The sequence below is a fragment of the Flavobacterium sp. FG68 genome, from assembly GCF_057808895.1.
On record NZ_JBMDIY010000013.1, the window covers coordinates 57,672 to 115,342 of the forward strand.

The window sequence follows — 57,671 nt, forward strand, 5'->3', positions numbered from 1 at the left end:
TTTTGAAATTTACAGTTTTATTATCCAAAAGTATATTGTTTTCTTTTGAGATTAATTTTCCTGAAATGTCATAAATAGAATAGGAAACGGGTTCTGAAATAGTAGTATTAAAAATTATTGTTTTGTTATCCGTATTTCTGATAATTAAGTTTTTATTGTAGTCGAATTTTTCTGTTGATAAAACACTTGCATCGTATTTATAAATTGATTGTACGCCAATAGCGTAGCCAATATTATCGATAAAACTAAAATCTGCAATAAAACCGCTAGGAAGAGTATAAGAAACCTCTTTTATTACAGCATTATATATTTTACCTTCGGTATAACCAAAGAATAAATCATTTGAAAATGATGCAGCCGGATTAAAGCGAAGGAAGTTATTCGGTACTTTCTGCCAGACGTCATCTGTTTTTACAAAAGTAGTTCCGTCATATTCATCTGTACCAAAAATATTGTATAAATAGTCACCAACAGCCACACCTCTGTAGTCAATTTTAGTCAATTTATATGCTTTTGGAGTAATCGCCGTTGCTGGCATCGTAAATACCTGAGTCCAGTTTATTCCGTAATCTGCTGTTTCATAAATGAATTTATCATTTACAATAGCGTATCCTTTACCTGTAGCACGGTCAATGCTATAATTGCCAAATACTAACAGATTATTGCTATTGTCAAAAAATTGCTCTAATGACCATGTTGCTCCTCCATCTGTAGTAACCAATATCCCTTTTGAAGTTGTTAATATACCATTGTTTTGGTCTTTGAAGAAAAGCTTTTTTAAAGACCCATTTTGGGTAAAGTTTATCGTTACTTTTGACCATACGCCGCCATTGTTTACGGTTTTGTAGAGATCAGAGCCCTGAATTGCCCATCCGAGGTTTTCGTTAATGAAAAAAAGACTTGTTAATTGAAATTTTACATTGTTCTTTTTAAAGATTTCAGTCCATGTAGTTCCTCCGTTATCAGTATAATAAAGAGAAGCTTTTGCATCATTGCTAAAACCGCCTACAAAGCCTTTTTCTGAAGTTACGAAAAACACTTCGCTTGTTGAAAAATTATCCTGAAAAGTGTATTTAGGTTTCCAGGTATTTTGTGCCAAAACTGCATTTGCAATAAGAAATAAATAGAATAAGTAGATTTGTTTCATAGAATTTATTTAAGTTTTATTTTACAAAATTGTCGTTTCAAAAATAATATTTTTCTTGTAAAATTAAAATTATGTTTTCTATAAATATTAGATTTTTAGATCCTTATGTAATGACCTTTCTAAGATCTCATTTTTGAGAATATTAAAAAACAGTATGGAATAATTAATAAAAATAGGTAATAAAAAAAATCCCGCCTCAATTAAGAAACGGGATATGCTTGTGCTTAAGCTATGTTGTTTAAGAATTAAAACTTAGTTTAAAATTCAGTTTATTTATTTCATCTGTTTTTCCTGACTTAAACTTAATATCTTTAAGTTCTTTAAGTGATGTATCTACAGTAACTTTTGAATCTTTATTAACTACTCTTGTTACTTTAACTATTTTTTTTACACTTTTCATTTCTTCTTTCTTTTAATTAGAAATCCATCAAAGTCTTTTTTATAATCAAATGGTTCATCTATGATTTCATCATTATCTATTATTCTTGCCCCAAATATATCAAAAGTTTCTGATAATTCCTCTAGATTTAACATTATGGCTCGTTTGTACGTCTTTGTTCTTCGGGCATCACTGCCTTTAAAGAATACAGTTATATGTGGATTCACGATTGTAAATTCATAAGCAGTTTTGGCTACAGTTGCTAAAACAATTTTAATATCTCCATTATCATTTGTAACTTGATCATCTATAATGTGTTTTTTTGTTAAAGGATCATATTTTAAATCTCCGAAACCAAGATTATAGATCGAAGGATTTTTTGTAGCTGAGTAAGCTACGACTTTCCTAAAATTGCCTTTATTTCCAACACTTATAAAATTAAATATTGTAGATGATTCATCTTTAGTAATGTCATATTTATTGTAATTCATTCAATTAAATAATTTCTTACAAATATAATATTTTAGAAATGATATTATTTTAAATTAGAATAAAAACTTTATGTAAGAGTTTCGACTTCGCTCAGCCTGACAGACGTTTATAAATCTAAAATATGAACTCTAAAATATGAACTCTAAAATCTACAATAAAAAAATCCCGTCTCAATTAAGAAACGGGACTTCGGTGATATTCTCTTTTTTTTATTTTAAACTGTTGCAGCAACTTCTTGCGGTAACGGAATTTGATTTTTAAGTAAATCTTCGAAAGTTTCGTGTGCACGAATCAAGATTCCTTGTCCGTTCATCCAAAGAACTTCGGCTGGTTTGTATCTTGAATTGTAGTTGGATGACATTGAGAAACAATATGCTCCGGCGTTTCTGAAAGCAAGAATATCGCCTTCGGTAATTTCAGAGATTCTGCGGTTGTTGGCAAAAGTATCAGTTTCGCAAATGTATCCTACAACAGAGTAAAAACGCTCTTTTCCTTTTGGATTAGAGATATTTTCGATATAATGCTGTGAGCCGTAAAACATAGGACGGATTAAGTGGTTGAAACCACTATCGATTCCGGCGAAAACCGTTGATGTTGTTTGTTTTACTACGTTTACTTTTGCTAAGAAGAAACCTGCTTCGCTCACCAGGAATTTTCCTGGTTCGAAAATCAACGTTAAATCTCTGCCATATTCTGCACAGAAAGAATTGAATCTTTTTGATAATTTTTTACCTAATTCTTCGATGTCGGTTTCGATATCGTCTTTTTTGTAAGGCACTTTGAATCCGCTTCCAAAATCTAAGAATTGTAAATCTTTGAAGTGTTTTGCAGTATCGAATAAAATTTCGGCTGCATACAAGAATACTTCGATATCTAAAATATCAGATCCTGTGTGCATGTGAATTCCAACAATGCTCATTTTTGTATTTTCAACAATTCGCAATATATGCGGAATCTGGTGAACAGAAATCCCGAATTTACTATCGATATGTCCTACTGAAATATTAGCATTTCCGCCCGCCATTACGTGTGGATTAATACGAATACATACCGGAATATGAGGATGTTTTGTTCCGAATTGTTCTAAAATAGATAAATTATCGATATTGATTTGTACACCCATTGCGGCAACTTCTTCAATTTCTTCAAGAGAAACTCCGTTTGGTGTAAAGAAAATTCTTTCGGGTTCATAGCCAGCATGAAGTCCTAACTGAACTTCCTGAATTGATACAGTATCTAAACCAGACCCCATGTTCTTTAATAGCTGAAGAATCGCAACGTTTGACAATGCCTTCATGGCGTAATTAACTCTTAAGTTTTCTACCTTAGAGAAAGCTTTAGTTAACCTATTGTACTGAGATTGGATTTTTTCGGCATCATAAACATATAATGGACTTCCAAATTGGTCTGCTAACTGCAGTAAATCTTTTGCTTGCATTTTTTAAATCATTTTGAGCAAAGTTATTACACTTTTAACTAACTGCAAATTATTTGTAGAAAAATAACAAATTGTAACAAATTGTTTGTTTTTAAACAAAAAGTTGCTTGTTTTCCAATTTTGTAACGTAGTAAGAGGTTCAAAGGGGCAGAGATACAAAGATACAAAGGTTTTTTGCCACGAATTACACGAATTTCCACAAATTTTAATTGTAGATTTTTCGCAAAATGCTAGAAACACAGCCCGTGGTTTCAACCACGGGAACGCAATATATAATTACGTCAAATCCGTAACGTTTCCCGTGGTTGAAACCACGGGCTATGTTTGAAATTGAAATCGGCAAGAAAATAAAAATTTGTGGAAATTCGCGTAATTCGTGGCAAACAAAAAATCCTTTTAATCTGTGCAATCTGTGGCTAAAAAAAAACAAAACCCCTGAATATAATTCAAGGGTTTGTTAGTAGTATGTGTTGTTTTTTGTTTAGTTTATAAGCTAGGAAGATCTCCTCTTCCTTTAGTAGGCAGGTTGGTAGAGCCCATTAAGAACAAATCTACCTCTCTTGCTGCTTCGCGACCTTCTGAAATAGCCCACACGATTAATGATTGTCCTCTTCTCATATCACCTGCAGTGAAAATGTGAGGAACGTTTGTTTGATAATTATGCGCTTTGTAATTGCTTCTAAAATCAGTTTCGATTCCTAATTGCTCGCTTAATGTTTTCTCTGGACCTGTAAATCCAAGAGCTAACAAAGCTAAATCGCAAGGCCAGATTTTCTCAGAACCTTCTTTTTCGATTAATTCAGGACGCTGACCAGGAGTCATTTTCCATTGCACTTCAACGGTTTTTAATCCAGTTAATTCGCCTTTATCATTAGAAATGAATTCTTTAGTATTGATTAACCAGTTTCTGTCGCATCCTTCTTCGTGAGATGAAGATGTTTTTAACTGTAATGGCCAGAAAGGCCAAGGAGTTGACTCACTTCTTCCAACAGGAGGTTTTGGTAAAATCTCAAAGTTAGTTACCGATTTTGCTCCGTGTCTGTTTGAAGTTCCAATACAATCAGAACCAGTATCTCCACCACCAATAACGATTACATCTTTACCAGTTGCTTTAATTTGGTCCGGAATTGATTCTCCGTATAAAACTTTAGTTTGTTGTGTAAGGAAATCCATTGCCTGAACAACGCCTTTGCTTTCGATTCCTTTAGTTGGCAAACTTCTTCTTTCTGTTGCTCCTCCGCATAAAACGATAGAATCGAAAGCGTTTAATTCTGCTACGCTAAAGTTTACACCAACGTTTACATCAGTTTTAAAAGTGATTCCTTCAGCTTCAAGAATTGCTACACGTCTGTCGATAATTCCTTTTTCTAATTTAAAATTTGGAATTCCGTAACGTAATAAACCTCCAATAGCATTGTCTCTTTCAAAAACCGTAACTGTGTGTCCGGCTCTGTTTAATTGCTGCGCTGCTGCAAGTCCCGCAGGCCCTGAACCAATAACGGCAACTGTTTTACCTGTTCTCTTTTTTGGTGGCTGAGGTTTGATCCATCCTTCTGCAAAACCAATTTCAACAATGTTTTTCTCAATGTTTTCGATTGATACAGGATCTTTAATGATTCCTAATACACATGCTTTTTCGCATGGAGCAGGGCATAAGCGTCCTGTAAATTCCGGAAAGTTATTAGTCGATTGTAAAATCTCTAATGCACTTTGCCATTCTTCCTGATGCACCATATCGTTGAAATCAGGAATTAAATTTCCTAACGGACAACCACTGTGGCAAAAAGGGATACCACAATCCATACATCTTGAACCTTGTTCTTTTACTTTATCTTTTGCTAACGGAATAGTAAATTCGTTGTAGTTAGAAACACGTTCTGCTACTGCTAAATTACTTTCGTCGGCTCTGTTATATTCTTTAAATCCGCCTATTTTACCCATGACATTTTAAATTAAATTCCAATTTCTTTAAATTCCAAATTCCAATTTTTTATTACTATAGGCATTGATATTGCCATTGGAATTTGGAATTTTATTTTTTGAAATTGATTTTTATCCAGCTATTAATTCTTCTATTTTTTTCTCTTCTGCAATTCTTTGTAATGCTTTTTTGTAATCAGTTGGCATTACTTTTACGAAGTGCTTTTGTTGATTTTCCCAGTCTGCTAAAATTCTTTTTGCTAATGGACTGCTTGTGTACAATGAATGATTTTTGATCAATCGTCTTAGTTTTGTAAGATCTTCTTCTTCCATAGGGTCGAATGCAACCATTTCCATGTTACAAACTGTTGAGTCGAATTTCTTATTTGGATCGTAAACATAAGCTACACCACCGCTCATACCAGCTGCGAAGTTTCTTCCTGTTTTTCCTAAAACTACTACTGTACCACCGGTCATGTACTCGCATCCGTGATCTCCAATCCCTTCAACAACTGCTGTTGCTCCAGAATTTCTAACGCAGAAACGCTCTCCGGCCATTCCATTAATATAAGCCTCTCCGGTAATAGCTCCGTAAAGGGCAACGTTTCCAATAATGATGTTTTCTTCAGGTTTAAAAGTTGCAGTAGGAGGTACTTTTACAATTAGTTTTCCTCCAGAAAGACCTTTTCCTAAATAATCATTACAGTTTCCGTGAATTTTAAATGACAATCCGTTTGTTGCAAAAGCACCAAAACTTTGTCCGGCAGAACCTTCAAAATCAACTAAAATAGTGTCATCAGGTAATCCTTGTGCGCCATAAATTTTTGAGATTTCGTTACTCAAAATCGCACCTACAGAACGGTCTGTATTTTTAATTTTAAATGTTACTCTTGTTTTTTCTTTTCTATAAATAGACGGAATCGCTTCTTTAATGATGTCAAAATCTAATACGTTTTCAAGTTGGTGATCTTGTTGTGTTGTATTGTGATTTGGCTGTGTTTTAGCTTTTTCCGGTTTGTATAGAATTGGTGATAAATCTAAACCATTTGCTTTGTAATGTTTGATCGCTTTGTTCACATTTAACTTTTGTGACTGACCAACCATTTCTTTTAAAGTTCTGAAACCTAACTGCGCCATGATTTCTCTTAACTCTTCAGCAATAAAATACATAAAGTTGATTACGTGCTCTGGCGTTCCTTTGAAATTTTTTCTCAATTCAGGATCCTGAGTTGCAATACCAACTGGGCAGGTATTTAAGTGACAAGCTCTCATCATAATACATCCAGAAGCTACAAGCGGTGCAGTTGCAAAACCAAATTCTTCAGCTCCTAATAAAGCTGCAATAGCAACGTCACGACCTGTTTTCAACTGTCCGTCACACTCTAAAACTACACGGCTTCTTAAATCATTTAAGATCAAAGTCTGCTGTGCTTCAGCTAAACCAAGTTCCCACGGAATACCTGTGTGTTGTAATGATGTTAATGGTGCAGCTCCCGTTCCTCCGTCGTAACCAGAAATTAAGATAACGTCAGCTTTAGCTTTGGCAACACCGGCAGCGATGGTTCCAACTCCAACTTCAGAAACTAATTTTACGTTTACACGCGCTTCACGGTTTGCATTTTTCAAATCGTAAATCAACTGAGATAAATCCTCAATAGAGTAAATATCGTGGTGAGGAGGAGGTGAAATCAAACCTACATAAGGCGTAGAGTTTCTGGTTTCAGCAATCCAAGGCACCACTTTTTCTCCAGGTAACTGTCCACCTTCACCAGGTTTCGCTCCCTGAGCCATTTTAATCTGGATTTCTTTAGCGTTTGTCAAATAGTTGATCGAAACACCAAAACGTCCCGAAGCAACTTGTTTGATTGCAGAGTTTCTAGAATCTCCGTTAATTTCTTTCTGGAAACGTTTTGGATCTTCTCCACCTTCTCCAGAGTTACTTTTTCCGCCAATTCTATTCATTGCAATCGCTAAATTCTCGTGTGCTTCCTGGCTGATAGAACCATAAGACATTGCACCTGTTTTGAATTTTTTTACAATTTCTGTCCAAGGTTCTACTTCATCAATAGAAATTGGATCTAGGTTATTGAATTCAAATAAACCTCTAATAGTCATTAAGTTTGAGCTTTGCTCGTTAACGGCATTTGAGTATTCTTTATAACTTTCCGGGCTGTTTAAACGAACCGCTTGTTGTAATTTAGAAATAGTAGTTGGGTTAAACATGTGTTTTTCACCACCACGTCTCCATCTGTAAATACCTCCAATTTCAAGAGAAAGCAAACTTGCCACTTTTGAATTTGGGAATGCTTTTTGGAAACGTTTTTTCACTTCTTTCTCCACTTCCATTAAACCAATTCCTTCGATTCTTGATGGCGTGTAAGGGAAGTATTTAGAAGTAAATGTTTTGTTTAAACCTAAAATCTCGAAAATCTGGGCAGCTCTGTATGAATGTAATGTAGAGATACCAATTTTGTTCATGATTTTAACGATACCTTTTGCAATTGCTTTGTTGTAGTTTACTACAGCATAATCAGCTTTTACTCCGGTAATGAAACCTTGCGCTACCTGATCGTGAATGATTTCGTTTACCATGTAAGGATTGATCGCACTTGCACCGTATCCGAACAATAATGCAAAATGATGTGGTTCACGAGGTTCTGCAGATTCAATGATGATTCCGAATTTAGAACGAACTTGTAAAATGTTCAATGAGTGGTGAATGTAAGAACAAGCCAATAACATAGGAATTGGAGCTAATTCTTCGCTCACGCCTCTATCAGAAAGAATGATGACATTACATCCTTCATTTACAGCTTTGAAAGTTGCCTGAACACATTTTTCAAGCGCACGCTCTAAACCGTTAACTCCTTTTTCTATTTTATATAAAGTAGAAATTGTAGCCGATTTGAAATCTACGTGATCAATGTTTCTAATTTTATCCAAATCCTCGTTAGAGATAACCGGATTTTGGATTTTTAGTTTTTTACATTGCTTAGATTCAATTTCAAAAATATTGAAATCTCCTCCAACAGCTAAACTAATATCGGTGATGATTTCTTCACGAATACCATCCAAAGGCGGATTAGTAACCTGAGCAAATAATTGTTTGAAATAGTTGTACAACAATTGAGGCTGCTCTGATAATACTGCCAAAGGCGTATCGTTACCCATTGAACTGATTGCTTCAGCTCCTTGTCCTCCCATTGGGTTGATGATTGTTTTTAAATCTTCAATTGTATAACCAAATAAACGCTGTCTTGTTTGGAAATCTAATTTCTCAACCGGAGTTGGATTATTGGTATAAGGAACTTTCGCTAAAGGCAATAAGTTAGCGTCTAACCATTCTTGGTACGGACGTTTTGTAACGATTGCTTTTTTAACTTCTTCATCTTCAATAATACGACCTTCGTTCATATCAACCAAGAACATTTTTCCTGGCTCTAAACGACCGTGCTGAATTACATCTTCCGGATCGATATCTAGTACACCAATTTCTGATGACATGATTACGAAACCGCTATGCGTTAATGTATAACGAGAAGGACGTAAACCGTTTCTGTCTAATAAAGCACCAATTACGTTTCCGTCTGTAAACGGAATAGAAGCCGGACCGTCCCAAGGTTCCATAATACAAGCGTTAAACTCGTAGAATGCTCTTTTTTCAGGAGACATTGTCTGGTGTTTTTCCCAAGCTTCAGGAACAACCATCATCATTGCTTCTGGCAATGAACGACCTGTCATTAATAAAAGTTCAACCACCATATCCATAGAAGCAGAATCTGATTTTCCTTCTAAGATAATTGGGAATAATTTTTTGATATCATCGCCAAAAACTTTGCTTTGCATAAGCTCTTCACGAGCACGCATACGGCTTACGTTTCCACGAAGTGTGTTGATCTCACCATTATGACACATGTATCTAAACGGTTGAGCTAAGTCCCATGATGGGAATGTATTTGTAGAGAAACGCTGGTGTACAAGCGCTAAACGAGTCACCAAGTCCGGATCTTTCAAATCTATATAATAACGGCTGATGTCTTCCGGCATCAATAGACCTTTATATATTATAGTAGTTGTCGATAAACTAGTAAAATAAAACATGTGGCTTTCAGAAGTTTTTGATCCTCTTACGGCATGTTCTGCAATTTTTCTAGCTGCAAAAAGTTTTGCATTAAATTCTTGTTCAGTTAAATCTTGTCCATTTTTAGAAACGAAAACTTGTTTAATTGTTGGTTCTTTTTCTGCGGCGATCTGCCCTAAATTTTCAACGTCAACAGGTACATCTCTCCAACCTAAGATCTTTAAGTTTTGATCTTTAATAGTTGCTTCAAATGCATTGATACAAAAAGATACCTGGTTTTTGCTTTTTGGTAAAAAAACCATTCCTACTGCATACTCACGCGTTTCTGGGATTTCAAAGTCACAAACCTTCTTAAAAAAATCATGAGGGATATCAAATAAGATTCCCGCTCCGTCTCCAGTTCTTCCATCAGAACTAACGGCACCACGATGTTCCAATTTAATTAAGATGTCTAATGCTTTGTGAATAATATCATTTGATTTAATACCATTCAAATTACAAATAAATCCTGCACCACAATTGTCGTGTTCAAATTCAGGCAGATAAAGCCCTTGTTCTTTAACTTTCATTCTTGATATTTTTTCTACAAAAATAAAGATTTCGTTAAACATAATGTAGTGAAATTATACTTTAGCTTACATTTTTGTTGTAATATTAGAAAAAGGCTTCTTAATTGATAATATTATTATATTAACCATTGCGAAATGATAAAATGATAATCCGAATTAAAATATATTAAGAAAAATCGTCTCAAGGCTAATAAATACGGTGAAGTTTTTGTTAAATATCAAACGTTTTAGTGATTTTGAGTTAATATTAACAAATCGTTTCGTTAACTATTTTTTTGCATTGAAAAAGAATAAACGTTTAATACCTATAAGTGTCATTTTTTAATAGAAAAAGATTTTACTATTAAGTTGTATTTTGTTACTTTTGTCCGACTTTTATTCTGAACTAAATTCAGAACCAGACAAATTCTATATTATGAACATACACGAATATCAAGGAAAAGAAATTTTAGCAAGTTACGGAGTACGCACTCAACGCGGAATTGTGGCTAATAATGCGGTTGAAGCTGTAGCTGCTGCAAAACAATTAACTGCCGAAACTGGTACAGGATGGCATGTAATAAAAGCACAAATTCACGCAGGTGGTCGTGGAAAAGGTGGTGGAGTTAAGCTGGCAAAAAACTTACAGCAAGTTGAAGAGTTAGCAGAACAAATCATCGGAATGCAATTGATCACACCTCAGACTCCGCCTGAAGGTAAAAAAGTAAACAAAATTTTAGTTGCTGAAGATGTTTACTATCCTGGTGAAAGTGAAACTTCTGAGTTTTATGTTTCTGTTTTATTGAATAGAGGTACAGGACGCAACATGATCATGTATTCTACTGAAGGTGGAATGGATATCGAAGAAGTTGCTGAGCACACTCCTCACTTAATCTTTACTGAAGAAGTTGATCCTTCTGTTGGATTACAAGGTTTTCAAGCAAGAAGAATTGCCTTTAACTTAGGTCTTTCTGGAAATGCTTTTAAAGAAATGGTGAAATTCATCGACGCATTATACAATGCTTACATTGGTTCTGATGCTTCTATGTTTGAAATCAACCCGGTTTTAAAAACATCTGATAATAAAATCTTAGCTGTGGATGCTAAAGTGAATATCGACGATAACGCTTTATACAGACAAGCTAAATATGCTGAAATGAGAGATATCCGTGAGGAGAATCCAATCGAAGTTGAAGCTAAAGAAGTAGGTTTGAACTATGTAGATCTTGACGGTACTGTAGGATGTATGGTAAACGGAGCTGGTCTTGCAATGGCAACTATGGATTTAATTAAATACGCTGGTTTTGAGCCTGCTAACTTCCTTGACGTAGGAGGAACTGCTGATGCAAAACGTGTTGAAACAGCTTTCAGAATTATCTTGAAAGATCCAAACGTAAAAGCTATCTTAATTAACATCTTCGGAGGAATCGTTCGTTGTGACCGTGTTGCTCAAGGTGTTGTTGATGCTTACAAAAACATGGGTGATGCTATTAAAGTGCCAATCATTGTTCGTTTACAAGGAACAAATGCTGAAATTGCAAAAGAATTAATTGACAATTCTGGTATGCCAATTTTATCAGCTGTTCAATTCCAAGAAGCTGCTGACCAAGTTAAAGCTGCTCTTTCTTAATTAAATAAGAAATCAATTATATAAAAGATCCCTTCGATATTCGAAGGGATTTTTTTTTTGCAATTATGCCAAAAAACATTCCGTTTGAGAATATTTTTTAAGACAAAGTATATCGTAGAGACGCACAGCAGTGCGTCTACGCAAAGTATTTTTCATTATGGATTCACTAGACGTAGACGCACTGTTGTGCGTCTCTACAATAAAATGATATGTAATAAAAAAATCCCTTCGAATATTGAAGGGATTTTATGAAATAATGATATCTCAATATTGATTATTTCTTATTCTTACCGTTTTTGTAAACCACTTTTTCTACAACTGATGATTTTCCATTTCCTTTTGGGAATGATTTCTTCTTAGGTTTTCCAGCTGATGAACCCGACTTAGATGAACTTTGATCACCTCTGTATTTTTCAGAATCTTTTGGAGCAGCTTTAAACTCAGGTCTTTCTTTAGAAGTTTCTTTCTTCGGAATCTCTGCTTTATGTTTTGCTAAAACATCTGTTGGGTTTTTAGGATTTTCTTTAGTTCCTCTTAAATGAATAACCAATCCGTTTAAGAAGTTTCTTAAAACCTGATCGCCGCATTCCATATAATTAGGATGATCTTCAGCTCTGAAAAAAGCACCCAATTCTGATTTTGAAATTCTAAAATCTACTAATTCTAAAATCTCAACTATTTGGTCATCACGGAGCATCAAAGCCACGCGAAGTTTTTTAAGTATATCGTTATTTGTCATCGTTTATTTTTTGCAAAGGTACGGTTTAAAACAATTTGGACGATTTATTTTTTTGCCACGAATTGCACGAATTTTCTTGCCACAGATTAAAAAGATTATCGGGATTTATAAATTGCTTAAAAAAATCATTAAAACCATTTAATCTGTGGCAAAAAGTATGAAAATTAATTCGTGGAAATTAGTGTAATTCGTGGCAAACTTAAATAATATTAAGAATTTAAAACCACAGCAAGTTTATCTAAATCTTCTTTTAGATGATTGGCTGTAATTACAATTCGATTTAGCGGTTCAGCATTTTTAGTGTATTTAAAACTGGCAATAATAATCTTTTCATTTTTTAATTTTTCAACTAATTCTTTTGATAAGAGATAAATCAAAGGGTAATTTTTATCAAACTTAATATTGTTGTTTTTGATTAAAATCGAATCCACATACTTTAAATTCTCCAGTAGTTTGATGTGCTGCCAAGTATAAATTTCTGCAGCATCAGAAAGAGTTTGTACAAAAGCAGGGTTCATTCCCGCCGCACTTGTAAAAGTTTCCATTTCTTTTATTTCATTTATAAATCCAAAATCGCCGGCAATTACTCCTCCGGTTAATCCGAAAGCTTTTCCCAGAGACGAAACCATGATTTTTCTTTTAACTGGATATTGAATTGAGGAATATATTCCAGAACCATTTTTGCCTAAAATCCCAAAAGAATGAGATTCATCCAAAATTAAAGTAACTTCTTTATGAGTTGGAATTTGTTTTAAAAACGATAAATCAGCAGTCTTTGTTTCAAAAGTAGGAACACCATCGGTTAGAATCGTTATTTTCTCCCGTTTTGAATCCAATAAACGGTCATTTAATTTGTCATTAACAAATAACGGAAGACTATTTTCAATGCTGATTGCATTGTGCGTATCATTAAAATGAAAAAAACAATCTGTCTGCTTTTTCATTAGATCTATAACCAGTTTTCCAGCCAGCATTCCTGAAGAAACCGTAACAGTACTATCTGAACCTATGTGAGAAGCCAGAAACTTTTCTCCTTCATCGTAAGCCTTTAATTTGATATTGGCCGTTCTGGAACTTCCGTAAGTAGTTCCCCAATTAAGAATGTTCTTAATTACCAAATCCTGAAAACTTTTGTTTGTTGGCAATCCTAAATAAGCGGTTCCGCCAAAATACAAATACTGTTCTTGGTCAATTTCAATAATTCGGTCGGGAAATTTTTCTACTATCATTTTATAGAAGTGTAACTCCGGTTCCGTTCAGATCAGAATAACTCACAGCGCCATTTTTTATCGTTACTCCGGTTGCAATATCTTGTGCTAAAAGTAATGCGCCATCCATATCGACATAATCAAGCTGAGGTAATAAATGTGCAATTGCAGAAATTCCCACACTAGATTCCGTCATGCAGCCTACCATTGTTTTTAATCCCAATTTTTTAGCTTCTTCGATCATTCTTTTGCCGGGAGTTAAACCGCCGCATTTTACTAATTTTACATTTACTCCGTGAAAATGATTGTGACATTTTGCTACATCTTCTTCAATAATACAGCTTTCATCGGCAATTATGGGTAAAACAGAATGTTTAAAAACTTCTTTGTGGGCTTCCCAATTATCTGCTTTCATAGGTTGTTCGAGAAATTCAACACCTAGTTTTTTTAATTCAACGGCATTATTTATCGTTTCCTCAACGCCCCAGCCGCAGTTGGCATCGATTCTAAAAATAGCATCAGTATGTTTTCTAAGTTCTTTTACGATTGCAATATCTTCTTTGGTACCTAATTTAATTTTATAAATAGGCCAGGGAAGTTCCTGCATTTTTGAAACCATTTTTTCAATGGAAGCAATCCCGATTGTGTAATCCGTAAGCGGATTTCTTTCGGTTGTATAATTCCATAATTCGTATAACTTTTTGCCTTTTTTACGAGCATACAGATCATTATAAGCCAAATCTAAAGCACAAAGTGCAAACATATCCTCTTTTAAATACGGATAAATTTTTGCCCAAAATACATCTGGAGTTTCAGCATCAGTACTTTCAATAATGCTTCTGATTTTTTCTAAATCCTGCATCATCATTGGAACAGTTGTTTTGTAATACGGATTAGAAGTAGCTTCTCCAAAACCAGAAAAACCATCACTCTGCAATTCAACAATTAAAGAAGGTTGAAAATCAATTGATTCTCTTGAAATCGTGAAAGTGTGTTTTAGTTTTAGGTTGTATTCTCTTAAAATTAGTTTCATGATTTTTGTGCTATTTTTTTTATATTTTTCCTCAATAATTAAGCCAAAGAACCGCTTTTACAAAACCGTCCCTCCATAATTTTTCATTATGTTCACCGCCTTTTACCACTTTAGATTTCGTAAGATGAAGACAGTAACAACGTTTTGTATCCAATAACTTTTCCATTTTGGTCATGTCTTTTACCATATTTTCATCTTCTTTATCGCCGCATAAAAAGTAAAATTTGGTTTTAATTTTGGGTATCTTTTCAGTAAAAGTGAAAATGTCATTTGTGTACCAAAATGAAGGCGAAAAAACTCCGGCTTTGCCAAATACTTCAGGATATTTTAAAGCTCCATAATAAGAAACCAAACCGCCCAGTGAACTTCCAAAAATGATTGTATTTTTAGCTTTTGTTTTGGTTCTGTAGTTTTTATCAATATACGGTTTTAATGTTTTTACGATAAATTCTAAGTAATTATCAGCATTTCCTCCGCCGTATTTTTCGTTTTTAAAAGGAGTTAATTCTTCGATACGTTTTTCATTTCCGTGTTCAATTCCAACAACAATTACCTGCGCTTTTAAGCTGTCTAATTTCTCGTCGACATTCCATTCGCCTACATAAGAAGTTTTAGCATCAAATAAGTTTTGAGCGTCGTGCATATAAATCACGCTGTATTTTTTGGCTGAAGCCGAATAATTTTCAGGAAGATAAATCCAGATTTTTTTAGTAGTTTTTAGCTGAGGTGCTTCAATCGTAAATGTTGATACGTTTTTTGAAGCCGTACTTTGTGCATTCCCGTAAATCATCCAAAGAAGCATAAATATGAAAAATCTCCTCATCATTAGATTTTGTGTTTTTAATTAAAAGCAATAATTTAGCTAAAAATAACAAATTGATGAATACCGAAGCACAAAAGAAAAGTTTACTTTTAGAATTGATCGCCTTTTCTACTGTTGACGGGCAATTGCATAAAAGAGAGTATGATTTTATATGGCATGTTGCTCAGGAATTAAAGATTGATTTGAATGTTTTTCATGATTTATTTCATCAGGAAATAAAACCTGTAGTTATAAAATCAGAATTTCAACGCATTCAGCAGTTTTACAGATTGGCTTTGATTATGCACTGCGATGGAATTTTACATGAAAAAGAGGCAATAGGAATTCAGCAGATTGCAATTGAAATGGGATTAAACCCAAGTGCAGTAAAACGCATTTTAGATTTAATGAAAAAGGCTCCAAATGCAATGATAGAGCCTAAAGTTTTATTAAGAGTTTTTCAGGAACAACACAATTAAGGTAATTGTTCCTGTAATTTTTTGATATCGTCACGCAGTTTGGCGGCCTGCATAAAATCTAATTCTTTTGCTGCTTTTTCCATTGATTTTCGTTTTTCACGAATCATTTTTTCAAGATCAGCTTTAGACATATAAGCCGTTTCCGGTTCTGCTGCAACTGATAAAGTATGACCTAGTTCGTATTCTACCAAAGGATTTTTGGTAAAAGCACTTTCTATTTTTTTGTTTAATGCCTGTGGCGTTATATTATTTTCGACATTAAAATTGATCTGCTTTGTTCTTCTGTAATTGGTTTCATCAATTGTTCGCTGCATACTCGCTGTAATTTTATCGGCATACATAATGGCTTTACCATTTAAGTTTCTTGCCGCACGTCCAATTGTTTGGGTTAACGAACGATGATTTCTTAAGAAACCTTCTTTATCAGCATCCAAAATTGCTACAAGCGAAACTTCGGGTAAATCTAAACCTTCACGAAGTAAGTTTACTCCAATTAAAACATCAAAAATACCTTTTCGTAAATCCTGCATGATTTCGATACGCTCTAAAGTGTCTACTTCAGAATGGATGTAACGGCATCGAATGCTGACTTTAGTTAAGTATTTGGCTAATTCCTCGGCCATTCTTTTAGTCAAAGTTGTCACCAGAACTCTTTCATCTAATTCACAGCGCACCTGAATTTCTTCAATTAAATCATCAATTTGATTTAAACTTGGACGCACTTCAATAACCGGATCTAATAATCCCGTTGGACGAATAATCTGTTCCACATAAATACCATCCGATTTTTGTAATTCATAATCGGCCGGAGTTGCCGAAACATAAATTACCTGATTTTGCAAGGCTTCGAATTCTTCAAATTTCAAAGGTCTGTTGTCCATTGCAGCCGGTAAGCGGAAACCGTATTCAACCAGATTTTCTTTTCGGCTGCGGTCGCCTCCGTACATAGCGTGAACTTGCGAAACCGTAACGTGGCTTTCGTCAACAACCATTAAAAAATCACTTGGGAAATAATCCAATAAGCAGAAAGGTCTTGTTCCGGCTTGTCGTCCGTCAAGATAACGGGAATAATTCTCAATTCCGGAGCAATAACCTAATTCCCGAATCATTTCTAAATCGAAATTAGTTCTTTCTTCTAATCGTTTGGCTTCTAAATGTTTGCCTATTTCTTTAAAATAATCTACTTGTTTGACTAAATCCTGCTGTATTTCCCAAATTGCACCTTGTAATACTTCTGGCGAAGTCACAAACATATTGGCTGGGTAAATCGTCAGTCTTTTAAATTTCTCAATTACCTGAGAAGTCTTTGCATCAAAAGACTCTATTTCTTCAATTTCATCTCCAAAAAAATGAACTCTGTAAGCATCATCAGCATAACTTGGATAAATTTCAACCGTATCGCCTTTAATTCTAAAAGTTCCCGGATTAAAATCGGCTTCTGTTCTGGCGTATAAACTTTGTACAAGACTGTGCAGTAATTTAGTTCTCGAAATAACCTGATCTCTGCTGATCTCAATAACGTTCTTTTTAAATTCAACAGGGTTTCCAATACCGTATAAACACGAAACTGAGGCAACAACCAAAACATCACGTCGCCCTGAAAGCAGGGAAGAAGTGGTGCTTAAACGCATTTTTTCAAGCTCTTCATTTATAGATAAATCTTTTTCAATAAAAACGCCTGTTACGGGCATAAAAGCTTCCGGCTGATAATAGTCGTAGTAAGAAACGAAATATTCAACCGCATTATTCGGGAAAAATTGTTTGAATTCTGAATACAGCTGTGCGGCCAAAGTTTTGTTATGTGCCAAAACGATGGTAGGACGCTGTACTTCCTGAATAACATTGGCTACTGTAAATGTTTTACCAGATCCTGTAACTCCTAATAATGTTTGGTATTTTTCTCCATCAACTACACCTTGTGCGAGTTTTTGTATGGCTTGCGGCTGGTCTCCTTTTGGACTATATTCTGAAGATACTTGGAAATTCATTTGTTACTGATGAAAAGTTGGTTTTGTAAAGATACAAAGTTTGAATGCTATTTAAAAGGGTAAAAAAAATATGATTTGTGTAGTCCCTACGGGACAATTTTAAAATTTGACAACCATTTTTCTACCGATATTTAATCTCTACGAGATGATTTTTTCGAATTAATTTTAAGAAACAACTGAAATTTTTAAACCAAATTGATAATTTTCCCAACAAATAATTGTCATTAAAACATATCTCGTAGAGATTAAATATCGGTAGAAAAATAAACATTCATCCGTACAAATTGTCCCGTAGGGACTACATTTTATGATACAAGTTCGCCACGAATTTCACGAATTTTTACCAATTTATTTAATTGGATTATGCAAAATCAATTCGTGGAAATTCGTGGCAAATAATCTTATTCTAAAAAATTAATAACAGCATCATTTATAATTTTTGGCTGATCAATGGTCACAAAATGCCCTGCATCTTTTATGATTTTTGTTTTACTGTTGGCTAAGTGTTTTTGTGCACGTTCTAAACTTTCTTCAGAATTAATAACATCTTTGTCACCAATTAAAACCAAAACAGGATTATTGATTGATTCTAATTCTTTATCTGAAAATGGTGTCATTTTTAACATACTCGAATTTGATTTGGCGTATTTATTAGCCAAGTAAAATTGTCTGTTATAGATAGGACTAATTTTTTCCGGATGTGTAGAAAATGCTTTTAATGTTTTGCTGAATTTCTTTTCACTAGGAAAAAGTTTTAACATTAAAGCCGATGATGTTTTTCTGGGCTTGTCAATGAATTTAAAAGTCTGCGCCGGACTTAATAATACAATTTTATCTATAGAATTGGTTTTTTGCGTCGCCAGTAATGTTGCAATCCAACCGCCGCGAGAAGCACCAATGATGTCGAATTTCTTTAATTTATAATGATCGAAAATTTCGTTGTACCAAACGACAATTTCTTCTGAGGAAAGTGGTTTTGCGGTTAAATTGGATTTGTTGGGTTCCATCAAAAAGTCAATAGCATAAATGCGGTGATTTTTAGCCAAAGATTTAATATTAGGATACCACATCGTTGAACTGGCGTCCATTCCATGGAGTAAAACCAAATCTTTTCCGCTTTTTGGTCCAGCGATAATGATATGTGCAGTTCCAAAACTTGTTTTTACATTTTCTTCGGTATACGGGATATCCCAAAGTTTTAAAGCCTTGTTATAAGCAGTTTCATATTTTTGTTCTTCGCTTTTGGTTTTAAAAACGTAATCCTCAAATTTTGCCTTTTTGGTTGAAGCGCAGCTTGTTACTAAAAATAAGAGAATTGCTAATCTGGAGTATAATTTTGACATGGTTATAAGTTCAATTTGAACTTAAAGTTACGATTATAGAAAACAGGAATTGTATCAGAATTTTGTTTTAAAATATCATAATTACAATCTTGTTATACTTTTTTAGCTGTCAGATGATAGATTTGAACAAATGATAAAATCGCATTTGGAATAATAATCGGTAAAAGCCATTGGCTAAAATCCCTGTAATCTTTTAAAAAGATACCGTAAACTACAAAACATATACAGCCGAATAAATTTATGAGTCGAATTGTTTTAAGATCTTTTAGCAAAAATCCTCCAACAATAAAAACGGAAGCGAGATAACCTATGTATTCTGCCATGATTTTGATATTTAATAGTTTAGAACAAACCTACCAAAAGCATATAATAAAATCAAGAATTTGACTGAAAATCAGATGTATAGTTTTTTGTTTCAATTTAATTTTTTTCTAATATTTTTAGAAATACAATTTCTTTTCTAAAAATCTTTCTTTTGAAAAACTTGTAAGGATATCATAAGCACTTGATTCATTGTCTTCATGTCTTCTCCATACAAAATTAGCATACCAATCCGCAAACCAGATCATTTTGTTATTTGTGCTTTCTAAGAATTCGCACGAAATATCAATATTAATTCCATTTCCCCAGATTTCTGTCTTTATATAGTCTGGAAAACTCTCTCCATGACTAACTTTTATAGTTCTTTTGTCTAAAACAATCTTTACATTATCATATTTAATGATTTCAGGTTTAAGTAACAAACCAAGTACATAATTGTAAAAGATATTTTTATCCTTTCGGAGTGATTCAAAGACTTTTGATTTATTTACTGTAATTGAAATAATTTTAAATGAACTGCTCTTGGCAATTATCTTATTAGTTACTTGGGAAGTAATAAAAGCACAATGTTCAGGAAGAAAATTAGCTCCTTTTTTCTCTATGTTAGGAGTTAAATTATATTTTTTATAAATTTCTGAAATAAAGCGGGAAATGTATTTTTCTTCCTCACTAGATATAATTATACCGGTAATTGTAATAAATTTACTTGACCCACCATATCTATTCGGTTTATCAAACTTCCATCCTAAATCGCCACTTTCATCAATGTATATTTTCATGCCATAAAAAAAAGGGCTAAAAAGCCCTTTGGTATTTTAAAAATAGACCCTAAAAACGATGTATTTAGAATACATTTATGGTAGATGTTTCACCGCCACGTTGACTCAGGAATTACCTATTTAACGATGCAAATATAAGAATAAAAAATTAATAAATTTTATTTTGTAGGATTAATTTTAAATTTTAAAAGACTTTTGTTCTGCATTATTCAAAAAACTCCAAGCTACAATACGACTATTTTTCTGTCCTTGCGACATTTCAATTGTTTTGAATTCAACAGCATTTACCTTTTTCAAAGTTTTGTAAATAGAAGAAAGATTTTCTTTTTTAGAAACTAAAGTAGTGAACCATAAAACTTGCGAAGCATATTTTGCGCTTTCGTAAATCATTTGTGTTACAAAACCAATTTCACCGCCGGTGCACCACAATTCTGCATTTTGCCCTCCAAAATTTAAAACTGGATTTGTGTTTCTTTTTTCTTTTGGATTTAGATTGGAAACTTTTCTCGAAGTACTTTTATTGGCTTCTTCTGCCGATGCATGAAAAGGCGGATTACACATTGTAAATGTAAATCGGTCTTCGGAAATTATAATATTTTTAAAGATAAATCGGGATTCTGTCTGCTGTTGTAAACTGATTGCGTCAATTAATTTTGGATTAGCTTCGATAATTTTACTGCAGTTTTCGATTGCTTTTTTGTCAATATCAGTCGCAACAAAACTCCATTTGTAAATTGAATTCCCTAATATCGGATAGATTAAATTTGAACCCGATCCGATATCTAGTCCTAAAACAGAATTTCCTTCAGGAATTTGATTGTTGTTTGTTTCAGCTAATAAATCGGCTATGTAATGAATATAATCGGCTCGGCCAGGAATTGGCGGACAAAGATAATTTTTAGGAATATCCCAGTTTTGAATATCGTAATACGTTTGCAATAAAGCTTTGTTTAAAGTTTTTACCGCATTTGGATTAGCGAAATCAACAGTTTCGATTCCGTATTTATTGATGGAAATAAAAGCTTTTAATTCGGGACAATTTGAAATAAGAAGTTCAAAATCATATCTGGAACGATGAAGATTTCTTGGATGTAAATTGTCTTTTTGGGAATTGTTTTCTGCTTTCATTTTGATTTATTTCGCGGCAAAGGTACGCATTCCTTTTTTGGGATTAAAAATTCCGTAGGTATGATCTGTTTAATGTGCATCTTTGTGTAAACCGGATTGAAATCCGGCCTTACAATATAAACCGAGCCTTCGACTCTTTAATCAAAACATTCCATTAATAACAAATCACCGTTTGTGTGGTTAATTGTAACTAAGCCATCATTTGCCACAGAATTGCTGCTTCCGGTTCTGTAACCCATTGTTAAGGTGTCATTTTGCAGGGGATATTCTAAATTGGTAGAATAAATGCCGTTTACAACACCAATTGGGATTAAGGAAATTGGAGTTTTAGCAGTATACCATTTTTCGAATTTTGTTGGAAGCAAAAAGATTTTGGAATGATCGTCGAGAATTACAATTTTAAGTAAATCTCTGTAACGAACAATATTGGTTAAGTTAGTAATTGTGTGATCTGCACGTCTTCCGGTTGCCCAAACTACATTTACGGCTGGAATTTTTCTTTTAACTAAATAATCAAAAGCTTTTTCTAAATCGGTTTTATCCTGATCTGGCGTGTGAACAATTTCAAGTGGATATTGTGAAGTTTTATAAATTTCGGGATCAAAACCTCGGTCAAAATCTCCTAAAAGTACATCAACTTTAATACCCAATTCAATCACTCTTTCTATTGCCGAATCTAAAACGATAACGAGCGGAGACCATTCTAGCAATTGTCCTAATAATTCAGGATCGCAGGCCGCTCCGTTTGCAATTATTAAAGCTGGTTCCTGATCGTCGCGAACTATATGGTGTGATGACATGTGAGTTTTTTTGAATGTGCTACAAAGATACGGTTAGAATTTTAGATTGCAGATTTTAGATTTTAGATTTTTTCCAGCTTTGAAATAATCTAAAATCTGCAATCTAAAATCAGAAATCAAGTAATCGTCGATGGTAATTTATCTGTCCAACGTGATAAGCTAAATGAGTTGAAAGATGAACTAAGAAAAATCCGGTTGTCATTTCTTTTTCAAAAACGATTTCAGGATATATTTTATTTAAATCTTCTTCAGTTAAAATATCCAGTACATCATTTACAACTATAATTGTATTTTCGATTTTATCGATTAATTCTGATTTTGGAATATCTTTTAGGGAAAACTCTAAAGGACGATTTCGAATATATCCTGTTTTTCCAATTTGGGCTCCAATATAAGTATTGATGTTTCCAATTAAATGAAGCGTAAGATTTCCGGCAGAATTAGAAACGTTTTTATCAATTGCCCAAATTTGCTTTTCGAATTCGTATGATTCAATTTCAAATTTGAGTTTATTTAAATCCCTGTTAAAAAGTATTTTTAGTGTTTCGATTAACATATTTTTTATTTGAAGATTAAAAAGAATAATTTGTAGGCAAGCGGTTAATCTCTGTTTTTTATCGGAATCCAGATTTCTTCTTCTGATTCCGGATCTTCTTTTTTGTACTTATGATCCATAACGGCAAAATGCGGCCTGTCGTCAACTGTGTATTTTGAATTCGGAAGCCATTCTGCAAAAATTGTGTGATAGGTTTTATGTCCTTCAGAAGCAGGACCATAATGTATAAAAACGGCATATAAACCATCTGGAATAATTAATGTTTCCATTTCTGCAGGAACTTCGTCATAATTTCCGACTTCTACAGCAGCCCATTTTTGAAATGTTTTGTCTGGGTCAAAGTTATCAAAATGCCCGTGAGAAAACACTTCAAGCGAATATAAATTCTCATTAATTATGTTTCTGATTTGCTTTCGTTTTGGCATAAAATTACTCCATAACTGAAATGTTTTGTTTTCGATAAAAGACATTTCAATATGTTGTCCGATCAGTTTTTTCTCGGTTAAAGTTTCAATTCTGGCTTCCATGTTTTATTATTCTATTTTAAATTTTTTTGTCTGACTTTCGCTAAGCGAAAAATAACCTAAAGGATAATTTGCTTTATCGGTTGTATTAATGATGTTTCCTTTTACGGTTGCGGGCGGCGATTGAAAAGGCCCGCCAACATTACTGCCGGCAATACTTACTAAAATATTCATGTAATTATAGTATTGTTTTGAAATACCGAAATGTGTTATTTCTAATTCATCTCCAGCTTTGAGTTCGTCATCATCAGAAACACTAAAGAATTCATTACCCTGAAAAAACTTATCTTCATCAACATAAAAATTAGAAGTGACTTTATTAGAGTATACATATTTGTATAAATAGAAATTGTCTGCATCTGCAGGGTCATTAAAATAGGCTCTTATTTCGATATCTTTTCCTGTAAATCCACCTTCATTATTTTGTTCAATATGCGTTATTGGTGCAACAGATTTTAAAGTTTCAGATGCTGTATAGGTATTCCCTCCGCTAATAATGGTTAGTGTGTAAGTTTCGTTAATTTCAGGTGCAAAATTATTACATACATAACGTCCCGTTTTTGGAACTTCAGTAAAATTAAATTGCACGTTTTTACTGTTTCTAATATAAATAGTTGCTCCGGAAACCGTAGGAATCACCGATTCAAAATAACCTGTTGTTGTTGTTAATTTTACAACCTGCTGTTTTCCCATCGTGCCTTTTTGCCAGTTTATAGCTGCTTCGATAACTAATTTTGGAGGAGCAGTATCCAGTTCAACATCTACAACATCTTCACAGCTTGTGAAGAAAACCGATGTAAATAAGACGATTAATGCGATTACTTTTTTCATACTATATCTTTTTATTTTCTTTGCAGAAATGAAATTTAAAATTTGAAATTATAACTAACAGCCGGAACTATTCCAAAGATGGATAATCGTACCGCTTCATTTAAACCTGTATCAGAATTTTGCCTAAAGTTGATGGAAGCTGCGTTGCTTCGGTTGTATAAATTATAGATACTAAAAACCCATTCGCCTTTCCAGTTTCTACCTTTATTACTTCGAGGCGTTAAAGTTGCCGAAACATCTAAATGATGATAAGCCGGAAGACGATTTTCATTTCGAAGGCCATAACTTGGAACTGTAATTCCTAAATATTCATATTGTGCATTTGGATACGTAACCGGCTGCCCGGATTGCAAAGCGAAGTTAGCGCCAAAAGACCATTTTTCGTTTAAATTATAAGCAGATGTTATCGCCAAATTATGTGTTTTGTCATAAGGAGAACTGTACCATTGACCGTTGTTGATCCCGATTTCTTCAGGAGTTCTTCCGGGCGTTTGCTGTTCTGATTTTGATAAAGTGTAGGAAACCCAGCCGTTAAATTTGCCTTCGTTTTTTTTAACCATAATTTCTAAACCGTAGGCACGCATTCTTCCGTTCAGGATAACTTGTTCGATGGCATTATTGGCAATTAAATCGGCACCGTCAATATAATCTAATCTGTTCTGTATTTTTTTGTAATACGTTTCAACTTCCAGAGAATAAGCACCTTCTTTAATATTTCGGAAATATCCTAAAGCAACCTGATCTGCAATTTGCGGTTTAATATAATTGTCACTTGGCATCCAGACGTCGAGCGGAGTAGGAGATGAAGTATTTGAAATTAACTGAAGATACTGCGCCATACGATTATAACTCGCTTTTATGGACTGATCGTCATTTAATTGATACGATATCGAAAGTCTTGGTTCGAAATTATTATAATCCTGAATTACTTTATTTTTACCGAAATATTTTGTTGAAGTTGGAACTCCTTTTTCATAAACTTCTGTATCTGAATTGAAAACTACCGGACTATTATTGTCGTAATAATTTATGGTTGAAGAACCCAAACGATAAAATAAACTGTAACGTAATCCATACGCCAGCGTTATTCTTTTTGAAAGCTGATTCTCGGCATCTAAATAAATCGAAGGTTCAAATGCATATTTTTTATCTAATTGATCAGGATTAATTCCAGAAGAAGTATTACTTGGAATAATAGTTCCCGGATTGAATTCATAGTAAATACCGTTTACACCATAATTCAATTTGAATTTATCTGAAATATAATGTTTGAAATCATATTTGATATTATAGTTTTGAATTCCCGAATCCCATTTAAACCCAACATAATCCAAATCAAGACCGTAATAATAATCGCTGTAAATAAGAGATAAATTAGAGAATAATTTATCAGAATATAAATGATTCCAACGCAGGTTTAAAGTTGAATTTCCGTAAATATTAGTAAAACTTTTGTTTAAGCTGAAAACATCCCGCCCAAAATATCCGGATAAATATAAATTGTTAATGTCGTTTATTTTATAACTCAGTTTAGCATTTAAATCATAGAAATAAGCCGAATTATCTTTGTTATCTTCTGAAAGTTTTAAAAATAAATGGGCATAAGATCCTCTTCCGCCAATTAAAAAAGAACCTTTGTCTTTTACAATTGGACCTTCCAGAAGCAATCGGCTTGAAACTAAACCTATTCCTCCATTCATGTGAAAATCTTTACTGCTTCCGTCTTTTTGATAAATATCTAAAACAGAAGAAGCTCTTCCGCCAAAACGTGCCGGAATTCCGCCTTTATACAATTTTAAATCTTTAATAGCATCGGGATTAAAAACTGAGAAAAAACCAAAAACGTGAGAGGAATTGAAAATTGTTGCTTCATCCAGCAAAATTAAATTTTGATCTGCACCGCCGCCGCGAACATTAAATCCAGAAGCGCCTTCGCCTGCATTTGTAACTCCGGGAAGTAATAAAATTGATTTTAAGACATCGACTTCACCTAAAACTACAGGCATTTTTTTTATGGTTGAAATGGAGAGTTTGTTAACGCTCATTTCAGGAGATTTGATATTTATTTTCTTCTTATTATCTGTAATGACAACTTCCTGAAGTTCTTCGCCGCTTTCGCTGATGGAAAAATTGTTTTTGGTATTTTGGTTTAAAGTGATGGTTTGTTGAATAGTTTGATAACCCACATAACTAATTTCGATTTCATGTTCGCCGCGAGGAACTGTAATGGAATAAAATCCGTATTCGTTTGTTGTCGTTCCTATTTTTAAAGCCGGAATATAAATATTGACGCCAATTAAGGTTTCGTTATTTTTTGAATCTTTAATAGTACCGCTTAGCGTAAATTTATCCTGAGAGAAAGAATGAAGTGTGGTAAAAATAATGATAAGAAGGAAACTAATCTTTTTTGTAATCATCGTTTTGGTTTTGAGTTACATAGTTAGCAATTCTTACTAAATATTAGAGTCCAACTATTGTTAAACATTAGTTAAGAATAAAAAAGGCAGCCTGTAAAAGCTGCCCTTTTTGTTTATTTTTAAAAATACACAATGTGCATTTCTTATTTTATTTTTGCAATAATAGCATTGAATGTTTCACTAGGACGCATTGCTTTGCTTACTAACTCAGGAGTTGGCTGGTAGTATCCGCCAATGTTTTGAGGTTTTCCTTGTGCACCAATTAATTCTGCATCGATTTTAGCTTTGTTTGCTTCAAATTCTGCAGCAATAGGAGTAAAGATCGCTTTTAATTCTGCATCTTTATTTTGAGCAGCTAAAGCCTGAGCCCAGTAAAATGCAAGATAAAAGTGAGAACCACGATTGTCAATTTGTCCAACTTTACGAGCCGGAGATTTATCGTTTGCCAAGAATTTATCGTTTGCTTCGTCAAGAGTTTCAGCTAAAACAATAGATTTAGAATTGTCTAAAGTTTGTCCTAAATGCTCTAATGAAGCACCAAGAGCTAAAAATTCTCCTAATGAATCCCAACGTAAATATCCTTCTTCTGTAAATTGCTCAACGTGTTTTGGAGCAGATCCTCCAGCACCAGTTTCGAACAATCCACCACCGTTCATTAAAGGAACGATAGATAACATTTTTGCAGAAGTTCCAAGTTCTAAAATTGGGAATAAATCTGTTAGGTAATCACGTAAAACGTTTCCTGTTACAGAGATAGTATCTAAACCTTTGATGATTCTGTCTAAAGTAAATTCAGTTGCAGCAACCGGATTTAAAATACGGATATCTAAGTTTGTAGTATCGTAATCTTTAAGGTATTTTTGAACTTTTACGATCAATTCTCTATCGTGCGCTCTGTTTTCGTCTAACCAGAAAACAGCGGGAGTGTGAGATAAACGAGCTCTGTTTACAGCTAGTTTAACCCAGTCCTGAATAGGAGCATCTTTTGCCTGACACATTCTAAAAATATCGTTTGTTTCAACGTTTTGTTCCATTAAAACAGTTCCGTTTGCATCAACAACACGAACAACACCATCACCTTGTATTTGGAAAGTTTTATCGTGAGATCCGTATTCTTCTGCTTTTTGAGCCATTAATCCAACGTTAGGAACACTTCCCATTGTTTTAGGATCAAAAGCACCGTGTTTTTTACAGAAATCAATTGTTGCTGTATAAATACCAGAATAAGAACGGTCTGGAATAACTGCAATTGTATCTTGTGCCTTACCATCTTTGTTCCACATTTGTCCAGAAGTACGGATCATTGCCGGCATAGAAGCATCAACAATAACATCAGATGGAACGTGTAAGTTTGTAATTCCTTTATCAGAATTAACCATTGCTAAAGCTGGTCCGTTTTCGATAGCTTTCGTAATGTCAGCTTCAACTTCAGCTTGTTCAGGTCTTCCAGCAATTTTTGCGTAGATATCACCTAAACCATTTCTTGTATCAATATTTAATTCTGCAAATAAAGTTTCGTATTTTTTGAAAAGATCAGCAAAATATACTTCAACGATAGCGCCAAAGATAATTGGATCTGAAACTTTCATCATTGTAGCTTTTAAATGCACAGAAAGTAAAACTCCTTCTTTTTTAGCTTCTGCAATAGCATCAGCTGCAAAAGCTTTTAATTTTTTTACACTTAAAACAGAACTGTCAATGATTTCACCAGCTTTAAGCGGTGTACTCGCTTTTAAAACAGTTGTAGTTCCGTCTTTTGCAACAAATTCGATTTTTACATCGTTTGCTTCAGCAACAGTAAGTGACTGCTCACTTCCGTAGAAATCACCGTTTGGCATAGAAGCCACTTTAGTTTTTGAATCAGCAGACCAGGCACCCATTGAGTGTGGATTTGCTTTTGCAAAGTTTTTAACGGCTCTTGGCGCTCTACGATCAGAGTTTCCTTCACGTAAAACAGGGTTTACAGCAGAGCCTAATACTTTTGCATATTTTGCTTTAATTTCCTTTTCAGCATCGTTTTGCGGATCTTCCGGGAAATTTGGAACGTTGTAACCGTGAGATTGTAATTCAGCAATAGCCGCTTTTAATTGTGGTACAGATGCTGAAATGTTTGGTAATTTGATGATGTTAGCTTCTGGCTTTGTTGCTAATTGACCCAATTCAGCAAGAGCATCTACTGTTTTTTGAGCATCTGTTAAAGACTCAGGAAAATTAGATAAAATTCTTCCTGCCAAAGAGATGTCTCTAGTTTCAATAGCAATACCAGCTGTTGAAGTAAAAGCCTGAACAATAGGTAATAAAGAATAAGTCGCTAATAGAGGCGCCTCATCAGTTAAGGTGTAAAAAATTTTTGAATTCTGTGTCATTTTTTTTTTTTTTTTTTATAATCGTGTCGTCAAAGAATGGCGATGTAAAAGGTATGAGCTGGCTCAAAATGAGCGGAGCAAATATAATAAAAACAGTCCGAAAACGGTTTAGTTTTCCTGATAATTGCTTAAATTATCAGATTGCTAATACGATTTCGTAAAATTGCTAAATCGATGATTTTGATATTAAAAAATTACGGTTTTGATACTGCTTAAAATAAAGGCATAAAAAAAACTCGTTTCAAATAACATGAAACGAGTTTTTTATAACAGATTGATAAATGATTATCTTCTTTTATCTTTAATTTTAGCTTTTTTACCAGTAAGTTCTCTGAAGTAGAAAATTCTAGCTCTACGAACTGCACCTTTTTTGTTGATTTCGATTTTTTGTAAAGCTGGTAAGTTTACTGGGAAGATACGCTCAACTCCAATAGCTCCAGACATTTTACGAATCGTGAAAGTTTCTGTGTTACCAGAACCTCTTCTTTGAATAACAACTCCTTTAAAAAACTGAGTTCTTGTTTTTTCACCCTCTTTAATTTCGTAGAAAACTGTGATAGTATCTCCAGCTCCAAATTCAGGGAAATCTTTTTTAGCAACGAATTCGGTTTGAACGAATTTTAATAAATCTGCCATGATAATTTTATTATTATAGTTTAATAGAGTAACATTCACGGATCTCGCCAGAGGTTAGTCTAATTCGGGTGCAAATGTAGTTAAAAAAAATAAAATTCCAAATAAAATAAATTCCAAATTCCAATTTCTTAACTAGTTGATTAATTGGAATTTGGAATTTATTCAAGTAAATCCGGACGTCTGTTTTTTGTATGTTCGTAGGCTTTATCTTCGCGCCATTTGTCAATTTTGGCAAAATGTCCGCTGGTTAAAACTTCCGGAACTTTCCATCCTTTATAATCCGCAGGTCTTGTATATATTGGTCCTGATAGTAAATTGTCCTGAAAACTATCGGTCAACGCTGAGGTTTCATCGCTTAAAACACCAGGAATTAAACGGATTAACGCATCTGATAAAACTAATGCGCCCAATTCTCCGCCAGATAAAACGTAATCACCAATCGAAATTTCCTTAGTAATAAAATGATCTCTAACACGTTGGTCAACGCCTTTATAATGTCCGCATAAAATGATAATGTTTTCGTACATCGACATTTTGTTGGCCATTTTTTGGTTTAAAGTTTCACCGTCGGGAGACATATAAATAATTTCGTCATACTCACGCTGACTTTTAAGATGCGTAATACAATCATCAATTGGCTGAATTGTCATTACCATTCCCGCGCCGCCGCCAAAAGGATAATCGTCTACACTTTTTTGTTTATTAGTACTGTAGTCACGAAGATTATGAAAATGTACTTCGACCAAGCCTTTATCAATGGCACGTTTCATAATCGATGCCTCAAAAGGGCTTCTTAATAATTCAGGTAAAAGTGTAACAATGTCAATTCTCATTTTTTCTTCAATAATTTGGGCAAAGATACGAAGTTAAAAATGAAGATGTAATAGGTATAGTCCCTACGGGACAAAAAATCATGTCGATGCAAAATTTTCTATCGATATTTTGTTCCTAACGGAACAATTTGTTTTTGCATATATTGTTTTTATGGGCTATATAAAACCATCAATATTCTATTCTTTGTCTAGATGTATAGTCCCTACGGGACAAAAAAACTTACCGATATTTTTTTCTACCGATATTTTATCCCTAACGGGATATTGTATTGATTTTAATTGGAGTTTATTAAAATAGAATTATGCTAAAAAGTTCCGCTAGGAACATAATATCGGTAGAATAAAGATGGATGAGAATTCAAATGTCCAGTTAGGGACTATATCTTAAAATAAATAATAATGAAACGAATATTTTTTTGTTTGTATTTGAAAACTATCAAAAAGATATCCCTTTAGGGATAAGATATCGGTAGAAATAATGTTAGATATACGTTCAAATGTCCCGTTAGGGACTATACATTTCTATTGAAATAAAAAGAAAGAATATTCTTTCTTTTTTATATATTTGAAGATAATCAAAAAATATTCCGCTAGGAATAATATATCGGTAGAGAAAAATATTATTTAAGAAAAAATGTCCCGTAGGGACTATACAATCATGGCAAATACCTACACCCAAATTCACATTCATTTTGTTTTTGCTGTAAAATATAGACAAGCGGCTATACACACAAACTGGAAAAATGATTTATATAAATACATTTCAGGAATTATTAAAAACAATAATCATAAGATCTTAGCAATCAATGGTATTTCAGACCATGTTCATATTTTGATCGGAATAAGACCCGCACAATCAATATCTGAATTGATGAAAAGCATAAAGCAAAATTCATCAAAATGGATAAACGAAAATAAATTTACCAACATTCATTTTGAATGGCAGGAAGGTTATGGGGCATTTTCATATAGTAAATCTCAATTAAGTGCAGTCGCTGACTATATAGAAAATCAAGAAGAGCATCATAAAAAGAAAACCTTTAAAGAAGAATACATCAATTTTCTCGAAAAATTTGAAGTTGATTATGATGAAAAGTTTATTTTTAAGGAATTAATTTAAAATTGGTTTTAATTATATCCAAAACGTAAATGAAAAAAATAGCCTTCTTCATTCTTATATTATTATGCGCTTGTAACAAAGAAAAAGCTAAAGAAACCACAAAAGAAGCTCCAAAACAAATTACAGAAGAAGCGTCCTATTTTAAGGATATTAAAACTAATGACGTTAAATTACCAAAACCAAGTTATGGAGATTGGCTGTTTTCTCATCCTGAAGATGGACAGACTTTTGAACAATATTATAGATCTAAGCATATTGTTCCGACTAAAGAGGAGAATATTATTTACATAAAACCGATTGGAAATTTTAATTCTCTGCAAAAGAAACAGATTCAGCTTGTTAATGAGTATTTAGGACTCTTTTTTCAATTAAAAACAAAAACATTAGAACCAATTTCTAATGATATAGTTCCAAATTCAGCAAGAAGAATGTCTACGGAAGGTCATGAACAATTATTAGCAGGATATCTTTTCAATGATGTATTAAAAGAAGAAAAACCGGAGAATAGAATTGCATTGATGGGACTTTCTGAATTGGATTTATATCCTAAACCAGAATGGAATTATGTTTTTGGACTTGCTTCTTATAGAGATAAAGTAGGTGTAAGTTCTATTTACAGATTTCAGGATGGTAAACTTACTGCTGAAAATTTTGATTTGTGTTTAGTAAGATTACTCAAAACGAGTTCTCATGAAATTGGACATATGTTTGGAATACACCATTGTATTAATGCTGATTGTGTAATGAATGGTACTAACAGTTTATCTGAAACAGATAGAAGTACGATTCGATTGTGTTCTGTCTGCCAGAGAAAATTAAATTCATGTATTCAATATGATAATAAAAAGAGATTAACCGATTTAGACAATTTTTTTAAAAGAAATAACCTGACTGAGGAATCTGATGCAATGAAGAAAGATATTTCAGTTATCCAATAAAAATGAAAACGATAAAAATAGTTGCCATAACAGGCAGTACGAGGAAAAATTCAAGTAATTATAAAATTCTAAAATATATTTCAGAACATATAAAATCAGATTTTGAAGTTGAGATTTTTGAAGATTTAGATCAAATTCCGTATTTTAATCCAGATTTAGATACAGAGAATCCGCCGGAAGAAATTAGTTTGTTCAGAAATAAAATAATGGAGGCCGACGGAATTATAATCTGCACTCCGGAATATGTTTTTAGCCTGCCCGGAAGTTTAAAAAATGCTTTAGAATGGTGCGTGTCGACCACTATTTTCTCGAATAAAAAAGTCGGATTAATTACGGCTTCTGCTTCTGGAGAAATGGGACATGAACAGCTTTTATTAATTATGAAAACCCTTGAAGCTAAATTCGATGATAATACACAGCTTTTGATTCAGGGCATTCGCGGAAAAATAGATGCTGAAGGAAAAATTACAAACGAAGAAACAGAAATTGCGCTTCAAAACTTTATAAATAATTTTGAGAATCAATTTTTATAGTAGATTTACTTTTCTAAAATTCAGATTAAAATGGTTACAAGAAGAAACTTTATTATAAACACAAGTCTGGCTGCTACGGCTGTTCTGGCTTTACCGTCATTAGCATTTTCTATGAATAAAAAAGAAATTGGTTTGCAGTTATATACATTGCGTGAGGAACTTCCGAAAAATGTAAAACAGACTTTAGAAAAAGTTGCTGCATCAGGATATACAAATGTAGAAACATATGGTTTTTCTATTAAAGATCAGTTTTGGGGATTGTCTCCAGTTGAATTGAAAAAAATATTGGACGATAATAAATTAAAAGCAGTTAGCGGACATTATAATTTAGGAAGCTATTTATATGACGGAAATACAGCGGAATTAATTGCTGCAATTGAAGCTGCAAAGATTTTAAAAAACGAATTTTTAACCGTTCCGTGGATCGACGAACCTTTTAGAAAAAGTATCGATGATTATAAAAAGATCGCACAGCGTTTGAATCAGGCTGCAAAAATGTGCAAAGAAGCAGGGTTAAAATTAGCGTATCACAATCATGATTTCGAATTTCAAAAACATGATGGCGTTACGGGTTATGAAATCTTATTATATGAAACTGATAAAAACCTGGTTTATTTTGAACTAGATTTATATTGGGTAGTTCGTTCAGGAAATGATCCGCTAAAATTATTTAAAGAAAATCCGGGCCGTTTTAAAATGTGGCATGTAAAAGATATGGATAAAACAAATCCGGCTTTAAATACAGAAATTGGTTCAGGATCAATTGATTTTAAACCTTTCTTTAAAGAGGCAAAACAATCCGGAATGATTCACTTTTTTGTTGAGCAGGAAAATAATTATGCTGGAGATTCTTTTCAGTCCATTAAAACAAGCTCTGATTTTATTTCAAAAGAATTGATTTAAATCCAATCATAAAAAAGTCTTATTTTTGTAAGAATAAATTTAAAAATCATGCAGAATATCAAAACAAGTAAAGAGTTTATAAAAGGAGAAGAAATAGAGTGGGAAGTAGTTGGTGAAGGAATCAAGCGTAAAATCCTGGCTTTTGATGATAAGGTTATGCTTGTAAATGTTCATTTTGAAACTGGAGGAATTGGCGTTTTACATGAACATTATCATTCTCAGGTAACGTATATCGCAAGCGGAAAATTTGATGTAACCATAAGCGGCGTTACACAAACATTAAAAGAAGGCGATAGTTTTTATATTCCGCCTCACGCAATTCATGGAGTTGTTTGTTTAGAAAGCGGAATGCTTACAGACGTTTTTAGCCCCGCAAGAGAAGATTTCTTAAAATAAATTATAAAGAAAATCAGTAAATATACGCGTCTTTGCGATAGCGAATCTGCGTCATCCGCGTTCTAAAAATTGACGCAGATTAAACGGATTCGCTATCGCGAAGACGCAGATTTACGCAGATTTTATAAAAAAAATAACTTTAATTATAAATATTGATGGTATTTTTGCAAAATGAATTTATCTAAAACCAACGTCCTGTTTATGGCAGTTTGCACTGGTCTTATAGTTGCAAATCTTTATTACTGCCAGCCTTTAATTGTTTTAATTGCCAACGAATTTAAAATTCCAGAAGCCAGCGCCGGAACTATAACGTATTTAACTCAAGCAGGTTATGCTATTGGGTTGTTTTTTATGGTGCCGCTTGGTGATAAATTAGAACGAAAAAAGCAAATTTTAATCACCACTTTTGCCTCTGTAATTGCGTTGCTTATTGCGGCAACGGCAAAAAGTTTTCTTATTTTACAAATTGCTTCTTTATTAATCGGAATCACTTCGATCGTGCCGCAGCTTATTTTGCCTTTAGCCGCTTCCTTAAGTACACCTGAACAGCGAGGAAAAGTTATCGGAACCATTATGAGCGGTTTATTGGTAGGGATTTTGCTTTCCAGAACTTTAAGCGGTTTTATTGGAGAAGTTCTAGGCTGGAGATCGATGTTTTATATCGCCGCCGGAATTTGTCTTTTAATCTTTTTTGTCATTCAGAGTAAATTTCCAGTAAATAAACCTCAGTTTCAGGGAACTTACGGGCAATTAATCCAGTCTTTATTTACACTTATAAAAACACAGCCTGTTTTGCGTGAAGCTACGGCAATCAACGTTTTCAGTTTTGCTCAGTTTGGAGCTTTCTGGACTACTATGGTTTTATTGCTTTCCGGAGAACCGTTTCATTTTAACAGTGCCACAATTGGTTTATTCGGAATTGTTGGTGCTTCCGGAGCTTTGGCAGCGCCTTTGGTTGGGAAAATCGGCGATAAAGGAAATTCGAGAATTGCAGTTGGTTATGGCTGCTTATTAATCCTGATAAGTTTCTTGATTTTCTATTTTTCAATAGAAAGCGTAATCGGAATTGCGATAGGAATTGTCTTTATTGATATCGGAATCCAGGGCGTTCATATTTCAAACCAAACCAGAGTGTATTCATTATTGCCAGAAGCAAGAAACAGACTAAATACAGTCTTTATGTCGTTTAGCTTTTTAGGAACTGCTGCCGGATCTGCATACGGATTATTATTGTGGAAACTGGGCGGATGGCACGCTGTAACAATTGGCTGTATGGTTTTATCTGCACTGTCATTAACCGTTTACGGACTTACTTATAAATCAAAATCTAAAAAACAAAAAGCGCAAATTGATTAAGAAATTAATTTGTAAATTTGCGTTCAATTAAAAAATAACAACATGGAAAACGGAATATACGCTAAATTCAACACAAGCAAAGGTTCGATTTTAGTTAAACTTACACACGACTTAACACCAGGAACCGTAGGGAATTTTGTAGCTCTTGCAGAAGGAAATATGGAAAATAAAGTAAAACCTCAAGGACAAAAATTCTACGATGGATTAAACTTTCACAGAGTAATTCCTGATTTTATGATTCAGGGTGGATGTCCTAAAGGAACTGGAACTGGAGATCCGGGGTATAAATTTGATGATGAATTTGATCCAAGTTTAAAACACGATCGTCCGGGAGTTTTATCTATGGCAAATTCAGGACCTGGAAGTAATGGTTCTCAATTTTTTATTACACACGTTCCAACTCCTTGGTTAGACGGAAAACATAGTGTTTTTGGTCACGTTGTAGAAGGACAAGATGTAGTTGATGCTGTAGCACAAGGTGATGCTTTAGAGACTTTAGAAATCATCAGAGTTGGAGAAGAAGCTCAAAAATGGAATGCTATTGAAGCTTTTATTGGTTTAAAAGGTGCTCGCCTTAAACGTGAAGCGGCTTTAAAAGCAGAATCTGAAGCAAAAATGGAACAACTTGCTGCTGGTTTTGATAAAACAGAAAGCGGTTTACGTTACAAAATGATCCAAAAAGGTGAAGGTAAAAGAGCTGAAGCTGGAAAAACAGTTTCTGTACACTACGAAGGATCTTTAGAAAACGGAAAAGTTTTTGATTCATCTTACCCACGTAAAAAACCAATCGAATTTAAATTAGGAGTTGGACAAGTTATCGAAGGATGGGACGAAGGTATTGCTTTATTACAAGTTGGAGACAAAGCTCGTTTTGTAATTCCATCTGATTTAGCTTACGGTCCATCTGGAGCTGGAGGAGTTATCCCGCCAAATGCAACTTTGATTTTTGACGTTGAATTAATGGACGTAAAATAAGGATTTACAAGCAATTTAGTATTGTTTTAAATAGCAATCCCATTCGCAAGCCGAATGGGATTTTTTTTATATTTACTATAAAAACCAGAGACAATGAAAAATATTTTAATCCTTGCAGCACTTGCTCTATTTGCAGTTTCCTGCGGAACTCAAAAAACACCAGCTGTTGCAGCTGCTCCTCCCGAACCTGCAAAAACAGTGGCATTAACTCCTGAATTAGAAGCAGGTAGAGATTTGTATGAAAACAATTGCGCAAAATGCCACAAATTGAAAGATCCAAAGAAATATACAAAAGAAGAATGGGGACCAATTTTGGTTAGAATGGGCAAAAAAGCGAAGCTGGACGAAACCCAAATGGCATCAATTACAGATTACATTCATTCGCAATTATAATTTGTATTTAGAAAAAAAACAAAAAACCTGTTCAATAATTTGAACAGGTTTTTTGTTTTCAAATAGATATAAAAAAACACCTTCACAAAATGAGGTGTTTAAAAAGTTAGGAATGATGTACAGCCGTATTGTCTACCGCGATAATTTTTAAAGTTTTGATACCAGCCGGCATTTCCCAGTCAACTTCGTCATTTTCTTTAAAACCAATAATAGCAACACTTAAAGGTGCCAGAATTGAAATTTTTGATTGCTTTATATCAGCAGATGAAGGTAAAACAATTTGAATTTTCATTTGCTTCTTCGCTATTACATCTTCAATTGTTACAACAGAATTTATTCTGATAACAGAGTTGTCGAGTTCGCTTTCCTTGCTTATTACAGCGCGGTCTAATTCTTGCGAAAGCTGATTAGCTTCTTTAGTATTTGTCGAATTTTTACTTTTTAAAATCAATTCCCTTAAAAATTGATAATCTGATTTACAGAAAGTGGGTGTTGGTTTCATATCTATATTGAATTTATTGTTATTGAATTTGAATGATTTTTCTTCTTTTATGCTTTCTAAAGCGAGTTGTCGCTCAGCTTGTTTAAAAAAAGACAAGCGTGTAAAGTATTTAGTTTGAAAAACAAAAAAGTATCTGACCAAAACTTAAATTTTGTCAAATAAGTAAATGTTTAAATCGATGTAAATCCTCCGCCTGAAAGAAGAATTGAAATAGACGGAGGCCTAATTAATAAAGGCCTTACTATGTGAAATAAATACAGCCGAAAGCGATTTTATCTTACAAGAAAACGCAGGTCTAAAAACTGTAGATATTGTTATAGTGTTCACAATGAGTGATTTTAATTATGATCTGCAAAGATAGGTAAAGTTTTCTGATTCTTACAAATTTTATTTCCATTTGATATTACACCCAATGCTTGGCTTCTGAATTTCATTCAAGGTTCGGTTGTAAATTAAGGCATCAATTGCGTTTCTTAAATCAGTTCCGCTTAACGGAATCCCGTTTCCGGGTCTTGAATCATCAAGCTGTCCTCTGTAAAACAATTTATCCTGATTGTCGAATAAATAGAAATCGGGCGTGCAGGCTGCATCGTATGCTTTTGCTGTTTCCTGTGTTTCATCAAATAAGTAAGGGAAATCAATTTTATGCTGTAAAGCAAAATCAGTCATTAATTCTGGAGAATCCTGCGGATATTTTACAACATCATTGCTTGAAATAGCAATAATGCCAAGTCCCTGAACACGATAATCATTAGAGATCATCACGATTTCATTAATAACGTGAATTACAAAGGGACAATGATTGCACATAAAAATAACAAGCGTACCTTTTGAACCTTTTAAATCTTCAAACGAATAAGTGTGATTCGAATTTGTATCTTTTAGATAAAATTCTGGAGCAATTGTCCCAAGCGGAATCATATTTGAAGGAGTACGTGCCATTTTTACAGAAATTAATACTCAAAAATAGCCTTTAAATTCTGTATAAAAAAGAGCACAAGAAGAATTGTTGTGTATACTTAACAGTATTTATTTAGCCCACAGATTTTACGGATTAAACTGATTATTTAATTTTAATCTGTGAAAATCCGTTTAATCCGTGAAATCTGTGGCCATATTATTTTTATGAATTTAAAAATTCAAGTAAATCTTCGTTTAATTTGTCTCTGTCTGTATAAAACAAACCATGCGGAGCGCCTTCGTAAATAATGTATGTATTATTTGCAATAGCTTCAGAAGCTTTTTTAGACGTTAAATCGATAGGAACAATTTTATCGTCATTTCCGTGAATAATTAAAGTTGGAACTGTTATAGTACTTAATTCGTCTCTAAAATCAGTAAAAGAAAAAGATTCGGCACATTTTAAAGTTGCGTGTGGAGAAGCAAAAGAACAAAGCATTCTGTAATATTCTAATAAAGCTGTGCTTAACGGTTTATTGATAATATTTACGCCAAAGAATGTCTTACCAAAATTATCAACAAATCCAATTCTGTCTTCCTTGATTGCTGCTGCGGTAGTTTCACTTTTTTCTCTTGGATGTCCGTCTGGATTATCTTCTGTTTTTAATAAAAAAGGAATAATCGACGAAATCAAAGCGGCTTTTGCAACACCTTTTCCCTGATATCTGCTAAAATAACGAACCACTTCACCGCCACCCATAGAAAATCCAACCAAAGTTACATTCTCTAATTCCAGCTGGTTTATAATTTCGCTCAAATCATCCGTTAAAGTATCATAATCATAACCTTCCCACGGTTGTGACGATTTACCAAAACCACGGCGGTCATAGGCAATTACACGGTAATTATTTTTAACCAAATATTCAACCTGATATTCCCACATTTCGTTAGAAAGCGGCCATCCGTGAATTAAAATAACTGGTTTTCCTTTTCCGTAATCTTTTACATAAAGCTTTACGTTTTTGGCAGTTTCAATGAATTTATCTGTATTTAATTGATGAATATCAAAATCTAAATCCCTTAGAGTTGGATTGGCATTTATTACACTATTTTCCATTTTTATATTTTTACTAATTAGTTACTAATGCATGTGTAGTAAAATTAAACCTAGTATAAAAAAATAGGTTATAGAATTAGTTGTATTACTTACAAAATTTATAGGTTTGTAAATAAACAATTTTCAAAATGGATTTAGCCTGGAACGAATTCGAAAGAACAGATATGCGTGTAGGAACTATCATCGAAGTAAATGATTTTCCCGAAGCCAGAAAACCTGCTTTTCAATTAACAATAGATTTTGGTGCCGAAATAGGTATCAGAAAATCATCTGCACAAATTACAAAACGATACAAAAAAGAAGATTTACTAAACAGACAAATTGTCGCGGTTGTAAATTTCCCCAAAAAACAAATCGGAAAATTTATGAGCGAATGTCTTGTTCTTGGTGCTGTAGGCGAGGAGGGAGATGTTATTTTACTAGCTCCTGATTTTAAAATACCAAATGGGCTTCGAATAGGGTAGTTTTTTAGTTTTCAGTCGCAGTCGCAGTTTTCAGTTTGCCACAGATTACACAGATTAAAAAGGATTTTTGATTTTGTGGTTAATTTTTTGCCACGAATTGCACGAATTTACACTAATTATTTTTTAACTCCAGCTTTGTGACCTTTAATAAATCAAAGATTTCGCAAGCTTTTAATAAAAAAAACTTTGTGAACTTTGCGTAATACCTTTGCGTGCTTTGCGGTTAAATTTGCTTACAAAACATTAGTTTGTAGTATTTATTTTTGCAATTAATTGTTGTAAAATCAACTGCCCTTCTTCCCAATATCTTAAATCAGAGTCAGAGTTAATATGGCCTTGTTCACCAACGTTTACGAAATCACTTCCCCATTTTTCTGCAAAATATTGTTTTCTTTCAAATAAAGCATACGGATCATTTTCACTCGCCACAACAATCGATGGAAAAGGCAATTTATAAAGCGGCATTGGAGAAAAATTTCTAATAATATCTGGAGTATGTTCTGGTGAATCAACATCGGCGGGAGCGACTAATAAAGCACCAATAATATTTTTATTCGAATTACTTTCTGCCCAATGTAACACTAATGAAACGGCAAGGCTGTGAGCTACTAAAATCGTTGGGCTTTCTAGTTTAGAAACAGCTTCGTTTAAGCGAGCAATCCAATCTTCTCGAACAGGTTCGTCCCAATTGTCCTGAACCAAACGAATTGAATTTTTAAATTTTTCATGCCAAAAGGTCTGCCAGTGTTTCTCTCCGGAATTTCCTAATCCCGGTAAAATTAAAAGTTGTGTTTCCATTGCCGTGGAATTATATGTTTATTTCTTAGTTTGTTTTTCTTTTAAAATTCGGTTGACTTCGTTTACCAATAACGGAAAACCAGGTTCAGTCATTCCGTGACCGTAGCCATCTAATTCGTAAAGTTTAGTCTGTGTATGTCCAACTAATTTCATCATTCTTGCCATGTATGCGTTTTCTTCATATCGGCCCAACATTTCAAGTTCACGATCCCCAGTAATCAATAAAAGGGGCGGAGCATCGGCGCGAACGTGATACAAAGGCGCAAAAGCATCAATTGTAGGTTGTTTTTCCGGAATTCCATTTTCTCTTCTAACTTCAAAATGCGTAATACATTGTCCGCTAAACGGGATAAGTCCGGCAATTTTATTAGCATCAATTCCTTCTTTTTGCAGCCATTTTTTATCTAGACCAACCATCATATCTAAATATCCTCCGGCAGAATGACCAGAAAGAAATATTAAAGAAGAATCACCGCCATAATTGCTGATATTATTAAATGCCCAGGCAACAGCCGCCGCCGCATCTTCAATCGCTTTTACCGTTTTTGCTTTTGGAGACAATCTGTAATTTACACCAATAATGGCAAAACCTTTATTTTTTAAAGCTTCGGGAATTTCTTTATTTCCGCCCGTTAAACCTCCGCCATGAAACCAGACAATTGTAGCAAAGCCTTTTGTGTTTTTTGGATAATAAATATCCAGAACACATCTTTCGTTAATGTAACTATCGGATTTATTTATTTCTGAAGAATAATATTGAATGTTTGATTTTGTTTCATATTCTGTTTTTTGAGCAGACGCTGAAAATGTAATAAAAATGAAACTAAATAAGAAAAGTAATTTTTTCATTTGAAAATAGTTGAATTGCATTTAATAATCTTAAATTCCAAATTTTAAATTCCAAATTCCAAAATATAAAAATCTAAAATCTACAGTCTACAATCTAAAATCGAGAACTTAAATATATAAAAAAAGTCCAAAAATGCTGCACATATTGGACTTGAACTTTTAGAAAAGTTATATAAGATTAAATATCGTCAAAATCAATATCAGTAAAGCTAGATCTTGGTGTTTCAGCTTTATCAGAACCGTATTCTTTTTTAAAATCTTTTTGATGTCTTTCAGAGATTACTTCTTCACCTTTGTGGTTCAAAACGTATGAAGTCATTTCTTCTAGTATTTCGGCAAAAGCACTAAAATCTTCTTTGTATAAATAAATTTTGTGTTTTTTAAAGTGAAAAGAACCATCTTCTTCTGTAAACTTTTTGCTTTCGGTAATCGTAATATAATAATCGTCAGCTTTAGTAGCTCTCACATCAAAGAAATAAGTTCTTCTTCCTGCTCGTAATACTTTAGAAAAAATCTCTTCTTTTTCTAACATGTCATTTTCTCTCATAATACGTTCTATCATTTTTGGTAATTAATAGTACTCAAAAATCATAAAAATTTATCTATTACGCAACAATTAAAGTAATTCTTTTTCCGAAAGTTGTTTTAAATATAACGATGCGTAGTAACCTTCCTGATTTATTAATTGATTATGAGAGCCTTGTTGAATGATTTCGCCATCTTCTAAAATAATGATTTTATCAGCGTTTTTGGCAGACGACACTCGGTGACTGATAATTATGGTAGTTTTATCCTTACAAATTTCAAACAAATTATGTAGGATTGTTTCCTCAGTTTCGGTATCAACGGCAGACAAACAATCATCAAAAAGTAAAATCGCCGGATTTTTTATAATCGCTCTCGCGATCGATACACGCTGTTTTTGTCCGCCCGAAAGCGTAATTCCTCTTTCTCCTAAAATAGTGTCGTATTGTTTGTTAAAAGCGATGATATTATCATGAACTACAGCATTTTTTGCAGCTTCAATAACTTCTTCGTCAGTAGCATTTTGGTTTCCGAATTTGATGTTATTTTTAATAGTATCCGAAAACAAAAAAGCATCCTGAGGAACAATTCCGATGCTGTTTCTTAAATCATTTAAATTTAAAGAACTGATTTCGTTTTGATCAATTGTAATTCTTCCATCGGTAACATCATAAAGACGGGAAATTAGAGATAAAATAGTAGATTTTCCGGAACCTGTTTTTCCTAAAATGGCAAGTGTTTCTCCTTTTTTTACCGTGAAACTTACATTTTTTAAAGCTTCAATATTAGTATCTTCATACGTATAGCTTACATTTTCAAAAGCAATTGAACCTTGTATATCTGATGAATTTTGATTGTTGTTTTTAATCTCTGGTTCAATTTTCAAAAATTCATTTAAACGCTTTTGAGAAGCCTCTGCTTCCTGAACCATAGAAGAAACCCATCCAAGAGAAGCTACAGGCCAGGTTAACATGTTTACATATAAAATAAATTCGGCAATTGTACCAATATTCGGAATCGTTCCGTTGATGTACATTACGCCTCCAAAGTAAATTACAACTAAATTACTGATTCCGATAAGGGCAATCATCAAAGGTCCAAACAGCGACTGAACTTTGGCTAAATCTAAACTCTTGCGTTTACTTTCATCCGAAAGATTTACCATATTATTTTGATGCTGATTTTCTAAAGAATAAGCTTTTATAACTCTTATTCCTGAAAATATTTCCTGTGTAAAACTCGAAACCTTAGATAAATACTGTTGAAAAGTAGTGCTTCGTTTATTGATTTCTGAACTTAATTTGAAAATACAATAAGACAAAATTGGCAATGGTAAAATTGTATATAAAGTCAGCAAAGGCGAAACATTATACATATATAATAATACGATGGCAAAACGAATGAACGTGTTTATAGTATACATTACCGCCGGGCCTACATACATACGAACTTTAGAAACGTCTTCACTAATTCTGTTCATTAAATCTCCCGTACGGTTTTGTTTGTAGAAATTTTGAGAAAGGTTTTCGTATTGCCTAAAAACCTCATTTTTTAAATCAAACTCAATATGGCGTGACATTACGATTAAAGTCTGGCGCATTAAAAAAGTTAAGAATCCTCCAACAATTGCACTTCCGGTGATTAAGAGCACGTTATGAATTAATTCCTGCTGATAAAAGTCTACAAGCATAGAAGATTTTTTATCGGCATCTGATAGTTTTAAAAACTTTTCGATAACGTCAAAAGAATGGCTAACCAGCTTTGGAGTAAATAAAAAGAATATTTGTGCGATTATGGTGATTAAAATTCCGAAGGAAAAACTGAATTTATATTTAATGAAATATTTGTTTAAATAGCTTAATTCTTTCATTTTTTTAAGAGATTCAATATTGACTTGATTTAATTTTATGAATTATTCTTAATTAAAAGTATAATAAAATGCAATCTAATCAAAATAAATATTTTGTATAATTGTTATTTTAAAGATAAAAAATTAGCACATGTATATTTTTTGTTTATGTTTGAGTTGTCTTTTTGACAAATTCATAATTTTAAACAACTAAATAGTAACGCTATGGATGCAACTTTCGCAACTGGAAAGGAACTTCAAAAAATGGATCCTGTTTTTGGTCAATTATCTTTTGACGATCACGAACAAATTGTATTTTGCAATGACAAAGATACAGGTTTAAAAGCAATTATTGGTATTCATAATTCAGTTATGGGGCCAGCTTTAGGAGGTACTAGAATGTGGAATTACAATACGGAATGGGAAGCATTAAACGATGTTTTGCGTCTTTCAAGAGGTATGACTTATAAATCTGCAATTACCGGTTTAAATATTGGTGGTGGAAAAGCAGTAATTATTGGTGATGCTAAAACGCAGAAAACTCCTGAATTAATGCGTAAGTTTGGTGAGTTTGTTCACTCTTTAAGCGGAAGATATATTACAGCTGAAGATGTTGGAATGGAAACTAAAGACATGGACACTGTAAGAGACGTAACGCCTTACGTTACCGGAATCTCTGAAGAAAGAGGCGGATCTGGAAATCCTTCTCCTGTAACAGCTTACGGAGTTTATTTAGGAATGAAAGCTGCTGCTAAAAGTCAGTTTGGTTCTGATGTTCTTGATGGTAAAAAAGTTTTGGTTCAGGGAATTGGCCACGTTGGTGAAACTCTGGTTGAGTATTTAACTAAAGAAGGAGCACAGGTAACAATTACTGATATTAATGAAGAAAAATTATATCAGGTTGCATCAAAATACAATGCAACAATTTATACTGGTGAAGATTTATATACAGCAGATGTTGATATCTATGCGCCTTGTGCAATGGGAGCAACAATTAATGATGATACAGTAAACAAAATTAAAGCTAAAGTTATTGCTGGAGCAGCAAATAACCAATTAGCGGATGAAAATGTTCACGGTGCAAGATTACAGGAAAGAGGAATTTTATATGCTCCTGATTTCTTGATCAACGCTGGTGGAATCATCAATGTTTATGCTGAATTAGAGCATTATGGTAAAGCTGAAATCATGGCTAAAACCGAAAACATCTACAATACTACTTTAGAAATTATCGATTATGCTGTGAAAAACGGTATGACAACTCACAAAGCTGCACTTACAATTGCTCAAAATCGTATCGATGCGAGAAAAATTGAAAACGCTAAGAAATAATTAGTGTTTAGTGTTCAGTTATAGTATTCAGTCTCAGTTTACAGTTTGGTCTGTAAACTGAGATTTTTTTTCTATATATATTTCAACTGATCACTAAATCCTGAAAACTGATCACTGAACTGCAACAGACCACTAAAACCATGACTTTTTTGCGAATTAATTTTAAAATATGCCTTAAAAGTTATACTTTTGCAGACTAATTTTTAAATGTTCTTACAAGGTGGTAAATAGAAGACACATACGCGTTAAAGTCATGCAATCCATTTATGCAATGCACCAAAGCGGTTCTGATAATATGGAAAAAGAAGAGAAGTTTCTTTTTTACAGTATTGATAATATTCAGGACTTATATCTTATAATGCTTTCTTCATTGATTGAAATTTGCAAAAAAGAATCTGTATTCTTGCATCTGTCAAGCAAAAAACATCTTGCTACTGCAGCAGAACGTAACCCGAACGAAAAGTTCATCAAAAACAAAATCTTTCAGCTTCTTGCCGAAAGTAATTCCCTAAGCATTGCTTTAGAAAATCGTAAAATCAACAACTGGTCATTAAACGACGATTACATTATTTTGCTTTTAAATGATATTAAAGCAAGTGATTTGTATAAAAAATACATGAGCAATAATGTCAATACTTTTGAAGAAGACAAACAATTTATTGCTGATTTATTTGCTGAGGTTATTGTTCCAAACGACAAATTATACGAGTATTTAGAAGATGATAAATTGACTTGGGTTGATGATATTCCGGTTGTAAATACGCATATCATTAAACAATTAAAAGCAATTAAAACCGAAGATCCAGACGATTTTAGAGTTCCTAAATTGTACAAAGATATTGAAGATAAAGATTTTGCTAAAGATTTATTTAGAAGAACAGTTTTAAACGAAGCTGTTTTAGCAAAAGAATATGACGATAAAACGCCAAACTGGGACAGTGAAAGGATTGCAGAAATCGATACGATTATCCTGAAAATGGCGATTTGCGAATTCTTGAAATTCCCTTCAATTCCTGTAAAAGTAACTCTTAACGAATATTTAGAAATTGCAAAAGAGTATTCTACACCAAAAAGTAGTATTTTTATCAACGGAATTTTAGATAACCTTGTAAAAGAACTTACCGCTAATAAAAAGATGGTAAAAGTTGGTAGAGGGTTAATGTAAAATTTTAGAATAATCAAATTTTAAAATTCCAAATTCCATCCCGATAGCTATCGGGACTGAGCGAAGTCGAAGAGCATTCCAAGACGGATTAGAATCGAACAAAGTTGAATAAAAAATAATGTCACTCTGAGCGAAGTCGAAGAGAAAAAAATATTAATAATAAATCAAAAACAGAATTTAAATTATGGGACAATTAACTCAATTTGCGCCATTTCTATTAATGTTTGTGGTAATCTATTTCTTCATGATCAGACCACAGCAAAAAAGAGCAAAAAACGAAAAAGAATTTGAAAGCAGCCTAAAAGTAGGTGATAAAATAGTTACTAAAAGTGGTTTCCACGGTAAAATTGCTGAATTAGCAGAAACTACTGTTGTAATCGAAACTATGTCAGGAAAATTAAAATTAGAGCGTTCAGCTATTTCTTTAGAATTAAGCGTTGCTTTGAATAAAAAAGCTTAATCTTTTTTATATTACAATATTTTAAATCCCAAATTCCAAATGGAGTTTGGGATTTTTTTTGTTTATACTAAACGTGTGGTCATTGCGAGGAACGAAGCAATCTCACGATGCTTATCACGCATGTTTATCACGCATTGCATAACCCGCAATCTTGTCATTCCGAGTAACGAGGAATCTTCGCAAGGAACTCTACAAAGATTGGCGATATATGTCGAGCCACTTACGAAGATTCCTCGTTCCTCGGAATGACAAAAATGCGAAAACCTTTGTCAAAGTTTTAAACTTTGACAAAGGTCTCGTATAGGTTTGAAAGCTCTTCGACTTCGCTCAGTCCCGATAGCTATCGGGATGGAATTTGGAATTTTAAAAAATTGGAATTTAACTACCTGTATTTATCATTCAACCCAACATTCGCCAAAATCATCGGAATCACTTTTTCAATTCTCGAAAGTTTTGTTTTTTCCTGTTTCGCAGTTTCAATATATTCTAAAAACTCGTATTGTTTATAAGGACTAAATTTTTCAAAAGCCGATTTCAAAGCTGGATTTTTAATCATTTCTGCATTAAGAAGTTCAGAAACTATGGCTTCTTTTTTTGAAGGTTTTATGATTTTTCCCTGCTTTTCATTTTCAATAGCTTCTAAGATATATTCTAAAATTTCTTTTTCGTTTATTTCCTCTTTTGAAGCAAAACGCCATTGACGCAGGGATTTTGTAACTTCTTCCTGCGCATTAATAAGTTTCTTTTTCTCATCTTTCAGAAAAACGCCATTAAAAAACCAAATCGCAAAATAATCTTTAAAACCTCCTAAACCAATAACATTCTTTTTCTCATAAACATAAACCGGACCGCCCCATTTTGTGGTTTCTTTTAGTTCGGTTTTGTCAATAATAGCTTTTAGGAGAAGTAATTCCTCTTCCCATTGACCGCTATATTTCCACATGCCTTTATTTTCAGAAGCTGATTCCAAATTATCTTGTTCTTTTAGGTTTTTCTTTTGAATCAAAAATTCCCGGAATTGCTGTAAGTTCAGCAATTTTTACAATAACATCAGTTGCTTTTTGAATGCTTTCTGCTGGAACATATTCGTATTTTCCGTGGAAGTTATGTCCGCCGGCAAAAATATTCGGACAAGGTAATCCCATATATGATAATTGAGATCCGTCAGTACCGCCGCGAATAGGTTTTATGATTGGTTTGATGTTTAATTCGCGCATTGCTTTTTCGGCAATATCAACAATATGTTTTACCGGAAGCACTTTTTCTTTCATATTATAATACTGATCTCTAACTTCAGCAGTTACAATATCTTCACCAAATTGTTTCGCAAACTTCTTATTGATTTTTTTGGCAATTTTTCCAATTAAATCTTTACGTTTTTCAAATTTGCTTTTATTATGATCGCGGATAATTAATTCTAAAACGGTTTCTTCAATACTTCCCGTTAAATGATGAACGTGAAAAAAACCTTCGTAACCTTTTGTTTCCTGAGGCGTTTCACCTTTTGGAAGTTCATTGATAAAATCATTTGCAATCAACATCGAGTTGATCATTTTTCCTTTTGCATAACCAGGATGAACGCTTTTTCCTTTAAAAGTAATTTTAGCTCCGGCAGCATTAAAATTTTCATATTCTAATTCGCCAATCTGGCTTCCGTCCATGGTATAAGCCCATTGAGCGCCAAATTTTTCCACATCAAAATGATGCGCGCCGCGACCAATTTCTTCATCGGGAGTAAAACCAATTCTGATTTTCCCGTGTTTAATTTCCGGATGCTGGATTAAGTATTCCATTGCCGAAACAATTTCCGTAATTCCGGCTTTATCATCGGCACCTAACAAAGTAGTTCCGTCGGTTGTAATGATTGTCTGCCCTTTATATTGTAATAAATCTTTAAAGTAATTAGGAGAAAGAACGATGTTTTTTTCAGCATTCAAAACAATATCTTTTCCGTCGTAATTCTCTACAATCTGTGGTTTTACATTTGCCCCGCTAAAGTCTGGCGAAGTATCAAAATGAGAAACAAACCCAATTGTCGGGACTTCATGATCCACATTACTTGGCAAAGTTGCCATAATGTAAGCCTTGTCATCTATGGTGACATCTGTTAAACCAATTGTTTTTAGTTCTTCAACTAATTTATTGGCAAGATTCCATTGTTTTTCTGTACTTGGGGTTGTTTTTGAATTCGGATCTGATTCTGTATCAATTGTTACATAACTGATAAAACGATCTATGATATGTTGCATTTCTTTTTATTTTTAGCAAATATAGACATTTTTTTTAGCAGGTAAATTTGCGGTCTTAGTATCGAAAATAATAAAAAAAGAGACCGTTTTTGTAGACAGCCTCCTGTTTTTTATTGAATTATCTGTTCTAATAGTCAAACGTTCCTACGGAACGTATATCTTTCAACAAATTGAATTTCTACTAATCAGACATTCCTAACGGAATGAGCCTTTTCAGTTTAAAAAAAATTATTCCGTTAGGAATATTTGGTTGGTAGCAAGAATATTAAGATTTTGATTGTGTCCTGTAAGGACACCTGATTTATTAAGTTGAATATATTTTTTGAAATAAATGTTTTTCGTTTAAATACTTTTTACACATCTAAAACCAAGATGATTGGCAGCAGATCTAATTTCGCCTTTTCCTCTGGTTCCCACCATATATCTTGTACAATATTGATCTGTACATAAAAAAGATCCGCCGCGGTGCACTCTTTTTATTTGTGTTGGATCGTTAGGATCATTGTAAGCATCTGGCCCTTGCGGATTTTTGGCAGTTTTTCCGCTTTCGCTTAATGTTTTATAATAATCAACGCTGTACCAATCGTTTGTCCATTCCCATACATTTCCTGCAACATCATACAATCCGTAAGCATTTGGTGCAAATTGTGCGACAGGAGCAATTCCTTTAAAACCATCTTCTCCCGTATCACCATCTTTAATTGGGAAATGTCCCTGATAAATATTTGCCTGAAATTTTCCGTTTGGTTTCAACGTATTTCCCCAAGCGTATATTTCTCCCGTTTTTCCGCCTCTGGCTGCAAATTCCCATTCAGCTTCTGTTGGAAGTCTTTTTCCTGCCCATTTTGCATAAGCTGCAGCATCTTCATAAGTAATATGAACAACAGGATACTTTTCTTTTCCTTTTATAGAACTTTGAGGTCCAAGCGGATGTTTCCAATCTGTTCCGCCAACGTAAGACCACCATTGCAGAAAATTATTCAAATTTACGGCTGATGGAGTAGGAGTAAATATTACAGAACCTGTAATTAAATCTTCTTCGGCAGCGGTTGGAAATTCTTCTTTAGTTGGTTTTTGTTCTGCAACGGTAATGTATCCCGTAGCTTTTACAAACTTTTCATATTCTTCGTTTGTTACTTCGGTTTTATCCATATAATAACCGTCAACATAAACACGATGAATAGGAGCAGCATCTTTTGTTACGCCAGATAAACTGCATAAACTTTCATCTGCAACATTGCTTCCCATGGAGAATTCGCCGCCGGGAATCCAAACCATTCCTTCAGGAGCTTTTCCTGCTGGTTTATTTTTATTTTCAATTGTAGGTTTAAATGCCGATGGTTCTGATGTATTTGGAATTTCATGACAATCTAAAGCCGCTTCGGTTACTTTTGGTTTAGGCGTAATTAATTTGGTTACACCGTAAGTAATTGAAATTATGGAGATTGTTAGTATAGCGAAAATCCAAAAAGTTTTATTTTTCATTGTAATGGTTTTTTGAGCTGTATTGGTTGTCAATAAGTTGAATCAAAAGTATGAAAATAACTTTTAAAGTTATATTAGTTTGATAGAATTAATAAAATAATTGTATTTTGTTATTTATCTTCTTCCACCAAAACCACTTCGTATTTGTCTTTTCCATCAACTTTTACAGGTTGATAGTAGGTTTCGCCAAACTTCACATATTTTACATCGCCAATGGTAACTTCTTTACCGCCTTCGGGTAAATTGTCAACAACCGTTCCTGCTGTTGGAGGCACAACTTTATAGGTATTGCCGTCCTTTTCATAATAAGTTCCTCCGTAATAATAATTGTTGACCGTTCCTGTATTAACAGTCTGCGCTCCACTCGGAATATTGTTTACTGTTCCTCCAACTGGCGCAGGAACCGCAGTATAACCTCCATTGGAAGGCGCGTACCAAACTCCCTGATCGTAATGATACTGCGTGCTTTCGACACTTACAACTATTGCTGTTACGGCTAAAGTGGCAACAAAAAATCCCCACGGGTGCCAAACCGGACCATAATAAAATGGTCTGTATGGATGAAAGTAATACGGGTTATAAGCATGATATCTGTAACCGCCATAAACATATGGAGGACGGGCATACACAACAGTATTTCGTCTAACAACAGTATTTCTGTTATTATTTATGGTAATGTCTCTGCTTCTGTCAACGTTTCGGGTATTGCCGCTTATATTCGTATTTCTATTACCTGAATTGTTTATGTTGCCAGAATTTCGATTACCAGAATTTCTGTTGACAGAATTATTTCTGTTAATATTTGTGTTTGAAGTATTAGCAGGTCTGGTAACTTTGGTTCCTGAACCATTAGAGCCAGGTCTTGTTGTTGCAGGCCTGTTTACTGTAGGTCGTGACTGATTGGCTGGTCTGTTTACAGCAGGTCTTTGAGTTCCTCCACTAGGTCTGTGAACGCCGCCACCGCCACCGCCCACACGACGCTGCGCTATGCTGTCAATAGAAATCAAAAAAAACGATCCAGCTAAACATATTGTTACTGCTTTTCTTATTGTTTTATTTATATTTTTCATTTTCAGTGTTTTAGTTCAGATAAAGTTATTAAAAAAATGAATTTGTATTAAAAAAAGAAGTAAGAATTTTACAATGAAATATCCCATTGTATTCTAAATCTCCATCCTGCTTCAAGTGGAAGTGTTTTGTCCTGAAAACTGAAATAAGTTACTTCTGAAGTCAATTTGTTTTTATGTCCTTTAAAAAACCAGTTAAAAGCAATAGTAGTTTCATCTTGTCGGTTTTGCCTAATAGTATTATCAGGTCTGTATGCGGCGTGGCGTCCGGCCATTTCTAAATGTTTAGGCCACCATTCAAAAGCATTATGAAAAAAATATCCGGCCTGAACATAGTAGCCTTTTAATGTGGTTTCGTCATTATTATTCAATTTATCGATAATTTTTTTAGTATGCATTTCGCTTTGCCAGGAAAAACCCCGATACATAAATGCGGTTTCAAAATTCCACTGATTTACCCTGTATTGTCCCGGCGCACTATCTTCATATCCTTCTAAATATCCTCCGCCAGATTGTGAAAATCGGGTGTAAGGACTTCGGTTTGTTAAAGCTGAAAAAGCAACAATTGGAGTTAATTTTTCATGAAATTCCAGATCACTTCCTTCAAAATCAAGAAATCTGCCTAAAAAATTCCATTGTGCCCGCCCGAAATACATTAAATTATTATCATCGTTAGAGGTGTTTCCCCGACCAGTTCCGGTAAGTGCTGCGGCCCAATAATTAAAATCAGCAATACCTTTTCCTTTTAAATGTCCGTAAACTTCAACTCCCATTTGCCTGTCTACAGTAAAAGGGCGGTTAATTAAAGAACGATCAACGGTTTGCTGCTCACCGCTGCTTATGAAACGCTCTCTTGTAAATTCAACTTTCCATTGTCCGGCTTTAAAACTTAACCATTTCCATTTCTCCACCATAATTCTAAAATCTAGTAAATTAGACTGGCTGAGTTCATATTCCCAATAATAATTTAACCAAGGTTCAAAAGCATGACCGCCGACTTTTAATCTGGCACGGTTAATTTTGAAAGTAGTTTTTTTATCCTGACTGTAATCATCATAAGTTAAAGGATCAGTATCATTTGGTGTAGAAAACCGAAACTGAAGCCGGCTTTGCAATTGAAAAAGAAATTTATTGTCATTCGTACGAAGTTCAATTCCTTTATCGCCGTACCGAAAGTTAAGCAGTTTTGTGGTGTCTTTTTCTTGTTGCGCTTTTGATTTAAAGGCAAGAAATAAGAATAATAGTAAAAAGTAAATTTTTAAAATGCGAATTGTTTTGTTTTTGTGATGCATAGGCGAAACTGATAGGTATAATTTGTATATCACTTTATTACATCCTGTTTTGTAAGGCTGAGCGAAGTCGAAGCCCTTTGCGTCCCTTCGACTTCGCTCAGGGTGACAATATTTAACTTAAGTAAATATTTTTTTTAACTATCTCAAAATTAGGTAATAAATAATCCATAGACAGTTATTGAAACTCTTGAACTTGTTTCATTTTATAACTTGCAACCTCTTATTAATTTGTTTTTTATAAAACAGTACCTTTTTAAACTATAATATTTAAATTTGCAGCCAAAATAACAACAACACAACTCTTATGTATAAATTGATAATTCGCCCAATACTTTTTTGGTTTGATCCGGAAGAAGTGCATTACTTTACTTTTTCATTTGTAAAATTCATTTCAAAAATCCCTGGAGTTTCGGCAATTATAAGATCAATTTATGAAGTAAAAGATTCTCGATTAGAAAGAGAAGTTTTTGGAATTAAATTCAAAAATCCGGTTGGACTTGCGGCGGGATTTGATAAAGATGCTAAGTTGTACAAAGAACTTTCTGATTTTGGTTTTGGCTTTATCGAAATTGGAACCGTAACTCCGGTTGGTCAGGAAGGAAATCCTAAAAAACGTTTGTTTCGTTTAAAAGAAGATCAGGCGATTATTAACCGAATGGGGTTTAATAATGGCGGAGTTCTGGAAGCTGTAGAGCGTTTGAAAAAGAATTCGGGCGTTTTAATTGGCGGAAACATCGGAAAAAATAAAGTGACACCAAACGAAAATGCGGTTGACGATTATATCATTTGTTTTGATGCACTTTTTGATCACGTAGATTATTTTGTAGTAAACGTAAGTTCGCCAAATACACCAAATTTAAGAGCGCTTCAGGATAAAGAGCCTTTAACCGCTTTATTACAGACGCTGCAAAACAGAAATGTCGAAAAACAAAAAACAAACACTCAAAAAGTAAAACCAATTTTATTAAAAATTGCTCCAGACCTTACAGATGAGCAGTTATTAGATATTATTGATATTGTAAAAACTACGCAGATTGCGGGTGTAATTGCAACAAATACAACTATTTCAAGAGACGGACTTCAGTCTGAAAACCAATCAGAAATGGGAGGTTTATCTGGAAAACCATTAACAAAACGTTCTACAGAAGTAATTCGTTTTCTTTCGGAAAAAAGCAATAAAGCGTTTCCAATTATTGGAGTAGGAGGAATTCACTCTGCAGATGATGCCATCGAAAAACTAAATGCAGGAGCAAGCTTAGTGCAGTTATACACTGGTTTTATTTATGAAGGGCCAGCGTTAATAAAAGCAATTAACAAAAAAGTTTTAGGGCAGTTGTAAAAGAAGCGCCTGAACCAGTATTCCGGCAAGAATGGCGATTCCGAAACTAATTAATGTACCAATTAAAACATATTCAGTTAGTTTTCGGTCTTTGGCTTCTTTTAAATCTCCAAACCTAAAAATAGATTTTGCAGCCAATAAAAATCCAATTGCTTCAAAATGTCCGGTTAAGATAAATCCGAACACAAACAAGCGTTCTAAAATACCAATGTAATTTCCGGCAGCTATCAGCGAGTTATCCTGATGGCTGTTTTCGTTTTCGGGTGCCCAGATCGAAATAATGGTTTTGATTAAAATAGAAGTGGGTTTGGTCAACAGTAAAATTCCTGTAATTAAAATCCAGAATGCGTTATCCTGCCAAAAATAAATAATGTCTTTGTGTTGATATAAAAGTACAACACCTATTAAAACCAAAACATGTGCAATTTGATCTGCAATAAACCAGGTACGTTTTGTTTTATCTTTCTGAAAATTTAGTTTGATTAAATCGATAATACCGTGCGTAACCGCAATTAAAACCGCATACGGAATAAAACTAATTTCCCAAGCCAAAATCGCGGCTAAAACTCCATGTAATAAAACATGAATATATAAGTAAATACTTTTGTGTTTTTTACTCTCTTTATCGATAACCCAGGAATTAGGCTGCCAGATAAAATCGCCTAATAAATGTGCCAGAAACAGTTTTATAAATAAAATCATGGGGCTGTAAGTTGTTTTATTTGTGTTCTAAAATAACGATCTAAATTCATAACTAAATCAAACTGAGCGCGCTTTTGTCTTCTGCTTACAGCAGCTTGATTAATGCCTAATTTTTGTCCCAATTCTTCCTGCGAAAGGCTTGGGTTTTCTATTGCTTTTGCAACAAATTCTGCCGATTGCACCAGCCAGTTATCCATAAAAGTCAAAGCCAGCTGAATCATTAAATTCAGTTTTTCATCAAAATCAACATCGTCTGTTCGCAATGCTAAAGTCACTTTTTGCTTTTTTAAAGTCTCAAAAAGTTCTCCCGAATTGATAAAAGCCGTTCCGTTACTTTCAGAAATTTTTTCGGCACTATGCGTTTTATTTCCAAAACCAATGCTCATTCGCGCATCTGATTTTATGGTTCGTAAATGTGCTTTAATTAAAATGGCAGTCAACAAAGCATCTTCCGGATTTTTAACTTCAATTTGAAATTCGTCACCACGATAGATTTCCCATTCACTTGGCGTTTTACCAAGCGGAGCCAGGATTTTTTTTAAATCTTCGACCCAATGCTGCGATTCTTGTTGTCTTGAACCAATTATGTCACCTGTAATTACACTAGTCATAATCAAATATAATTAAAAAATAATAAAAATTCTATTACAAATATAAGTAATAAATTTAATTATTACATTTTTTGGTAATATTTTAAAATATTACGTTTTTGTGTAATAAAAACATCTATTACGATATAACGTAATAAACACAGTTACACTTATATTTAACTTACAAGAAACTATCCAGAATTAAAATTTAAATGACCTTATATAACTTATATGGTTTTAAAAAAAAGCCTGATAAGGTTAAAATAAATAATTCGCAAACAGTTAATTTTTATTTCTTTAAAAAAGAACCTAACTTAGCTTTTACAAAAGAATAAGCTTTGAATAAAGAGATCAAGATTATCGAATGTCCACGAGATGCCATGCAGGGTATCAAAACCTTTATTCCAACAAAAAATAAAGTAACTTATATACAAGCGTTGCTTCGTGTGGGGTTTGATACCATCGATTTTGGAAGTTTTGTTTCTCCAAAAGCAATTCCGCAAATGCAGGATACTGCCGAAGTTTTGTCACAATTAGATTTGTCGCAGACAACCAGTAAACTACTTTCGATAATTGCGAATACACAAGGCGCAGCTCAGGCTGCAGAACATGAAGCCATTCAATATTTAGGATTTCCTTTCTCGATATCTGAAAATTTTCAGATGCGTAATACGCATAAAACAATCGCCGAATCTTTAATTACTTTAGAAGAAATTCTAGAAATCGCCGATAAAAAAAATAAAGAAGTTGTAACCTATCTTTCAATGGGATTTGGAAATCCATACGGAGATCCGTGGAATGTTGAAATTGTGGCCGAATGGACCGAAAAACTGGCCGGAATGGGCGTTAAAATTTTATCGCTTTCTGATACAGTAGGAAGTTCTACGCCAGATGTTATTACATATTTATTTTCGAATTTAATTCCGAAATATCCTGAAATCGAATTTGGAGCGCATCTGCACACTACGCCAGACAGCTGGTTTGAAAAAATCGATGCGGCATCAAAAGCCGGATGCATACGTTTTGACGGTGCGATTCAGGGATTTGGAGGCTGCCCAATGGCTACCGATAAATTGACCGGAAACATGCCGACAGAAAAATTGATTTCGTATTTTACGGCCAATAAAAAAATAACAGGACTTAATTCTTTAAGTTTTGAAAGTGCTTATAATGAAGCTTCTAAATTGTTTGGAAAATTTCATTAAAAAATAATAAAATTATGAGTGATTTTAAACTTTGGTTAGAGTTTGAAGAAGTAAATCCAGATAATTGGCAGATCAATAATGATTTTTGCAATATAAATGTTGAGTTAGCTGATGGCAGGAAATATGGAATGAATGTTTGGACTTATCAATTTCTGAAAACAGCAGTAGAATATGATAAAACGAACGGAAATAATCTCGAAGGTTTGTATGTAATTCCACCAGATTTATTTGTAAAGGAATTAACTAGAAGTTGTATTGAAAAAACAATTGAAGATTTATTAAAAATTGGTAATCTGGAAGTCGTATTAAATTCAAGTATAGTAATAAAAAATAATATTAAATTATAATCAGCACTTAATTCTCTAAGTTTTGAAAGTGCTTATAATGAAGCATCTAAATTATTTGGAAAATTTCATTAAAAAAATAATGTAAAATAAGTAATATCTGACAAGAAAAGACGTTTTTATTTATCTTTAATTAAAATTAAAAAATGAAACGAAATCTTTTATATAGAATCTCTATAACACTCTTTTCTGCAGTTTTATTGCTTTCTTGTTCAAGTGATTTAGACTTTGACCAAATCGATGATTTTGTGCTTGAACCTGTTTTTGTAGCAAATCTCGCTTACTTTGATGTCTCTGCTGACCAAATTGAAGATAATGGACAGGGACAGCAAATACCTCCAGATGTTGAAGATTTTGATATTTTTAAAAAGAAATTTTTAACAGATAATTTAGCAAAAGCCGAAC

General features: G+C 33.5%; 55 protein-coding genes (2 of these 55 cut by a window edge). 18 read left to right on the top strand and 37 right to left on the bottom strand.

Annotated features, from left to right (window positions below; translation table 11 throughout):
* The 6 genes from ACODSB_RS10215 to gltB form a co-directional block, all read right to left on the bottom strand.
* Positions 1-1,147 carry the 5' portion of a T9SS type A sorting domain-containing protein gene (locus tag ACODSB_RS10215; RefSeq protein WP_488936952.1) on the bottom strand. The gene continues 71 nt to the left of window position 1, outside the view, so only the first 1,147 of its 1,218 coding nucleotides appear in the window; its start codon is at positions 1,145-1,147; the stop codon falls past the left edge of the window.
* 238 nt (positions 1,148-1,385) lie between these two features.
* On the bottom strand, positions 1,386-1,547 hold the full coding sequence (locus ACODSB_RS10220; RefSeq protein ID WP_488936953.1) for a hypothetical protein: 162 nt from the start codon (positions 1,545-1,547) through the stop codon (positions 1,386-1,388).
* Positions 1,544-2,017: a DUF6934 family protein gene (locus ACODSB_RS10225; protein ID WP_488936954.1), complete on the bottom strand. Its 474-nt coding sequence runs from the start codon at positions 2,015-2,017 to the stop codon at positions 1,544-1,546. Before ACODSB_RS10225 ends, ACODSB_RS10220 begins: the two co-directional genes overlap by 4 nt.
* Before the next feature lie 215 nt (positions 2,018-2,232).
* The gene (lysA, locus tag ACODSB_RS10230; RefSeq protein ID WP_053471072.1) at positions 2,233-3,456 is read right to left on the bottom strand and encodes a diaminopimelate decarboxylase; all 1,224 of its coding nucleotides are present in this window, start codon (positions 3,454-3,456) and stop codon (positions 2,233-2,235) included.
* A gap of 486 nt (positions 3,457-3,942) precedes the next feature.
* The gene (locus ACODSB_RS10235; protein WP_488936955.1) at positions 3,943-5,397 is read right to left on the bottom strand and encodes a glutamate synthase subunit beta; all 1,455 of its coding nucleotides are present in this window, start codon (positions 5,395-5,397) and stop codon (positions 3,943-3,945) included.
* Positions 5,398-5,508: 111 nt separating this feature from the next.
* Positions 5,509-10,026, bottom strand: coding sequence for a glutamate synthase large subunit (gene gltB, locus ACODSB_RS10240; RefSeq protein ID WP_180856463.1), 4,518 nt, complete (start codon positions 10,024-10,026; stop codon positions 5,509-5,511).
* Positions 10,027-10,441: 415 nt separating this feature from the next.
* Between gltB and sucC the strand changes: the two genes are divergently transcribed.
* Entirely contained in the window at positions 10,442-11,635 is a 1,194-nt protein-coding gene (gene sucC, locus ACODSB_RS10245; RefSeq protein ID WP_073487296.1) for an ADP-forming succinate--CoA ligase subunit beta, read from the top strand.
* Positions 11,636-11,909: 274 nt separating this feature from the next.
* Here the strand turns inward: sucC and ACODSB_RS10250 are convergent, their stop codons facing one another.
* The 4 genes from ACODSB_RS10250 to ACODSB_RS10265 form a co-directional block, all read right to left on the bottom strand.
* Entirely contained in the window at positions 11,910-12,374 is a 465-nt protein-coding gene (locus ACODSB_RS10250; RefSeq protein WP_180856462.1) for a DUF1456 family protein, read from the bottom strand.
* A 209-nt stretch (positions 12,375-12,583) separates the two neighbouring features.
* Positions 12,584-13,603, bottom strand: a complete 1,020-nt coding sequence (locus ACODSB_RS10255; RefSeq protein WP_488936956.1) for an aminotransferase class I/II-fold pyridoxal phosphate-dependent enzyme — start codon at positions 13,601-13,603, stop codon at positions 12,584-12,586.
* A gap of 1 nt (position 13,604) precedes the next feature.
* A complete protein-coding gene (locus ACODSB_RS10260) occupies positions 13,605-14,615 on the bottom strand; it encodes a dipeptide epimerase (RefSeq protein ID WP_488936957.1) in 1,011 nt (336 codons plus the stop codon).
* Positions 14,616-14,646: 31 nt separating this feature from the next.
* The gene (locus ACODSB_RS10265; protein WP_488936958.1) at positions 14,647-15,441 is read right to left on the bottom strand and encodes an alpha/beta hydrolase; all 795 of its coding nucleotides are present in this window, start codon (positions 15,439-15,441) and stop codon (positions 14,647-14,649) included.
* Positions 15,442-15,494: 53 nt separating this feature from the next.
* Between ACODSB_RS10265 and ACODSB_RS10270 the strand changes: the two genes are divergently transcribed.
* Positions 15,495-15,896: a hypothetical protein gene (locus tag ACODSB_RS10270; protein WP_053471063.1), complete on the top strand. Its 402-nt coding sequence runs from the start codon at positions 15,495-15,497 to the stop codon at positions 15,894-15,896.
* Here ACODSB_RS10270 and uvrB read toward each other — a convergent pair.
* The 13 genes from uvrB to trmD all read right to left on the bottom strand — a co-directional run bounded on the left by uvrB (position 15,893) and on the right by trmD (position 30,418).
* Entirely contained in the window at positions 15,893-17,884 is a 1,992-nt protein-coding gene (uvrB, locus tag ACODSB_RS10275) for an excinuclease ABC subunit UvrB (RefSeq protein WP_053471062.1), read from the bottom strand. The genes ACODSB_RS10270 and uvrB overlap by 4 nt on opposite strands.
* A gap of 401 nt (positions 17,885-18,285) precedes the next feature.
* Positions 18,286-19,227, bottom strand: a complete 942-nt coding sequence (locus ACODSB_RS10280) for an alpha/beta fold hydrolase (RefSeq protein WP_488936959.1) — start codon at positions 19,225-19,227, stop codon at positions 18,286-18,288.
* A gap of 92 nt (positions 19,228-19,319) precedes the next feature.
* Positions 19,320-19,550: a uroporphyrinogen decarboxylase gene (locus tag ACODSB_RS10285; RefSeq protein ID WP_488936960.1), complete on the bottom strand. Its 231-nt coding sequence runs from the start codon at positions 19,548-19,550 to the stop codon at positions 19,320-19,322.
* Between the two features lie 117 nt (positions 19,551-19,667).
* Entirely contained in the window at positions 19,668-20,327 is a 660-nt protein-coding gene (locus ACODSB_RS10290; RefSeq protein ID WP_488936961.1) for a DUF3800 domain-containing protein, read from the bottom strand.
* A gap of 177 nt (positions 20,328-20,504) precedes the next feature.
* The gene (gene rlmF, locus ACODSB_RS10295; RefSeq protein ID WP_488936962.1) at positions 20,505-21,455 is read right to left on the bottom strand and encodes a 23S rRNA (adenine(1618)-N(6))-methyltransferase RlmF; all 951 of its coding nucleotides are present in this window, start codon (positions 21,453-21,455) and stop codon (positions 20,505-20,507) included.
* A 137-nt stretch (positions 21,456-21,592) separates the two neighbouring features.
* Positions 21,593-22,255 carry a thiamine diphosphokinase gene (locus ACODSB_RS10300; RefSeq protein WP_488936963.1) on the bottom strand — a complete coding sequence of 221 codons (663 nt, stop codon included), beginning with the start codon at positions 22,253-22,255 and terminating at the stop codon, positions 21,593-21,595.
* Positions 22,256-22,364: 109 nt separating this feature from the next.
* Positions 22,365-22,811, bottom strand: a complete 447-nt coding sequence (locus ACODSB_RS10305) for a DinB family protein (protein WP_488936964.1) — start codon at positions 22,809-22,811, stop codon at positions 22,365-22,367.
* Between the two features lie 44 nt (positions 22,812-22,855).
* Positions 22,856-23,338 (bottom strand): GyrI-like domain-containing protein, encoded by a 483-nt coding sequence (locus ACODSB_RS10310; RefSeq protein ID WP_488936965.1) that lies wholly within the window; start codon positions 23,336-23,338, stop codon positions 22,856-22,858.
* 6 nt (positions 23,339-23,344) lie between these two features.
* The gene (locus ACODSB_RS10315) at positions 23,345-24,166 is read right to left on the bottom strand and encodes a DUF4249 domain-containing protein (protein ID WP_180856452.1); all 822 of its coding nucleotides are present in this window, start codon (positions 24,164-24,166) and stop codon (positions 23,345-23,347) included.
* A 35-nt stretch (positions 24,167-24,201) separates the two neighbouring features.
* On the bottom strand, positions 24,202-26,583 hold the full coding sequence (locus ACODSB_RS10320; protein ID WP_488936966.1) for a TonB-dependent receptor: 2,382 nt from the start codon (positions 26,581-26,583) through the stop codon (positions 24,202-24,204).
* Positions 26,584-26,726: 143 nt separating this feature from the next.
* Positions 26,727-28,949 carry an NADP-dependent isocitrate dehydrogenase gene (locus ACODSB_RS10325; protein WP_488936967.1) on the bottom strand — a complete coding sequence of 741 codons (2,223 nt, stop codon included), beginning with the start codon at positions 28,947-28,949 and terminating at the stop codon, positions 26,727-26,729.
* 285 nt (positions 28,950-29,234) lie between these two features.
* Positions 29,235-29,585 carry a 50S ribosomal protein L19 gene (gene rplS, locus ACODSB_RS10330; RefSeq protein ID WP_053471187.1) on the bottom strand — a complete coding sequence of 117 codons (351 nt, stop codon included), beginning with the start codon at positions 29,583-29,585 and terminating at the stop codon, positions 29,235-29,237.
* A gap of 158 nt (positions 29,586-29,743) precedes the next feature.
* Positions 29,744-30,418, bottom strand: coding sequence for a tRNA (guanosine(37)-N1)-methyltransferase TrmD (gene trmD, locus ACODSB_RS10335; protein ID WP_488936968.1), 675 nt, complete (start codon positions 30,416-30,418; stop codon positions 29,744-29,746).
* A gap of 658 nt (positions 30,419-31,076) precedes the next feature.
* On the opposite strand from trmD, the gene tnpA reads away from it, so the two are divergent.
* From tnpA to ACODSB_RS10375, 8 genes are all read left to right on the top strand, one after another.
* Complete coding sequence (tnpA, locus tag ACODSB_RS10340; protein WP_488936969.1) at positions 31,077-31,538, top strand: IS200/IS605 family transposase; 462 nt, start codon at positions 31,077-31,079, stop codon at positions 31,536-31,538.
* Between the two features lie 29 nt (positions 31,539-31,567).
* Complete coding sequence (locus tag ACODSB_RS10345) at positions 31,568-32,476, top strand: archaemetzincin (protein WP_488936970.1); 909 nt, start codon at positions 31,568-31,570, stop codon at positions 32,474-32,476.
* Positions 32,477-32,478: 2 nt separating this feature from the next.
* On the top strand, positions 32,479-33,009 hold the full coding sequence (locus ACODSB_RS10350) for an NADPH-dependent FMN reductase (RefSeq protein ID WP_488936971.1): 531 nt from the start codon (positions 32,479-32,481) through the stop codon (positions 33,007-33,009).
* A gap of 30 nt (positions 33,010-33,039) precedes the next feature.
* The gene (locus tag ACODSB_RS10355) at positions 33,040-33,912 is read left to right on the top strand and encodes a sugar phosphate isomerase/epimerase family protein (protein ID WP_488936972.1); all 873 of its coding nucleotides are present in this window, start codon (positions 33,040-33,042) and stop codon (positions 33,910-33,912) included.
* Between the two features lie 48 nt (positions 33,913-33,960).
* A complete protein-coding gene (locus ACODSB_RS10360; protein WP_256637330.1) occupies positions 33,961-34,308 on the top strand; it encodes a cupin domain-containing protein in 348 nt (115 codons plus the stop codon).
* Positions 34,309-34,509: 201 nt separating this feature from the next.
* Positions 34,510-35,664, top strand: a complete 1,155-nt coding sequence (locus ACODSB_RS10365) for an MFS transporter (RefSeq protein ID WP_235992151.1) — start codon at positions 34,510-34,512, stop codon at positions 35,662-35,664.
* A gap of 42 nt (positions 35,665-35,706) precedes the next feature.
* A complete protein-coding gene (locus tag ACODSB_RS10370; RefSeq protein WP_053471046.1) occupies positions 35,707-36,639 on the top strand; it encodes a peptidylprolyl isomerase in 933 nt (310 codons plus the stop codon).
* 93 nt (positions 36,640-36,732) lie between these two features.
* A complete protein-coding gene (locus ACODSB_RS10375; RefSeq protein ID WP_256637332.1) occupies positions 36,733-37,032 on the top strand; it encodes a c-type cytochrome in 300 nt (99 codons plus the stop codon).
* Positions 37,033-37,138: 106 nt separating this feature from the next.
* Here the strand turns inward: ACODSB_RS10375 and ACODSB_RS10380 are convergent, their stop codons facing one another.
* The 3 genes from ACODSB_RS10380 to ACODSB_RS10390 all read right to left on the bottom strand — a co-directional run bounded on the left by ACODSB_RS10380 (position 37,139) and on the right by ACODSB_RS10390 (position 39,551).
* Positions 37,139-37,534 carry a GreA/GreB family elongation factor gene (locus ACODSB_RS10380; protein WP_488936973.1) on the bottom strand — a complete coding sequence of 132 codons (396 nt, stop codon included), beginning with the start codon at positions 37,532-37,534 and terminating at the stop codon, positions 37,139-37,141.
* A gap of 387 nt (positions 37,535-37,921) precedes the next feature.
* Entirely contained in the window at positions 37,922-38,476 is a 555-nt protein-coding gene (locus ACODSB_RS10385; RefSeq protein ID WP_488936974.1) for a thioredoxin family protein, read from the bottom strand.
* 181 nt (positions 38,477-38,657) lie between these two features.
* Positions 38,658-39,551, bottom strand: a complete 894-nt coding sequence (locus ACODSB_RS10390) for an alpha/beta fold hydrolase (RefSeq protein WP_053471043.1) — start codon at positions 39,549-39,551, stop codon at positions 38,658-38,660.
* Positions 39,552-39,679: 128 nt separating this feature from the next.
* On the opposite strand from ACODSB_RS10390, the gene ACODSB_RS10395 reads away from it, so the two are divergent.
* Complete coding sequence (locus tag ACODSB_RS10395; RefSeq protein ID WP_488936975.1) at positions 39,680-40,015, top strand: tRNA-binding protein; 336 nt, start codon at positions 39,680-39,682, stop codon at positions 40,013-40,015.
* Positions 40,016-40,258: 243 nt separating this feature from the next.
* Here ACODSB_RS10395 and ACODSB_RS10400 read toward each other — a convergent pair whose 3' ends face one another.
* The 4 genes from ACODSB_RS10400 to ACODSB_RS10415 form a co-directional block, all read right to left on the bottom strand.
* Positions 40,259-40,813, bottom strand: coding sequence for an RBBP9/YdeN family alpha/beta hydrolase (locus ACODSB_RS10400; protein WP_488936976.1), 555 nt, complete (start codon positions 40,811-40,813; stop codon positions 40,259-40,261).
* Between the two features lie 18 nt (positions 40,814-40,831).
* Positions 40,832-41,662 carry an alpha/beta hydrolase gene (locus tag ACODSB_RS10405; RefSeq protein ID WP_488936977.1) on the bottom strand — a complete coding sequence of 277 codons (831 nt, stop codon included), beginning with the start codon at positions 41,660-41,662 and terminating at the stop codon, positions 40,832-40,834.
* 178 nt (positions 41,663-41,840) lie between these two features.
* Positions 41,841-42,209, bottom strand: coding sequence for a PUR family DNA/RNA-binding protein (locus tag ACODSB_RS10410; RefSeq protein WP_053471040.1), 369 nt, complete (start codon positions 42,207-42,209; stop codon positions 41,841-41,843).
* 69 nt (positions 42,210-42,278) lie between these two features.
* Entirely contained in the window at positions 42,279-44,057 is a 1,779-nt protein-coding gene (locus ACODSB_RS10415) for an ABC transporter ATP-binding protein (RefSeq protein WP_488936978.1), read from the bottom strand.
* Between the two features lie 204 nt (positions 44,058-44,261).
* Between ACODSB_RS10415 and ACODSB_RS10420 the strand changes: the two genes are divergently transcribed.
* The 3 genes from ACODSB_RS10420 to yajC all read left to right on the top strand — a co-directional run bounded on the left by ACODSB_RS10420 (position 44,262) and on the right by yajC (position 46,993).
* Positions 44,262-45,368: a Glu/Leu/Phe/Val family dehydrogenase gene (locus ACODSB_RS10420; RefSeq protein ID WP_488936979.1), complete on the top strand. Its 1,107-nt coding sequence runs from the start codon at positions 44,262-44,264 to the stop codon at positions 45,366-45,368.
* Between the two features lie 253 nt (positions 45,369-45,621).
* Positions 45,622-46,533, top strand: a complete 912-nt coding sequence (nusB, locus tag ACODSB_RS10425) for a transcription antitermination factor NusB (RefSeq protein ID WP_488936980.1) — start codon at positions 45,622-45,624, stop codon at positions 46,531-46,533.
* A gap of 184 nt (positions 46,534-46,717) precedes the next feature.
* On the top strand, positions 46,718-46,993 hold the full coding sequence (gene yajC / locus ACODSB_RS10430; RefSeq protein WP_488936981.1) for a preprotein translocase subunit YajC: 276 nt from the start codon (positions 46,718-46,720) through the stop codon (positions 46,991-46,993).
* Between the two features lie 382 nt (positions 46,994-47,375).
* On the opposite strand, the gene ACODSB_RS10435 is transcribed toward yajC, so the two are convergent.
* The 5 genes from ACODSB_RS10435 to ACODSB_RS10455 all read right to left on the bottom strand — a co-directional run bounded on the left by ACODSB_RS10435 (position 47,376) and on the right by ACODSB_RS10455 (position 53,086).
* Entirely contained in the window at positions 47,376-47,936 is a 561-nt protein-coding gene (locus ACODSB_RS10435) for a YdeI/OmpD-associated family protein (protein ID WP_488936982.1), read from the bottom strand.
* A 28-nt stretch (positions 47,937-47,964) separates the two neighbouring features.
* Positions 47,965-49,242 carry a peptidase T gene (pepT, locus tag ACODSB_RS10440; RefSeq protein WP_488936983.1) on the bottom strand — a complete coding sequence of 426 codons (1,278 nt, stop codon included), beginning with the start codon at positions 49,240-49,242 and terminating at the stop codon, positions 47,965-47,967.
* 342 nt (positions 49,243-49,584) lie between these two features.
* The gene (locus ACODSB_RS10445) at positions 49,585-50,727 is read right to left on the bottom strand and encodes a formylglycine-generating enzyme family protein (protein ID WP_256637343.1); all 1,143 of its coding nucleotides are present in this window, start codon (positions 50,725-50,727) and stop codon (positions 49,585-49,587) included.
* Between the two features lie 110 nt (positions 50,728-50,837).
* Entirely contained in the window at positions 50,838-51,797 is a 960-nt protein-coding gene (locus tag ACODSB_RS10450; RefSeq protein ID WP_180861652.1) for a DUF6515 family protein, read from the bottom strand.
* Positions 51,798-51,865: 68 nt separating this feature from the next.
* Complete coding sequence (locus ACODSB_RS10455; protein ID WP_488936984.1) at positions 51,866-53,086, bottom strand: OprO/OprP family phosphate-selective porin; 1,221 nt, start codon at positions 53,084-53,086, stop codon at positions 51,866-51,868.
* A 304-nt stretch (positions 53,087-53,390) separates the two neighbouring features.
* Between ACODSB_RS10455 and ACODSB_RS10460 the strand changes: the two genes are divergently transcribed.
* Positions 53,391-54,425, top strand: coding sequence for a quinone-dependent dihydroorotate dehydrogenase (locus ACODSB_RS10460; protein ID WP_488936985.1), 1,035 nt, complete (start codon positions 53,391-53,393; stop codon positions 54,423-54,425).
* On the opposite strand, the gene ACODSB_RS10465 is transcribed toward ACODSB_RS10460, so the two are convergent.
* Positions 54,411-55,127 (bottom strand): DUF3307 domain-containing protein, encoded by a 717-nt coding sequence (locus ACODSB_RS10465; RefSeq protein ID WP_488936986.1) that lies wholly within the window; start codon positions 55,125-55,127, stop codon positions 54,411-54,413. The genes ACODSB_RS10460 and ACODSB_RS10465 overlap by 15 nt on opposite strands.
* Complete coding sequence (locus tag ACODSB_RS10470; RefSeq protein WP_488936987.1) at positions 55,124-55,738, bottom strand: SatD family protein; 615 nt, start codon at positions 55,736-55,738, stop codon at positions 55,124-55,126. Before ACODSB_RS10470 ends, ACODSB_RS10465 begins: the two co-directional genes overlap by 4 nt.
* A 317-nt stretch (positions 55,739-56,055) precedes the next feature.
* Here ACODSB_RS10470 and ACODSB_RS10475 point away from each other — a divergent pair, with 317 nt between their 5' ends.
* The 3 genes from ACODSB_RS10475 to ACODSB_RS10485 all read left to right on the top strand — a co-directional run.
* Positions 56,056-56,922 carry a beta/alpha barrel domain-containing protein gene (locus ACODSB_RS10475; protein WP_488936988.1) on the top strand — a complete coding sequence of 289 codons (867 nt, stop codon included), beginning with the start codon at positions 56,056-56,058 and terminating at the stop codon, positions 56,920-56,922.
* Positions 56,923-56,936: 14 nt separating this feature from the next.
* The gene (locus ACODSB_RS10480) at positions 56,937-57,269 is read left to right on the top strand and encodes a hypothetical protein (RefSeq protein ID WP_488936989.1); all 333 of its coding nucleotides are present in this window, start codon (positions 56,937-56,939) and stop codon (positions 57,267-57,269) included.
* Between the two features lie 143 nt (positions 57,270-57,412).
* Positions 57,413-57,671: the beginning of a hypothetical protein gene (locus ACODSB_RS10485; RefSeq protein ID WP_256637349.1), read on the top strand. It continues 293 nt past the right edge of the window; only the first 259 of its 552 coding nucleotides appear in the window; the start codon lies at positions 57,413-57,415; the stop codon falls past the right edge of the window.

Excerpts from the sequence above, each read along its gene's own strand:
- ACODSB_RS10305 (WP_488936964.1), bottom strand. The coding sequence starts at position 22,811 with ATGTTAATCGAAACACTAAAAATACTTTTTAACAGGGATTTAAATAAA.
- ACODSB_RS10315 (WP_180856452.1), bottom strand. The coding sequence starts at position 24,166 with ATGAAAAAAGTAATCGCATTAATCGTCTTATTTACATCGGTTTTCTTC.
- ACODSB_RS10365 (WP_235992151.1), top strand. The coding sequence starts at position 34,510 with ATGGCAGTTTGCACTGGTCTTATAGTTGCAAATCTTTATTACTGCCAG.
- ACODSB_RS10290 (WP_488936961.1), bottom strand. The coding sequence starts at position 20,327 with ATGAAAATATACATTGATGAAAGTGGCGATTTAGGATGGAAGTTTGAT.
- ACODSB_RS10300 (WP_488936963.1), bottom strand. The coding sequence starts at position 22,255 with ATGTCATCACACCATATAGTTCGCGACGATCAGGAACCAGCTTTAATA.
- ACODSB_RS10270 (WP_053471063.1), top strand. The coding sequence starts at position 15,495 with ATGAATACCGAAGCACAAAAGAAAAGTTTACTTTTAGAATTGATCGCC.
- ACODSB_RS10410 (WP_053471040.1), bottom strand. The coding sequence starts at position 42,209 with ATGAGAGAAAATGACATGTTAGAAAAAGAAGAGATTTTTTCTAAAGTA.
- ACODSB_RS10445 (WP_256637343.1), bottom strand. The coding sequence starts at position 50,727 with ATGAAAAATAAAACTTTTTGGATTTTCGCTATACTAACAATCTCCATA.
- pepT (WP_488936983.1), bottom strand. The coding sequence starts at position 49,242 with ATGCAACATATCATAGATCGTTTTATCAGTTATGTAACAATTGATACA.
- rplS (WP_053471187.1), bottom strand. The coding sequence starts at position 29,585 with ATGGCAGATTTATTAAAATTCGTTCAAACCGAATTCGTTGCTAAAAAA.
- ACODSB_RS10380 (WP_488936973.1), bottom strand. The coding sequence starts at position 37,534 with ATGAAACCAACACCCACTTTCTGTAAATCAGATTATCAATTTTTAAGG.
- lysA (WP_053471072.1), bottom strand. The coding sequence starts at position 3,456 with ATGCAAGCAAAAGATTTACTGCAGTTAGCAGACCAATTTGGAAGTCCA.
- tnpA (WP_488936969.1), top strand. The coding sequence starts at position 31,077 with ATGGCAAATACCTACACCCAAATTCACATTCATTTTGTTTTTGCTGTA.
- ACODSB_RS10400 (WP_488936976.1), bottom strand. The coding sequence starts at position 40,813 with ATGGAAACACAACTTTTAATTTTACCGGGATTAGGAAATTCCGGAGAG.
- yajC (WP_488936981.1), top strand. The coding sequence starts at position 46,718 with ATGGGACAATTAACTCAATTTGCGCCATTTCTATTAATGTTTGTGGTA.
- ACODSB_RS10285 (WP_488936960.1), bottom strand. The coding sequence starts at position 19,550 with ATGGCAGAATACATAGGTTATCTCGCTTCCGTTTTTATTGTTGGAGGA.
- rlmF (WP_488936962.1), bottom strand. The coding sequence starts at position 21,455 with ATGAAAGCAGAAAACAATTCCCAAAAAGACAATTTACATCCAAGAAAT.
- ACODSB_RS10310 (WP_488936965.1), bottom strand. The coding sequence starts at position 23,338 with ATGGAAGCCAGAATTGAAACTTTAACCGAGAAAAAACTGATCGGACAA.
- ACODSB_RS10385 (WP_488936974.1), bottom strand. The coding sequence starts at position 38,476 with ATGGCACGTACTCCTTCAAATATGATTCCGCTTGGGACAATTGCTCCA.
- uvrB (WP_053471062.1), bottom strand. The coding sequence starts at position 17,884 with ATGAATTTCCAAGTATCTTCAGAATATAGTCCAAAAGGAGACCAGCCG.
- ACODSB_RS10265 (WP_488936958.1), bottom strand. The coding sequence starts at position 15,441 with ATGATGAGGAGATTTTTCATATTTATGCTTCTTTGGATGATTTACGGG.
- ACODSB_RS10235 (WP_488936955.1), bottom strand. The coding sequence starts at position 5,397 with ATGGGTAAAATAGGCGGATTTAAAGAATATAACAGAGCCGACGAAAGT.
- nusB (WP_488936980.1), top strand. The coding sequence starts at position 45,622 with ATGCAATCCATTTATGCAATGCACCAAAGCGGTTCTGATAATATGGAA.
- ACODSB_RS10390 (WP_053471043.1), bottom strand. The coding sequence starts at position 39,551 with ATGGAAAATAGTGTAATAAATGCCAATCCAACTCTAAGGGATTTAGAT.
- ACODSB_RS10345 (WP_488936970.1), top strand. The coding sequence starts at position 31,568 with ATGAAAAAAATAGCCTTCTTCATTCTTATATTATTATGCGCTTGTAAC.
- ACODSB_RS10320 (WP_488936966.1), bottom strand. The coding sequence starts at position 26,583 with ATGATTACAAAAAAGATTAGTTTCCTTCTTATCATTATTTTTACCACA.
- ACODSB_RS10465 (WP_488936986.1), bottom strand. The coding sequence starts at position 55,127 with ATGATTTTATTTATAAAACTGTTTCTGGCACATTTATTAGGCGATTTT.
- ACODSB_RS10250 (WP_180856462.1), bottom strand. The coding sequence starts at position 12,374 with ATGACAAATAACGATATACTTAAAAAACTTCGCGTGGCTTTGATGCTC.
- gltB (WP_180856463.1), bottom strand. The coding sequence starts at position 10,026 with ATGAAAGTTAAAGAACAAGGGCTTTATCTGCCTGAATTTGAACACGAC.
- ACODSB_RS10455 (WP_488936984.1), bottom strand. The coding sequence starts at position 53,086 with ATGCATCACAAAAACAAAACAATTCGCATTTTAAAAATTTACTTTTTA.
- ACODSB_RS10420 (WP_488936979.1), top strand. The coding sequence starts at position 44,262 with ATGGATGCAACTTTCGCAACTGGAAAGGAACTTCAAAAAATGGATCCT.
- sucC (WP_073487296.1), top strand. The coding sequence starts at position 10,442 with ATGAACATACACGAATATCAAGGAAAAGAAATTTTAGCAAGTTACGGA.
- ACODSB_RS10375 (WP_256637332.1), top strand. The coding sequence starts at position 36,733 with ATGAAAAATATTTTAATCCTTGCAGCACTTGCTCTATTTGCAGTTTCC.
- ACODSB_RS10435 (WP_488936982.1), bottom strand. The coding sequence starts at position 47,936 with ATGTGGAAATATAGCGGTCAATGGGAAGAGGAATTACTTCTCCTAAAA.
- ACODSB_RS10470 (WP_488936987.1), bottom strand. The coding sequence starts at position 55,738 with ATGACTAGTGTAATTACAGGTGACATAATTGGTTCAAGACAACAAGAA.
- ACODSB_RS10480 (WP_488936989.1), top strand. The coding sequence starts at position 56,937 with ATGAGTGATTTTAAACTTTGGTTAGAGTTTGAAGAAGTAAATCCAGAT.
- ACODSB_RS10360 (WP_256637330.1), top strand. The coding sequence starts at position 33,961 with ATGCAGAATATCAAAACAAGTAAAGAGTTTATAAAAGGAGAAGAAATA.
- trmD (WP_488936968.1), bottom strand. The coding sequence starts at position 30,418 with ATGAGAATTGACATTGTTACACTTTTACCTGAATTATTAAGAAGCCCT.
- ACODSB_RS10405 (WP_488936977.1), bottom strand. The coding sequence starts at position 41,662 with ATGAAAAAATTACTTTTCTTATTTAGTTTCATTTTTATTACATTTTCA.
- ACODSB_RS10260 (WP_488936957.1), bottom strand. The coding sequence starts at position 14,615 with ATGAAACTAATTTTAAGAGAATACAACCTAAAACTAAAACACACTTTC.
- ACODSB_RS10225 (WP_488936954.1), bottom strand. The coding sequence starts at position 2,017 with ATGAATTACAATAAATATGACATTACTAAAGATGAATCATCTACAATA.
- ACODSB_RS10325 (WP_488936967.1), bottom strand. The coding sequence starts at position 28,949 with ATGACACAGAATTCAAAAATTTTTTACACCTTAACTGATGAGGCGCCT.
- ACODSB_RS10355 (WP_488936972.1), top strand. The coding sequence starts at position 33,040 with ATGGTTACAAGAAGAAACTTTATTATAAACACAAGTCTGGCTGCTACG.
- ACODSB_RS10280 (WP_488936959.1), bottom strand. The coding sequence starts at position 19,227 with ATGTCAAAATTATACTCCAGATTAGCAATTCTCTTATTTTTAGTAACA.
- ACODSB_RS10350 (WP_488936971.1), top strand. The coding sequence starts at position 32,479 with ATGAAAACGATAAAAATAGTTGCCATAACAGGCAGTACGAGGAAAAAT.
- ACODSB_RS10395 (WP_488936975.1), top strand. The coding sequence starts at position 39,680 with ATGGATTTAGCCTGGAACGAATTCGAAAGAACAGATATGCGTGTAGGA.
- ACODSB_RS10415 (WP_488936978.1), bottom strand. The coding sequence starts at position 44,057 with ATGAAAGAATTAAGCTATTTAAACAAATATTTCATTAAATATAAATTC.
- ACODSB_RS10450 (WP_180861652.1), bottom strand. The coding sequence starts at position 51,797 with ATGAAAAATATAAATAAAACAATAAGAAAAGCAGTAACAATATGTTTA.
- ACODSB_RS10220 (WP_488936953.1), bottom strand. The coding sequence starts at position 1,547 with ATGAAAAGTGTAAAAAAAATAGTTAAAGTAACAAGAGTAGTTAATAAA.
- ACODSB_RS10460 (WP_488936985.1), top strand. The coding sequence starts at position 53,391 with ATGTATAAATTGATAATTCGCCCAATACTTTTTTGGTTTGATCCGGAA.
- ACODSB_RS10370 (WP_053471046.1), top strand. The coding sequence starts at position 35,707 with ATGGAAAACGGAATATACGCTAAATTCAACACAAGCAAAGGTTCGATT.
- ACODSB_RS10255 (WP_488936956.1), bottom strand. The coding sequence starts at position 13,603 with ATGATAGTAGAAAAATTTCCCGACCGAATTATTGAAATTGACCAAGAA.